This is a genomic window from Pseudoalteromonas spongiae UST010723-006 (assembly GCF_000238255.3).
Lineage (GTDB): Bacteria > Pseudomonadota > Gammaproteobacteria > Enterobacterales > Alteromonadaceae > Pseudoalteromonas > Pseudoalteromonas spongiae.
This window is the reverse complement of the sequence record NZ_CP011039.1, coordinates 2,886,783-2,944,453: the sequence shown is the minus strand read 5'-3', so window position 1 is coordinate 2,944,453 and position 57,671 is coordinate 2,886,783. Positions and strand designations below refer to the sequence as shown.

General features: G+C 41.6%; 50 protein-coding genes (2 of these 50 cut by a window edge). 36 read left to right on the top strand and 14 right to left on the bottom strand.

Translation table 11 applies throughout. The features are described from left to right. The 11 genes from PSPO_RS13540 to PSPO_RS13490 form a co-directional block, all read left to right on the top strand. Window positions 1-107 carry the end of a COX15/CtaA family protein gene (locus PSPO_RS13540; RefSeq protein WP_010561501.1) on the top strand. It extends 886 nt beyond the left edge of the window, so 107 of the gene's 993 nt are visible here — the last part of the coding sequence; the start codon falls outside the window, past its left edge; it ends in the stop codon at window positions 105-107. A gap of 10 nt (window positions 108-117) precedes the next feature. After that, entirely contained in the window at window positions 118-1,014 is an 897-nt protein-coding gene (gene cyoE / locus PSPO_RS13535) for a heme o synthase (RefSeq protein ID WP_010561502.1), read from the top strand. Continuing rightward, on the top strand, window positions 1,015-1,632 hold the full coding sequence (locus tag PSPO_RS13530; protein ID WP_010561503.1) for an SCO family protein: 618 nt from the start codon (window positions 1,015-1,017) through the stop codon (window positions 1,630-1,632). A 113-nt stretch (window positions 1,633-1,745) separates the two neighbouring features. Then, complete coding sequence (locus PSPO_RS13525) at window positions 1,746-2,015, top strand: STAS domain-containing protein (RefSeq protein ID WP_010561504.1); 270 nt, start codon at window positions 1,746-1,748, stop codon at window positions 2,013-2,015. 12 nt (window positions 2,016-2,027) lie between these two features. Further along, window positions 2,028-2,390, top strand: coding sequence for a response regulator (locus PSPO_RS13520; protein ID WP_010561505.1), 363 nt, complete (start codon window positions 2,028-2,030; stop codon window positions 2,388-2,390). A 13-nt stretch (window positions 2,391-2,403) separates the two neighbouring features. Further along, window positions 2,404-4,500, top strand: a complete 2,097-nt coding sequence (locus PSPO_RS13515) for a chemotaxis protein CheA (RefSeq protein WP_010561506.1) — start codon at window positions 2,404-2,406, stop codon at window positions 4,498-4,500. Then, window positions 4,500-5,000, top strand: coding sequence for a chemotaxis protein CheW (locus tag PSPO_RS13510; RefSeq protein WP_010561507.1), 501 nt, complete (start codon window positions 4,500-4,502; stop codon window positions 4,998-5,000). Before PSPO_RS13515 ends, PSPO_RS13510 begins: the two co-directional genes overlap by 1 nt. Window positions 5,001-5,091: 91 nt before the next feature. Then, window positions 5,092-7,818, top strand: a complete 2,727-nt coding sequence (locus PSPO_RS13505; RefSeq protein WP_010561508.1) for a methyl-accepting chemotaxis protein — start codon at window positions 5,092-5,094, stop codon at window positions 7,816-7,818. Between the two features lie 53 nt (window positions 7,819-7,871). Further along, complete coding sequence (locus tag PSPO_RS13500) at window positions 7,872-8,690, top strand: CheR family methyltransferase (RefSeq protein ID WP_010561509.1); 819 nt, start codon at window positions 7,872-7,874, stop codon at window positions 8,688-8,690. Further along, the gene (gene cheD, locus PSPO_RS13495; protein WP_010561510.1) at window positions 8,687-9,295 is read left to right on the top strand and encodes a chemoreceptor glutamine deamidase CheD; all 609 of its coding nucleotides are present in this window, start codon (window positions 8,687-8,689) and stop codon (window positions 9,293-9,295) included. The genes PSPO_RS13500 and cheD overlap by 4 nt, the downstream gene beginning before the upstream one ends. An 8-nt stretch (window positions 9,296-9,303) precedes the next feature. Continuing rightward, a complete protein-coding gene (locus PSPO_RS13490; protein WP_010561511.1) occupies window positions 9,304-10,332 on the top strand; it encodes a protein-glutamate methylesterase/protein-glutamine glutaminase in 1,029 nt (342 codons plus the stop codon). Window positions 10,333-10,337: 5 nt separating this feature from the next. Here PSPO_RS13490 and PSPO_RS13485 read toward each other — a convergent pair whose 3' ends face one another. Further along, entirely contained in the window at window positions 10,338-11,363 is a 1,026-nt protein-coding gene (locus PSPO_RS13485) for a polysaccharide deacetylase family protein (RefSeq protein ID WP_010561512.1), read from the bottom strand. On the opposite strand from PSPO_RS13485, the gene PSPO_RS13480 reads away from it, so the two are divergent. Next, entirely contained in the window at window positions 11,340-12,674 is a 1,335-nt protein-coding gene (locus PSPO_RS13480; protein WP_010561513.1) for an MATE family efflux transporter, read from the top strand. The two genes, PSPO_RS13485 and PSPO_RS13480, sit on opposite strands and share 24 nt — an antisense overlap. Here the strand turns inward: PSPO_RS13480 and PSPO_RS21875 are convergent. Together PSPO_RS21875 and nfuA are read right to left on the bottom strand one after the other, a co-directional pair. Beyond that, complete coding sequence (locus PSPO_RS21875; RefSeq protein WP_040641475.1) at window positions 12,628-12,900, bottom strand: hypothetical protein; 273 nt, start codon at window positions 12,898-12,900, stop codon at window positions 12,628-12,630. The two genes, PSPO_RS13480 and PSPO_RS21875, sit on opposite strands and share 47 nt — an antisense overlap. Continuing rightward, window positions 12,893-13,468, bottom strand: coding sequence for a Fe-S biogenesis protein NfuA (gene nfuA / locus PSPO_RS13470; protein WP_010561515.1), 576 nt, complete (start codon window positions 13,466-13,468; stop codon window positions 12,893-12,895). The genes PSPO_RS21875 and nfuA overlap by 8 nt, the downstream gene beginning before the upstream one ends. Before the next feature lie 209 nt (window positions 13,469-13,677). Here nfuA and PSPO_RS13465 point away from each other — a divergent pair, with 209 nt between their 5' ends. Next, window positions 13,678-16,233, top strand: coding sequence for a M14 metallopeptidase family protein (locus PSPO_RS13465; protein WP_021032993.1), 2,556 nt, complete (start codon window positions 13,678-13,680; stop codon window positions 16,231-16,233). Window positions 16,234-16,299: 66 nt separating this feature from the next. Here the strand turns inward: PSPO_RS13465 and PSPO_RS13460 are convergent, their stop codons facing one another. After that, window positions 16,300-16,992, bottom strand: a complete 693-nt coding sequence (locus PSPO_RS13460; RefSeq protein WP_010561517.1) for a ComF family protein — start codon at window positions 16,990-16,992, stop codon at window positions 16,300-16,302. Between the two features lie 58 nt (window positions 16,993-17,050). On the opposite strand from PSPO_RS13460, the gene bioH reads away from it, so the two are divergent. From bioH to PSPO_RS13445, 3 genes are all read left to right on the top strand, one after another. Further along, window positions 17,051-17,794, top strand: coding sequence for a pimeloyl-ACP methyl ester esterase BioH (gene bioH / locus PSPO_RS13455; protein ID WP_096035295.1), 744 nt, complete (start codon window positions 17,051-17,053; stop codon window positions 17,792-17,794). 102 nt (window positions 17,795-17,896) lie between these two features. Further along, the gene (locus tag PSPO_RS13450) at window positions 17,897-18,187 is read left to right on the top strand and encodes a flagellar basal body rod C-terminal domain-containing protein (RefSeq protein ID WP_010561519.1); all 291 of its coding nucleotides are present in this window, start codon (window positions 17,897-17,899) and stop codon (window positions 18,185-18,187) included. A gap of 13 nt (window positions 18,188-18,200) precedes the next feature. Beyond that, window positions 18,201-19,034, top strand: coding sequence for a putative metalloprotease CJM1_0395 family protein (locus PSPO_RS13445; RefSeq protein ID WP_010561520.1), 834 nt, complete (start codon window positions 18,201-18,203; stop codon window positions 19,032-19,034). A gap of 200 nt (window positions 19,035-19,234) precedes the next feature. On the opposite strand, the gene PSPO_RS13440 is transcribed toward PSPO_RS13445, so the two are convergent. Then, window positions 19,235-21,532, bottom strand: coding sequence for a Tex family protein (locus PSPO_RS13440; RefSeq protein ID WP_010561521.1), 2,298 nt, complete (start codon window positions 21,530-21,532; stop codon window positions 19,235-19,237). A 156-nt stretch (window positions 21,533-21,688) separates the two neighbouring features. Here PSPO_RS13440 and greB point away from each other — a divergent pair, with 156 nt between their 5' ends. The 3 genes from greB to envZ all read left to right on the top strand — a co-directional run bounded on the left by greB (window position 21,689) and on the right by envZ (window position 24,346). Continuing rightward, on the top strand, window positions 21,689-22,195 hold the full coding sequence (greB, locus tag PSPO_RS13435; protein WP_010561522.1) for a transcription elongation factor GreB: 507 nt from the start codon (window positions 21,689-21,691) through the stop codon (window positions 22,193-22,195). Between the two features lie 104 nt (window positions 22,196-22,299). Then, window positions 22,300-23,019: an osmolarity response regulator transcription factor OmpR gene (gene ompR / locus PSPO_RS13430; RefSeq protein ID WP_010561523.1), complete on the top strand. Its 720-nt coding sequence runs from the start codon at window positions 22,300-22,302 to the stop codon at window positions 23,017-23,019. Window positions 23,020-23,038: 19 nt separating this feature from the next. Beyond that, the gene (envZ, locus tag PSPO_RS13425) at window positions 23,039-24,346 is read left to right on the top strand and encodes a two-component system sensor histidine kinase EnvZ (RefSeq protein ID WP_010561524.1); all 1,308 of its coding nucleotides are present in this window, start codon (window positions 23,039-23,041) and stop codon (window positions 24,344-24,346) included. 20 nt (window positions 24,347-24,366) lie between these two features. Here envZ and PSPO_RS13420 read toward each other — a convergent pair whose 3' ends face one another. Further along, on the bottom strand, window positions 24,367-25,062 hold the full coding sequence (locus PSPO_RS13420) for a 2OG-Fe(II) oxygenase (RefSeq protein ID WP_010561525.1): 696 nt from the start codon (window positions 25,060-25,062) through the stop codon (window positions 24,367-24,369). A gap of 76 nt (window positions 25,063-25,138) precedes the next feature. Between PSPO_RS13420 and PSPO_RS13415 the strand changes: the two genes are divergently transcribed. Next, complete coding sequence (locus tag PSPO_RS13415; RefSeq protein WP_010561526.1) at window positions 25,139-25,534, top strand: acyl-CoA thioesterase; 396 nt, start codon at window positions 25,139-25,141, stop codon at window positions 25,532-25,534. Here the strand turns inward: PSPO_RS13415 and PSPO_RS13410 are convergent. Both PSPO_RS13410 and uvrA read right to left on the bottom strand, forming a co-directional pair. Beyond that, on the bottom strand, window positions 25,531-26,526 hold the full coding sequence (locus tag PSPO_RS13410) for a hypothetical protein (protein ID WP_010561527.1): 996 nt from the start codon (window positions 26,524-26,526) through the stop codon (window positions 25,531-25,533). The two genes, PSPO_RS13415 and PSPO_RS13410, sit on opposite strands and share 4 nt — an antisense overlap. 36 nt (window positions 26,527-26,562) lie before the next feature. Then, complete coding sequence (gene uvrA, locus PSPO_RS13405; RefSeq protein WP_010561528.1) at window positions 26,563-29,382, bottom strand: excinuclease ABC subunit UvrA; 2,820 nt, start codon at window positions 29,380-29,382, stop codon at window positions 26,563-26,565. A 330-nt stretch (window positions 29,383-29,712) separates the two neighbouring features. Here uvrA and PSPO_RS13400 point away from each other — a divergent pair, with 330 nt between their 5' ends. Together PSPO_RS13400 and ssb are read left to right on the top strand one after the other, a co-directional pair. Continuing rightward, window positions 29,713-31,101 (top strand): MFS transporter, encoded by a 1,389-nt coding sequence (locus PSPO_RS13400; protein WP_040641436.1) that lies wholly within the window; start codon window positions 29,713-29,715, stop codon window positions 31,099-31,101. Between the two features lie 16 nt (window positions 31,102-31,117). Next, window positions 31,118-31,792 carry a single-stranded DNA-binding protein gene (gene ssb, locus PSPO_RS13395; RefSeq protein ID WP_010561530.1) on the top strand — a complete coding sequence of 225 codons (675 nt, stop codon included), beginning with the start codon at window positions 31,118-31,120 and terminating at the stop codon, window positions 31,790-31,792. Between the two features lie 52 nt (window positions 31,793-31,844). On the opposite strand, the gene PSPO_RS13390 is transcribed toward ssb, so the two are convergent. After that, a complete protein-coding gene (locus tag PSPO_RS13390) occupies window positions 31,845-32,189 on the bottom strand; it encodes a HopJ type III effector protein (RefSeq protein ID WP_010561531.1) in 345 nt (114 codons plus the stop codon). A gap of 142 nt (window positions 32,190-32,331) precedes the next feature. On the opposite strand from PSPO_RS13390, the gene PSPO_RS13385 reads away from it, so the two are divergent. Next, a complete protein-coding gene (locus PSPO_RS13385; protein ID WP_010561532.1) occupies window positions 32,332-32,820 on the top strand; it encodes a DUF4442 domain-containing protein in 489 nt (162 codons plus the stop codon). Here the strand turns inward: PSPO_RS13385 and PSPO_RS13380 are convergent. Together PSPO_RS13380 and PSPO_RS13375 are read right to left on the bottom strand one after the other, a co-directional pair. After that, a complete protein-coding gene (locus PSPO_RS13380) occupies window positions 32,817-34,976 on the bottom strand; it encodes a putative bifunctional diguanylate cyclase/phosphodiesterase (RefSeq protein ID WP_158523449.1) in 2,160 nt (719 codons plus the stop codon). The two genes, PSPO_RS13385 and PSPO_RS13380, sit on opposite strands and share 4 nt — an antisense overlap. A gap of 319 nt (window positions 34,977-35,295) precedes the next feature. Further along, window positions 35,296-36,183, bottom strand: coding sequence for a DMT family transporter (locus PSPO_RS13375; RefSeq protein WP_010561534.1), 888 nt, complete (start codon window positions 36,181-36,183; stop codon window positions 35,296-35,298). A 340-nt stretch (window positions 36,184-36,523) separates the two neighbouring features. On the opposite strand from PSPO_RS13375, the gene PSPO_RS13370 reads away from it, so the two are divergent. The 3 genes from PSPO_RS13370 to PSPO_RS13360 all read left to right on the top strand — a co-directional run bounded on the left by PSPO_RS13370 (window position 36,524) and on the right by PSPO_RS13360 (window position 41,199). Continuing rightward, window positions 36,524-36,790: a hypothetical protein gene (locus tag PSPO_RS13370; protein ID WP_010561535.1), complete on the top strand. Its 267-nt coding sequence runs from the start codon at window positions 36,524-36,526 to the stop codon at window positions 36,788-36,790. A gap of 68 nt (window positions 36,791-36,858) precedes the next feature. After that, window positions 36,859-38,088 (top strand): efflux RND transporter periplasmic adaptor subunit, encoded by a 1,230-nt coding sequence (locus PSPO_RS13365; RefSeq protein ID WP_010561536.1) that lies wholly within the window; start codon window positions 36,859-36,861, stop codon window positions 38,086-38,088. A 9-nt stretch (window positions 38,089-38,097) separates the two neighbouring features. After that, complete coding sequence (locus PSPO_RS13360; protein WP_010561537.1) at window positions 38,098-41,199, top strand: efflux RND transporter permease subunit; 3,102 nt, start codon at window positions 38,098-38,100, stop codon at window positions 41,197-41,199. Window positions 41,200-41,266: 67 nt separating this feature from the next. On the opposite strand, the gene PSPO_RS13355 is transcribed toward PSPO_RS13360, so the two are convergent. Next, window positions 41,267-43,981: a choice-of-anchor B family protein gene (locus tag PSPO_RS13355; RefSeq protein WP_040641439.1), complete on the bottom strand. Its 2,715-nt coding sequence runs from the start codon at window positions 43,979-43,981 to the stop codon at window positions 41,267-41,269. A 97-nt stretch (window positions 43,982-44,078) separates the two neighbouring features. On the opposite strand from PSPO_RS13355, the gene PSPO_RS13350 reads away from it, so the two are divergent. The 10 genes from PSPO_RS13350 (at window position 44,079) to PSPO_RS13305 (ending at window position 56,708) form a co-directional block, all read left to right on the top strand. After that, on the top strand, window positions 44,079-44,720 hold the full coding sequence (locus PSPO_RS13350) for an MbnP family protein (RefSeq protein WP_010561539.1): 642 nt from the start codon (window positions 44,079-44,081) through the stop codon (window positions 44,718-44,720). 1 nt (window position 44,721) lies between these two features. Next, window positions 44,722-45,831 carry a methanobactin export MATE transporter MbnM gene (locus tag PSPO_RS13345; protein WP_010561540.1) on the top strand — a complete coding sequence of 370 codons (1,110 nt, stop codon included), beginning with the start codon at window positions 44,722-44,724 and terminating at the stop codon, window positions 45,829-45,831. Between the two features lie 89 nt (window positions 45,832-45,920). Beyond that, window positions 45,921-46,967 (top strand): proline racemase family protein, encoded by a 1,047-nt coding sequence (locus tag PSPO_RS13340; RefSeq protein WP_010561541.1) that lies wholly within the window; start codon window positions 45,921-45,923, stop codon window positions 46,965-46,967. Continuing rightward, window positions 46,964-48,055 carry a M24 family metallopeptidase gene (locus PSPO_RS13335; protein WP_010561542.1) on the top strand — a complete coding sequence of 364 codons (1,092 nt, stop codon included), beginning with the start codon at window positions 46,964-46,966 and terminating at the stop codon, window positions 48,053-48,055. The genes PSPO_RS13340 and PSPO_RS13335 overlap by 4 nt, the downstream gene beginning before the upstream one ends. A gap of 11 nt (window positions 48,056-48,066) precedes the next feature. Further along, complete coding sequence (gene lhpI / locus PSPO_RS13330; protein ID WP_010561543.1) at window positions 48,067-49,008, top strand: bifunctional Delta(1)-pyrroline-2-carboxylate/Delta(1)-piperideine-2-carboxylate reductase; 942 nt, start codon at window positions 48,067-48,069, stop codon at window positions 49,006-49,008. A gap of 13 nt (window positions 49,009-49,021) precedes the next feature. After that, window positions 49,022-49,414, top strand: a complete 393-nt coding sequence (locus PSPO_RS13325; protein ID WP_010561544.1) for a hypothetical protein — start codon at window positions 49,022-49,024, stop codon at window positions 49,412-49,414. Window positions 49,415-49,449: 35 nt separating this feature from the next. Then, on the top strand, window positions 49,450-50,244 hold the full coding sequence (locus PSPO_RS13320; protein WP_010561545.1) for a substrate-binding periplasmic protein: 795 nt from the start codon (window positions 49,450-49,452) through the stop codon (window positions 50,242-50,244). Window positions 50,245-50,442: 198 nt separating this feature from the next. Next, complete coding sequence (acnB, locus tag PSPO_RS13315) at window positions 50,443-53,040, top strand: bifunctional aconitate hydratase 2/2-methylisocitrate dehydratase (RefSeq protein WP_010561546.1); 2,598 nt, start codon at window positions 50,443-50,445, stop codon at window positions 53,038-53,040. 196 nt (window positions 53,041-53,236) lie between these two features. Beyond that, entirely contained in the window at window positions 53,237-55,984 is a 2,748-nt protein-coding gene (locus tag PSPO_RS13310) for a metallophosphoesterase (protein WP_148665247.1), read from the top strand. Between the two features lie 109 nt (window positions 55,985-56,093). Beyond that, window positions 56,094-56,708, top strand: a complete 615-nt coding sequence (locus PSPO_RS13305) for a paraquat-inducible protein A (protein WP_010561548.1) — start codon at window positions 56,094-56,096, stop codon at window positions 56,706-56,708. Here PSPO_RS13305 and PSPO_RS13300 read toward each other — a convergent pair. Together PSPO_RS13300 and PSPO_RS13295 are read right to left on the bottom strand one after the other, a co-directional pair. Beyond that, on the bottom strand, window positions 56,705-57,301 hold the full coding sequence (locus tag PSPO_RS13300; RefSeq protein ID WP_010561549.1) for an FMN-binding negative transcriptional regulator: 597 nt from the start codon (window positions 57,299-57,301) through the stop codon (window positions 56,705-56,707). The two genes, PSPO_RS13305 and PSPO_RS13300, sit on opposite strands and share 4 nt — an antisense overlap. Window position 57,302: 1 nt before the next feature. Further along, window positions 57,303-57,671, bottom strand: partial view of a GNAT family N-acetyltransferase gene (locus PSPO_RS13295; RefSeq protein ID WP_010561550.1) — the 3' portion only. It continues 213 nt past the right edge of the window; 369 of the gene's 582 nt are visible here — the last part of the coding sequence; its start codon lies off the right edge, out of view; its stop codon occupies window positions 57,303-57,305.

The window sequence follows — 57,671 nt, the reverse complement described above, 5'->3', positions numbered from 1 at the left end:
TTTTGATGCATATTCCGCTCAATATTGCGCTTATTCATAATATGACAGCATTATTGCTACTTTTAAGTTGCGTTCGGCTTGCATATCTCATTAAAAGCAAGTGCTAGGGAGTAAACTATGACCAGTTATGTTTTACAATTTCAGCGCTCACTAAGCGCTAAAGTTCATGAATACTTAGTGCTTTGTAAACACAAAGTTGTGATGTTGCTAGCGCTTACCGCTGTGGTTGGACAAGGTTTGGCACCCCACGTTGGGCGAAGCTTGCTAGAGCAGATGTTAACCATAGTAGGTATCGCATTATTAGCCAGTAGTGCTGCGGTGATTAACCATATTGTTGATAGCGATATAGATAAAAAAATGAAGCGCACCGACTCGCGCCCAGTCGCAACTGGCAGTGTGACAAATCGTCAGGCGTTTGTCTTTTCAATGACGCTGTTGGTTATTGGGTTTTGCATGTTAGTTGCTTACGCAAATTGGCTGACCGCTTGGCTTACCTTAGTTGCTTTAGTCGGTTATGCGTTTGTTTATACGCTGGTATTAAAAAGACGCACGCCACAAAATATTGTGATCGGGGGCTTTGCTGGCGCGATGCCGCCATTGTTGGGCTGGGTGTCTGAAACTGGCTCAATGTCAGCAGAACCTTGGTTATTAGTGATGATAATTTTCACTTGGACACCACCGCACTTTTGGGCGTTAGCCATTGATCGTAAAAAAGATTATGAAAACGCAAAAGTCCCCATGTTGCCTGTAACGCATGGTATTGAATTCACCAAAACAATGGTGTTGTTATATAGCGTTTTATTGACATTGGTTTGTGTTTTACCGTTTTTAATTGGTATGTCAGGAAACTTTTATTTAGCGGTAAGTGTGTTACTTAATGGCGTGTTTATGTATCGTGCTTGGGAGCTAAAATTTGCTGCCAAAGAAAAGTCTGCGATAAAGCTATTTATCTATTCCATTTGGCAACTTATGATACTATTTATCGCACTATTTATTGATAAGTGGTTGATTTAAATGAGCCAATTTAAGCTATTAATTGTTACATCTTTAATCTTTATGGTTTTGGGTTGCGGCCCAAAATCACCTCCGCAAACAAACGCATTACTCTATCAAGAGGCTAAGATTGTTAAGCCATTTGTGTTGCAAGACCAAAATGGCCAACAGGTTACTAATCAAAACTTAAAGGGTAACTGGACGCTATTATTTTTAGGTTATACAAGTTGCCCAGATATTTGCCCAATGACGTTGGCAAAATTAACTCAGATAACAAAAGAGTTATCGCCTAACTTTGCCATAAATGTATGGTTTGTATCGGTTGATCCTAAGCGTGATAACGCAGAAAAACGCAAGCTGTACATTGATTACTTTAACCCCGATTTTACTGCTGTTTCTGCAGAGCATAAGCATTTATTTCCATTTGTTCGAAACCTAGGTTTAGTGTACGCGATTCATGATGATGGTGAGTCGGAAAATTACACAGTTGACCACAGTGCATCAGTCACGTTAGTCGACCCAAATGGCGCGGTTAGAGCCATTTTTAAACCTGAATTTGCCAAAGGCAAAGTACCGTTAATTAATCAGAGTGAAATGACACAAGAACTGACCTCAATTATTGGTTACTACAGCAATTAGTATCGATTTATGATCTGCTAACGCATTAATTAGCTTTAATTAAATCGATATTATTTTGGCAAATTTTCATTCTGGGTCTACGCTTAATTTTAAGCGAACAAGGAAAGAAAATTATGTATCAGTTACCTGCTGAGCTTGTCATAAACTCAGTCTCTGAGCTTAAAGAATCTCTCTTAGATTTATTATCGAAACAATCGAGCATTGATCTGGATATTTCCTCGGTTACTCGTGCTGATACCGCTTCAATTCAATTACTCTGTTCGTTGCAAAAAAATCTAGCGGAAACTCAGCATCAAATTACGTGGCATGGCAAAAGTGATGCGTTATTTGCTGCAGCAAAAACATTGGGAGTGCAAGATTTTCTTGCCTTATCAGAACAATAATTTGGGGTCTGTATGAAAAAGATTTTGGCGGTTGATGATTCTGCATCAATGAGACAAATGGTTGGTTTTACGCTTAAAAAAGCTGGTTTCGATGTAACAGAAGCGAAAGACGGAAGCGAAGCGTTAGAAATCGCTAAAGGCAACAGCTTTGATGCGGTCATTTCTGATGTGAATATGCCGATTATGGACGGCATTACACTTATTCGAGAATTAAGAGCGCTACCTGCCTACAAGTTTACGCCTATGCTAATGCTTACTACCGAATCGGGACTGGATAAAAAAACCGAAGGTAAAGCCGCTGGCGCCACTGGATGGATCGTAAAACCATTTAATCCAGATCAGTTATTAGCAGTAATTAAGAAAGTCATCCGATAAATCAGGAGGTGGCATGAGCATAGACTTAAGCCAATTCTTTGAGGTTTTCTTTGAAGAGAGCCTTGAAGGTTTGGATGTCATGGAATCGGAGTTACTCAACCTCACACCTGGTGATGTAGATAACGAGACGATTAATACTATTTTCCGTGCCGCGCATTCTATTAAAGGTGGAAGTGGGACCTTTGGTTTCACACATGTTTCCGATTTTACCCACGTTTTAGAGACCCTTTTAGACCAAATCCGAGAAGGCAGCAGAGAGTTAGCCGCCGAACATGTGAATCTGCTTTTGCAGTCGGTTGATTGTTTGCGCGAAATGTTAGGTGATTTACAAAATAATCAAGAAACAGACCTAACGACTGCAACTCAGTTAAAAGAAAAGTTTGAGGCAATTTTAGCGGGTGAGTCACAGCCAGCTAGTACACCGGTAGCTACAAATAGTAGCAGCGATAATCCACCTGTGGAGCACGGTGCACTTGATACCTACGAGGTGATTTTTAAGCCGCAACATCATTTATTTAAAACGGGTAATGAGCCCATCTATTTGATTGAAGAGTTGGCAGAACTAGGTCAGCTCGACGTGACTGCAAATTTAGATGATGTACCTGATATTCATAACCTTGCGGCTGACGAATGTTTTTTAACTTGGTGCTTTTATCTTGAGACCGATAAAGGCGAAGAGGCAATAAAGGAAGTATTTGAGTGGGTTGAAGATGATGCCGAAATCACTATCACTTTGTGTGGCGGATTGTTTGGTGACGACCCCATAGAATCTGAACCAGAAGGTGTTAGTGAGCAAGCTACTGAAGAGGCATCAACGCCAACAGCTGAAAGTAAAAGTGACAAACCTGCGCCAGCAGCAAAAGCTGCTGCGAAAAGTGGTTCCACCGAAAGTACGTCAATTCGGGTCAGCATTGATAAAGTCGATTCACTAATTAACATGGTTGGCGAGCTGGTAATCACTCAAGCGATGCTTACACAGCTTGGCGAAGGAGAAATTACTGAAAACAAATTAATGGCCTTGCAAGAAGGACTTGCACAACTTGCTCATAACACACGCGATTTGCAAGAAAGTGTGATGCGAATTCGCATGCTGCCAATCAGTTTTGTATTTAGTCGCTTTCCGCGTTTAGTGCGAGACACATCGCAAAAGCTAGGAAAAGAAGTTGAACTAAAACTCCTTGGTGAGCAAACTGAGCTTGATAAAACAGTAATGGAAAAAATTTCAGATCCTATGGTGCACTTGGTGCGAAATTCACTGGATCATGGCCTAGAAACGCCAGAACAGCGGGAAGAGGCAGGTAAGCCAAGAGTTGGTACCGTAACACTTAATGCATTTCATCAAGGCGGCAACATAGTTATTGAAATTATGGATGATGGTGCTGGCTTAAATACACAAAAGATCAAACAAAAAGCGATTCAAAACGGCCTAATTAGCGACTCAGACGACTTATCGGATGATGAAATTAATGAGCTAATTTTTATGCCCGGTTTTTCAACTGCAGATGAAGTGAGTGATATCTCTGGCCGTGGCGTAGGTATGGACGTAGTAAGACGCAATATCCAATCGCTTAATGGCTCAATTGAGGTTACTTCAGAACAAGGTATCGGTTCCACTTTTACAATTCGCCTACCGCTTACTTTGGCTATTTTAGATGGTCAGTTAGTGACAGTGGCACAGCATACTTACATCATTCCGCTTATTTCTATTGTGGAATCATTACAAATTGATTTGAAAATGGTGAATTGCGTGGGTGGCGGTTTAAACGTTTTACGCTTACGCGATGAATACATTCCTATTTTACGATTACATAAAATCTTCAATCACAGTGGTGCAATTGAAGATCTCGATAAAGGCTTACTGGTTATTGTTGAAAGTGACAACCAAAAAGTCGGGTTATTAGTTGATGATTTATTGGCACAGCAACAAGTCGTCATTAAAAGCCTAGAGGCCAATTATCAGAAAGTAGAAGGCGTTTCTGGGGCGACTATTTTAGGTGACGGAAGAGTATCGCTAATTATTGATATTACGGGGCTAATCAAATTAGCGGGCCTGAAAAAAGCAGGTACTTCTGAGCTTGCAATTGAGCCGATAGAAAGTGAGGAAGCTTGATGGAAGCGATAGCAAATGATCTTCTCGAGTCGAGCGAAGAGAATCAAGAAGAGAATATCTGCCAGTTTCTGACTTTTATGATGGCAGATGAAGAATATGGTGTGGATATTCTCACAGTGCAAGAAATCCGTGGTTGGGAGGAAATAACTCAAATTCCCAATTCGCCAAGTTATGTAAAAGGTGCCATTAATCTGCGCGGCACAATAGTACCAATTATTGATTTGCGTGCGCGATTTGGCTTGCCGCAGGCGCCGTATAGCTCAGTCACTGTAGTAATTGTGGTCAAAGTTGACCTAGAAAGTGGCGATAAAATTATGGGATTAGTGGTTGATGCAGTATCAGATGTTTACAGCATTTCAGAGTCTGATGCGCGCGATGTACCTGATGTAACTAATACTGAAAATACAGAGTTTGTTCATGGTCTGGTCAATGTCGGTGAAAAAATGGTTGTGTTGTTAGATTTAAAACGGGTGTTGAGTCTTGCCAAAGAGCCGGATTAATAAAAACAAAAACTCATCTACAGGGTGAGTGGTAAGTGAGTGTAAAAGCCGATGATGAAATGCAATCAAATAAAAAAGGGTGGAGATTGATATGTGGTGGTTTAGCAAAGCACCGGACGCAGCATCTGGGAAATCCGAGAGTGATTTAATTTTAGAAGCCTTAAGTCGATCTCAAGCTGTCATTGAGTTTAAACCTGATGGTACTGTAATTACGGCTAACACCAACTTTTTAAATGCGTTGGGATATCGCTTAGAGCAAATCCAAGGACAACATCATCGCATGTTTGTACCACCTGCACATGCCAATAATGCTGAGTATAGCCAGTTTTGGGCTCGACTAGCACGTGGCGAGTTTATCTCTGGTGAATTTAATCGTATTAACGCCGAAGGCAAAGAAATTTGGATTCAAGCGTCATACAACCCTGTTGTCAACGAACATGGTGTTGTTAGTAAGGTTGTTAAATATGCTACTGATATCACCGAGCAGAAAATAGCATCAGCTGATGCCGCTGGGCAGCTAGCTGCGATTAGTAAATCGCAAGCGGTTATTGAATTTAACCTTGATGGCACAATCATCACAGCAAACGATAACTTTTGTAGTGTTATGGGTTATCGATTAGATGAGATTGTTGGCAAACATCATAGTATGTTTGCAGAGCCAGAATACGCTTCGAGTCAGGACTATAAAGATTTTTGGCAAAAATTGAATCGTGGAGAATTTTGTACTGGCGAATATAAACGAATAGGCAACGGTGGAAAAAATGTATGGATTAGGGCGTCTTACAATCCTATTTTTGATCCAAATGGTAAGCCTTTTAAAGTTGTGAAATATGCGAGTGACATCACTGAGCAAAAAGAAGCCGAATTTGAAGCGCGTTTGGCCGCCAACCGTGCAAATGCACTTAAAGTGTGTCAAGCCAATGTAATGATTGCAGACAATGACTTAAAGATAGTTTTCATTAACGATGAAAATTTAAAAATGCTTAAAAGGCGCGAAGCTGCTATTCGCCAAGTGTTGCCAAATTTTGATGCTAACAACTTAATTGGGCAGTGTGTAGATGTTTTCCATAAAGACCCAAGCCATCAACAAAAAATGCTAGCTGCGCTTAAAGATGTGTATCGCACCAGAATCACGGTTGCTGAATTAACCTTTTCGCTAATTGCTACACCTTGGCTGAATACCGAAGGTGAGCGCATTGGTACCATTGTCGAGTGGCAAGATTTGACCGATGAATTAGCTGCGCAAAGAGAAGCGGAGGCAATTGCTGCTGAAAATTCACGAGTTCGCCAAGCTCTCGATACGGTTAATACCAACACCATGATTGCAGATGCAAGCAATGAAATTGTGTATATGAATAGTGCCGTGTTAAATATGATGCGTAATGCCGAATCTGATATTAAGCGCGATTTACCTAACTTCAATGCGTCGTCATTAATGGGGTCAAATATGGATGTATTTCATAAAAACCCGGCGCATCAGCAACAAATGATAGAGCGATTGACATCAACGTATAGTACTGAAATTTTGGTCGGCGGTCGCACGTTTGCGCTTACTGCAAATCCTATCTTCTCTGATAATCAGGAGCGTTTGGGCACGGTTGTAGAGTGGCTAGATAGAACTGCTGAGGTGGCAATTGAGAAAGAAATTGACGAGCTTGTAACAGCTGCATCGCAAGGTGAACTAGATACACGCATCGATCAATCTGGTAAACAAGGCTTCTTCTTAAATCTCGCGCAAGGACTCAATAGGTTAGTTGAAATATCCGATGAGGTAATCACTGAAGCGGCAGAAATGCTTGATGCAATGGCGCATGGTGACTTAACCAAGCGTATTCAGAGCGATTACTTAGGCTCATTTGATAAGTTAAAACGCGATGCAAACACTACGGCAGAAAAGCTAACCGAAGTGATAGAGAAAGTTAGTGTGTCTTCTAATCTTGTTGCCAGTGGCGCGGAAGAAATTTCTCAAGGTAATACTGATTTAAGTCAACGTACCGAAGAGCAAGCGTCGTCATTAGAAGAAACTGCTTCAAGCATGGAAGAGATGACCAGCACAGTTCGCCAAAATGCAGATAATGCAAAAGTTGCGAATGAACTTGCCAACGACACCCAAGTAAAGGCTAAACAAGGCGGTGAAGTGGTTGAGCGTGCGGTAGAAAGCATGGCCGAAATCAATCAAGCCAGCAAGAAAATTGCAGACATCATAGGTGTTATTGACGAGATTGCATTCCAAACTAATTTACTTGCACTGAATGCAGCGGTAGAAGCTGCAAGAGCAGGTGAGCAAGGACGAGGCTTTGCGGTTGTTGCCGGTGAAGTGCGAAATTTAGCACAACGTTCTGCTGCCGCAGCTAAAGAAATAAAAGAGTTAATCCGAGACAGTGTGAGCAAAGTTGAAGACGGAACGCTACTGGTGAATGAATCAGGTAGTACGCTGCAAGAGATAGTTGCTTCTGTGCAACGAGTAACAGAAATGATTGCTGACATAACGGTAGCATCTGAAGAGCAAAGCTCGGGTATTGAACAGGTTAATAAAGCCATTACGCAAATGGATGAAATGACTCAGCAAAATGCCGCGCTTGTAGAGCAAGCCTCTGCGGCGAGTGAATCCATGGCGGAACAAGCAAATGGTATGCGTCAGTTATTAAGTTTCTTTAATACTAGCGGCAATCATAGCATTGAGTCTCCGATGATTACACAGCGACCAGCAGCAAAAAGCGCTCCAAAAGTTGCTCCGCGTAGTGAGCGCCTGCAAATAACCTCGGTTCCATCGGGCGATGATTTCGCCGATAGCAGCGAAGAGTGGGAAGAGTTTTAACTGTTCGTTAAAGCTAGGCAGAGGTTTCTGCCTAGCTTACTCTAGGAGTCATTGTGGCGAAGGAATTTCTGCTAACAGATCAAGAGTTTGAGTTGATCGCGAAAATGGTTTATGAAGCCTGTGGTATTGTGCTTGGTAGCCATAAACGCGAAATGGTTTATTCTCGTTTGGCGCGCCGTATTCGTGCATTAAATTTGGCAAGTTTTGCACAGTATATTACTTACCTTGATCAGCATAAACGTGACGAGTTTAGTCATTTTATTAATGCAATCACCACCAATTTAACTTCATTTTTTCGTGAACCGTATCATTTCGATTTTTTGCGTGAAACGCTTATTCCTCAAATTCTTGAACGCAATAAAAGCTCAAGGCGAGTAAGAATATGGTCTGCTGGCTGCTCGACAGGTGAAGAGCCTTATACAATAGCGATGACTTTGGCTGATAAGTTTCCGTCTAATTGGGATGTAAAGATATTAGCAACGGACTTAGATTCAAATGTACTGGCGAAAGCAAGCGCAGGTGAATACGCAGAAAACTCAATTACGGGTTTAGATAATGGCTTAAAAAAACGCTTTTTTCTGCGCAATAAGCAAAGTGGCCTGTTTAAAGTGAGGCCTGAATTGAGGGATAAAATTTACTTTAAGCGACTTAACTTATTACAAGAGTGGCCTATGAAAGGTGAATTTGATGTGATTTTTTGTCGTAATGTGGTCATCTACTTTGATCAGCCAACAAAAGAACTGTTATTTCAACGCTATGCTGCTCAGCTATGTTCACAAGGTCATTTATTTTTAGGCCATTCAGAAAGTATGAATAAGACACAAACGGAATTTGTAGCGCTTGGTAAAACCATGTACAGGAAGGTACTTTGAACGAGAATTTTAAGCAGTGCCTAAATGGCTTTGAAAACATAAAACGTTATTGGGATAGGGGCCGTGACGCCGTTGTCGCGAAAATTTTACCCGGCGAAGTGTATGTTACTAAACAAAATGAATTAATTTCTACGGTGCTGGGTTCGTGTATATCAGCATGTGTTTATGACTACAAAATGGGGATAGGTGGCATGAACCACTTTATGCTTCCAGCAAATAATAATGCGAGCATTGATAGTTTAAGCTGTCGCTATGGTAACTGGGCGATGGAGTTTTTGATTAATGAAATTATTAAAAATGGTGGCAATCGCGATAACTTTAAAATTAAAATTTTTGGTGGTGGTAAGATAATTCGCGGAATGGGCGACATTGGCGAAGGTAATATTATATTTGTGTCGCAATTTTTAAAAAATGAAGGACTGCAAGTTGAGTCCCATGATGTTGGTGGGCCTTGGCCGCGAAAAGTGCTGTTTAATCCCACTACAGGCAAAGCACACGTAAAAAAACTTCGAAGTATGCATAACGACACAATTCAACAACGTGAATTTAAATATCTTCACGAAATTGAAGAGCAAGATACGCATACTGATATCGAGCTATTTTAGGAATTAAGATGATCAGGGTTTTAGTAGTTGATGACTCACCATTGATTCGAGCGGTACTGACTGAGGTCTTACAGCAAGCACAGGATATTGAAGTAATTGGTACGGCAAATGATCCATATCAAGCAAGGGATCTAATTAAAAAACTTAATCCAGATGTGCTAACGCTCGATGTAGAAATGCCAAAAATGGACGGCGTGAGTTTTTTAAAAAACTTGATGCGACTAAGGCCAATGCCAGTTGTGATGATTTCGACCTTAACTCAGCAAGGCGCACCGATTACGCTTGAATGCTTAGAGTTAGGGGCCGTTGACTTTGTTGCTAAACCAACACAGCAAGTTGGTGACAAACTGCATGGTTACGCGCAAACCTTACACGAAAAAATAAGAGCGGCAGCAAAAGCTCGTGTACGAGCGATAAAACCCGTAACTCCCCCTGTGGCGAGTGTGGCTACGGGCACGTTTGATAATACTAAGCTGGTGGCAATTGGTGCATCAACCGGTGGCACTGAGGCAATTAAAGAAGTGTTAACCGGCTTGCCTGACAATTTCCCACCGATTGTTATTACTCAGCATATTCCACCTGTTTTTTCAGCCTCGTTTGCAGAGCGTATGGATCGTTCAGTCGCGTTAACGGTTAAAGAGGCGGAAGATGATGAGGAAATTAAGCCTAATCATGTTTATATCGCACCTGGCGATTACCACTTAGCGGTGGTTAGCAAAGGTACGAAACTGATGTGTAAAGTAGTTCAGTCAGCCCCTGTTAATCGTCATCGCCCAGCTGTCGATGTATTGTTTAAATCAATTGCTAAATTAAATTTGGGTAAAAAAGTGTGTGCGTCGTTACTTACCGGCATGGGGGCTGATGGTGCCGCTGGTTTGCTAAAGCTAAAAGAGAGTGATGCGTATACTTTGGCGCAAGATGAGGCATCGAGCGTGGTTTGGGGTATGCCGCGCGCTGCAGTCGAGTTGGACGCAGCGCAAAAAGTTCTTAGTTTAGATTCGGTTGCAAATGAAATTGCAAATTGGGCAAAAAAATGACCGTGCTATTTATCAATCACGAAAGGGTGAGATAGCCAGTAAAATCGGCCCGCTTTAGATTTACTTGGCGCAGTACAATTGTAACGCGAACGTCCTTTGTTTAGCTCACCTTCACTTTGCACAGTCACTTCATTTTCACTTTGCCAAGTAATTTTGGCTGTGTTACCACTGATAAAACAATTGAATTGCGAGTTGTTAAAGTCTTTCTCGGTAAAGGTTAATCTGAGTACTGGTGTCGAGTTGGTTGTAACCGATTGTGCATCAAGGTTAAATGAAAACGGCAGACTCGCGATTTTTGTTTTTAATGTGTCTAAATTGGCATAGATCCCTGATGCCGGAAAGCGCGGCACGCGCGTTAAGTCGGTACTTAACCCAACAGCGCCTGAATGCTGACCAATACCAACATAGCCTAACTCTTTTACTAACGTTTGTAATTCACGATTAAACTCACCATAGGGATACGCGACATACTTAAAGTTGTGGCCAATCTCCTGCTTAATACGTTGTTCGGAATGCGTAATATCGTTGCGTATTCTCTCTCGCCATTGCGCTAGTGACTCGTTATCTTCGCGAATATGCAAGTAATCGTGCTTTGCGCTGTGGTTTGCAATGTATGCACCTTCTTTTGTCAGTGCTTTTAGCTGCGGCCACGTCATCACATAGCTTTTACCTTCATCTATCAGTTGTGGGTTTACAAAAATGGTATAGGGATAGTTAAAGCGCTTTAAAATGGGCGCTGCTTGCGTGAAGTTATTAATAAATCCATCGTCAAATGTGAGTGCAACTGTTTTGTCAGGTATACTCTTTTGTTCTTTAACTGCTTCAATAATGTGCTGAAGTGGAACAACACTATAATTATTATCTTTTAAATAACTTAAGTGGGCGCTGAATTCATTTTCAGATAGGCTTGTCACACGTGGTAAAGTTTCTGATACATGGTGATATTGTAAAATCACAGCGGCATTAGCAAACGTAAAATAACAGATTAACCATAATCCAATAAATAAATGAAAAACTTTTTTACTCGTCATAAATCGTTCCATGTTGGGCTGTTAGTACTCGCTTGGCCGATGATTGTATCAAACATTAGTGTACCACTTCTCGGTTTGGTAGATACAGGTGTAATCGGCCATCTCAGTGACGCTAGCTTTTTAGCCGGCGTGGCACTTGGCAGCATGGTTATCAATTTACTTTTCTGGCTCGCAGGTTTTTTACGTATGAGCACAACCGGCTTGGTTGCGCAGGCTTACGGCAAAGACAATAAAAATGGTTTACTGCAAGAGCTAAAGCGCGCAGCACTATTTGCGTTCGCTGTTGCGCTATTGTTACTAGCAATAAGCCCTGTGATCAGCCATTTTATGGGGCTATTTTTATCGGGCAGTGATGCCGCGATAAAGCACGCACAAACGTATTTTAATATTCGTATTTTTAGCGCACCTGCCGCATTACTCAATATTGTGTTATTGGCGTGGATGTTAGGCACGCAATACAGTAAAGGCACGTTAATGATCGTGCTGGTGACCAATGTCGCCAATATTGTTCTCGATATTGTATTTGTAGTGGGTTTTGACTGGCAGGTTGAAGGCGCTGCACTTGCTTCGGTATGCGCCGATTACATTGGTTTAATAGCAGCTGTGTTGTTGCTTAAAGCACGTTTTGCTAAGCATGGATTATCGTTCTCCGCGCTTTTAAAAATATCACTCGACGGCCTAACTAGTGCGCTTAAGTTAAATCGAGATATCTTTATTCGTTCACTGTTTTTGCAGCTTTGCTTTGCCTTTATGACTTACTATGGCGGTTTTTTAGGGGATGCAACGCTTGCTGCAAATGCTGTATTACTTAACTTCTTATTGTTAGTAAGTTTCGCATTAGATGGTATTGCCTATGCTGTAGAAGCTAAAGTGGGTCAAGCGAAAGGGCGCAAAAAGGCGCAAGCAATTCATCTTTGGGTTGTTATCGGGCGCTTTTGGGCCTTTATATTTGCCTGCTTATACAGCGTAATGTTTTTGCTGCTAGGTAGCTGGATTATCAGTGTGTTAACTGACCTGCCGAATGTATTGGCGACCGCCGAGAAGTTTTTAATTTGGTCTATTATTTTACCGCCAATCGCTAGCTTTTGCTTTTTGTACGATGGAGTGTTCGTTGGCTTAACCAGAGCAAAAGAAATGCGTAATACCATGATTTTTTCAGCACTTGTTGGCTTTGCAGGAGTATTTGCCGTTAGCTATCCTTTGGGTAATCACGGGTTATGGCTGGCTATGACGTGTTTTATGGCGTTAAGAGGATTAACGCTGGCTAAAAAATATCACGATTTTTGGCGCTCTCGCCAACTTTTGCAATAACTTGTGAAAAGCGATTAGCAAAAATACCTAGATAACCATAAATAGCAAAGTACAGCGCGATAGGTAGTAGAACAAGCCCTGCTATTTGAAAATAATGACTGTTAAAGTAGCCATAAACAATTAAGCTGGCAGCAATAACAAACAAGCCTAAACCGCTGAAAAAGCGTTTTAGGCTTGTTTTAGGTTCTTGACCTAGTCGGTAGACTAGATGTTTGAATTTAGTAATATGAATGCTCGCCAGACTGGTGTTCAGTAATATCACGTACACCTGTGATTTCATCAAACTTAGCAACCATTTGCGTTTCAATGCCATCTTTAAGTGTTACATCAATCATTGAACAGCCATTACAACCACCACCAAACTGGACTACGGCAATACCGTCTTTGGTGATTTCAACTAAGTTAACCTGACCACCGTGATTCGCTAGTTGTGGGTTAATTTCTGTTTCAATCATATGTTGCACACGCTCTTGCAGTGACGCGTCATCACTTAGCTTTTTCGCTTTTGCGTTTGGTGCTTTTAGCGTTAGTTGTGAGCCCATTTTGTCAGTAACAAAATCAATATCGGCTTCTTCTAAAAACGGTGCGCTTTCTTCGTCAACAACGGCATCGAATCCATTAAATGGTAACTTAATGTCCGTTTCTTCAACGGCATCTGCCGGACAATATGACACGCCACACTCGGCTTGTGTTGTACCTGGGTTAACCACAAAAACGCGAATGTTAGTGCCTTCAGCTTGATCTGCTAGCAGTTTGGCAAAGTGGCTTTGTGCTGCCTCAGAAATGGTAATCATAATTCGACCTATACCTGACTAATTTACTCGGTTTTTAGTATATCACTTTTTTGCTTTGCTAAAATAGTAGGGCAAGTTGAAAAGGTTTTAACTTATCTTATTTTTTTGCTGCTTCAACTTAAAGCTGTAGGTTTGCGTAGTAAACATTGTTACTGTGAATATGCATAAAAATGCAATAAATATAACTAACCTATCATTATGGCATCACTATGAAAAAGCTGTCCTTTTTTTTAATAACAGCCTGTTTGGCACTGTTTAGCTGTATCAGTTCAGCAAAGAACTTAAACTTTTATTTTGACGATAATATTCGTTTCGATCCTTCTATTCCTACGCCAGAGTCTGTTCTGGGTTATCAGGTAGGCGATTGGCATGTTCGCCATGATCAGCTTGTTAGCTACATGAAATTGTTAGCTGAAAAAAGTGAGCGCATAAACATTGAGGTGATTGGTTACAGTCATGAACAACGTCCGTTATTATTATTAACGATCGCTAATCCAGCACGCCTAAATAACATTGAAACTGTGCGTAAACAGCACTTAGCACAATCAATCGAAGGTACTGAAATCAATGCTGATGCACCTGTAATCACGTGGATGGGCTATAGTGTGCATGGCAACGAAGCCAGTGGCAGTAATGCTGCGTTATTAGTTGCCTATTACCTTGCTGCAGCGCAAGGTGAAAAAATTAATCGCTTATTAGACGAAACAGTTATTTTGTTAGATCCTGCATTAAACCCAGATGGTTTAGCGCGATTTGCACAGTGGGTGAACAGTCACAAAGGCAAAAACTTAGTCGCAGATGAAAACCACAGAGAGCACAATGAGGCTTGGCCGAGCGGCAGAACAAATCACTATTTTACAGACTTAAACCGAGACTGGTTGTTGCTTCAGCACCCAGAGTCGCAGGCGCGTATTGCTAAGTATCATCAATGGATGCCTCATGTATTAACTGACTTTCATGAAATGGGTCCACACAGCACTTATTTTTTCCAACCGGGTATTCCATCGCGTAAGTTTCCACTTACTCCTGAGCAAAATGTAGAACTAACAAAAGAAATAGCGACCTTTCACGCAGCCGCATTAGATCAACAAGGTGAGCTGTATTTTACCGAGGAAAGCTTTGATGACTTTTATATTGGTAAGGGTTCTACTTATCCTGATATTCACGGCACCATTGGTATTTTGTTTGAGCAAGGCAGTGCACGAGGCCACAAGCATGAAACTATCAATGGTGTACGCGAGTTTTATGATGCTGTAAAAAACCAATTAACGACTTCTTTATCTACTTTTGATGCGGTTGTATCGGGCAAGCAAGGTTTGCTGTCTTACCAGCAGAAGTTTTATCAAGATACCGCAAAGCTTGCGAAAAAAGATAAAGTAAAAGGCTATGTAGTTGCAGCTGGTAACGACAAGTCACGTTATGAGTTATTTTTGTCGCTATTGCAGCAGCATCAGATTAAGGCATACCCGCTTAGTAAAGACATTAGCGTTAACAAGCAAGATTTCTCTGCTAATAGCAGTGTTTATATTCCGCTAAATCAGCCTCAATATCGCTTAATTAAAGGCGCGTTTTTAGAGCAAACAAGCTTTAACGATAATACCTTTTATGATGTTTCAGGTTGGAACTTAGCGCATTCATTTAACCTTGAATTTTCTGCTGTAACCTCAACCCGCGGTATTAAATACCAAGACTCATGGCAGCCAGCTAATCAAACTGAAAACCAGAGCCTAGCTTCAAGCTATGCATTTGCCTTTGAATGGAACGATTATCTAGCACCTAAACTGCTATCACAGTTACAGCAAAATGGTGTTATTGCTCGAGCGGCAATGAAACCATTTACCGCATCTACTGCTAATGGTGAACAACGCTTTGCTGCTGGCGCAATTATTATCGCTAAGGGTCTGCAACAAGATGCTGATTGGTTTGACAAAGTTCAGCAATTAGCTAGCAATTCACCGGTAAAAGTACATCAAATATCATCGGGATTAACAGCGCAAGGTGTTGATATTGGCTCGCGCAATATCGTGCCGTTAAAAACACCAAAAGTATTACTATTAGGCGGTAAAGGTACCAGCCAATATGAAGTAGGTGAAGTTTGGTATTACCTTGACCGTTATTTAGATATTGCAGCTACTTTGGTTGATTTAGATCGTTTGGAACGCATTGATTTAGCATCTTACACCCATGTTATTTTAACTAATGGCAGTTTTTCCACTGTAAATGCAAAAATGGTTGAAAAGCTAAAGTATTGGGTGCAACACGGTGGTGTAATTTGGGGTCATAAATCGGGCGCTAAATTCTTAGCGGACAAAGGTATTTTGAAAGCCGAATATCTTTCAAGCAATGACATGGCAAAAGCTTTTCCAACCGATAATTTGAGTTACGCTGATAAAGATAGTTACCATGGTGATAAACGAATTGCAGGTGCTATTTTTAATGCGAATATCGATTTAAGCCATCCATTAAGCTTCTCATTTGAGCGTAACACATTGCCAGTATTTAAAAATAGCACCTTTGTTTTAAAGCCAAGTGAAAAACCGTTTGTAAATGTTGCAACCTACACTAAAACACCGCTATTAGCGGGTTTTAGTCATGAGCTAAACAATCAGCAAATAGCCGGTGCCGGCGTTTTAATGGCGCATAACTATGGTAAGGGCAAAGTGATTGCAATGTCAGATAATCCAGTGTTTCGTAGTTATTGGTATGGCACAAGCCGCTTACTAAGTAATGCTATTTTCTTTGGTCATGCGATTGATGCTAAATAACGTACGTTACTAAAAGTTTATTGTTTAAAAGGCGTCTTGGACGCCTTTTTTGTTAACTGGATGAACTTAACTAGGTTTAGTTGGATCGCTAATCGCAAACACCCAAACTGACACCTGTTTCACCCCAGCGCTTTTTAACAATTTTGCAATTTCATTAACCGTATAACCTGTCGTTATGATGTCATCAGCAATTGCCACATGTTGATATTGGTGTATGAGGTTACAGCTAAATGCCTCTTTTATATTGGTTTTGCGAGCGCGTTTATTTAGTTCGCTTTGCGGCTTAGTGCGTTTGACGCGGGTAATGGATTGGGTATCAACTGCAATACTGGTACGTTGCCAAATTTCCTCACTTTGATTGAAACCACGAACAACGCGCCGCTGCCAATGCAATGGAACTGGCATTAATACATCAGGTATTTGCCAATTTTGTTCTGCTTGCGCATCTTTTACTTGCGCTTTAATTAACTGATGTAATGCCGCTTTGTACGTCAGTTGTTTATTAAATTTAAGGCCTTTTAGCCAAGCTGAAACCGGATGTTGATACCAACAGACTGCAAAGAGTGAGTCAAATGTAGGGTTGGGTATTAGTTTGTTGATATCTGGGCGGTGAAGTAGGTTTGCTGAGCTTTTAAAATTTAACCGTGCAATATCAGACAGACATATGCGGCAAATTTTTGCCGGAGCTCGAACCGGTTGATGGCAACACACACATAAATTTGGTAGTGCCCAATCGAAAAGTCGGTAACAGTAATTCATATAGGATTTCCATATCGCTAACTGTTAGTATAGCGGCAAAAATTTAAAGTGAGGGCAAATCATGGCTGATGTAGTTCTACTGCATGGTTGGGGCATGAATAAAGGTATTTGGCAGTTACAAAAAGATGCACTTGAGGCGCAAAGTGACCATATGATACATACTTTGAATTTACCTGGTTTTGGCGGTAATCAATTTAGCGATGCTGTTTATGATTTAGAGTGTGTTGCAAGGCAACTTGCAACAGATATTGCAGATCAGTCGGTGTTAGTTGCTTGGTCTTTATCGGGTCTTATTGCGTTAAAAATTGCTGCGCTTTTTCCACATAAAGTTAAGAAAATTGTGTTGGTTGCTTCAACCCCATTTTTTGCAAGTAGTGAACAGTGGCGTGGTATTGACGACAAAGTGTTAGACACGTTTATGGCGCAATTGAGCACCAATCACCAAAAAACTGTAGAGCGATTTTTGGCAATTCAAGCAATGGGAAGTGAGCATGCAAAGCAAGACATTAAGCAAATAAAAGCCCTGCTTGCTGAATACCCAGCGGCGCAAGAGATCGCGTTATCAGGAGGTTTAGCTATTTTAAAAAATGAAGATTTGAGAGATCTTTTTGCGCAACTTCCTTTGCCTATCTCTGGTATTTTTGGCCGTCTTGACTCCCTTGTGCCAGTCAAAGCTGTCGCAAAAATGCAGCAACTTAATCCTCAATTTAAGGCAGATATTCTAGCTAAAGCATCTCATGCACCTTTTATTTCTCACCCGCAAGAATTTACTAACTTATTGTTATCTCATATAGAAAGTTAAAACATTTTCAGGGCGGCAATTTATTGCCGCTTTAACTTTATTTTGATGGAATTTTGAGCGATAATAAAGCTGTCACTATTCTTTATGAATAAAGGAGTGTTTATGGACGTTTCAAACAACTTGGGGTCTGCATTTAATGCTGGCTTGCAAGGCCTGCAAAGTGCTTCTGATGGTATTACTGAGTCTTCAGCAAATATTGCACGTGCGCAAACGGAACGAGAAGTTGAACGCGCCGAACCAGCACCAGAAACGCGTGAAGCGCAAAGCCCGCCAGTTAATGTAACTAACGAGCTAGTTAACCTTAGGGTTGAACAATTTAATGCGCAGGCAAATACCCGTTCAATTCAAACGGCTGACGAGGTGTTGGGCACGTTAATTGATGTAAGAGTTTAGCTCAGCAAAATAAATGAACATCGTAACTACTTATCCAAACATTAGCTTAAACACGGCTAATGTACATACTGAAACAGCGCGACGTGATAATCAGTTGCGCGAATTAGTTACGCCTGTAAAGCAAGCAGAAGCTGCCGCTGCAAATTCCCGTCTCGCAGCTGATCAAGATAAAACACGTCAACCTGGCAGCAGCCAAGTTGAAAACCAAGACGCGCTCGAAAATAAATCCGAAGACATCACTAAAGTAAGTGAAAAAAAGCAAGATCAGGATCAGCAAGAGCAGCAAAGTAAGCAACAAGAGCAAGAGAAGCAAAAACAGCTTGAACAAGTAGAGGCACAAGCACTTTCTCAGCTTAAGCAAAGAGATCGCGAAGTTAAAGCACACGAGCAAGCACATGCGGCAGTGGGTGGTCAGTATGCTGGTAGCCCAAGTTACGAATATGAGCGTGGTAGCGATGGCAACAATTATGCAGTTGCGGGTGAAGTGCCGATTGATGTAAGCGAAGTACCTAACGACCCGCAGGCAACCATAGACAAAATGCAGCAAGTACGCGCTGCAGCATTAGCCCCACAAGAACCGTCAGGAGCGGATCGCTCGATTGCTGCTGAAGCAAATCAGAAAATGAGCGAAGCTCGAGCTGATTTGAATGCTGAGCTGAGTACGTTTTTTGATAAAAACGAAGAAAGCTCAGATACAGAGGCTGGCGATGGCGAGGCTAAGCAAACTAACTACGATTTTAGTGAGCGTCGTGATTCTGAAGTTAATCAGCGAGCAGAGCGCATTGCTAAATTCTATCAGGCTGCAACGTCGCCGTTTGAACGGCCTAACTTAGCAAGCTATGCATAAATAAAAAAACCGCACACTGTGCGGTTTTTTTTTATGATTGTGTTTATAACAATTCGGCAGCGCTTGATTGGGTTTTCTACTGTGTTATCGGCTGACTAACATAGAATAACTATGCCACGCAGCCTCTGCCTTGTATAAACCCCAATCAAACTGCTGCAAAAACGAACTTGAAAGATCAACAGCCCGTAGTTTAAATCACGTTATTTCTTTAGCTTTGCGAATGCTTCAGCAAATGCGTTCCCCATAGCGGCATTATTATTTTGCTTAGGCTTTGCTTTTTTTGCAGTAGCTTGCGCTGGTTTATTCGTTTTCGGCTTAGCAGCTGGTGCTTTCTCACGTATTTCTTCGTCTAGGCGCATCGTAAAGCTGATACGTTTGCGTTCGACATCTACTTCAAGCACTTTTACTTTTACAATATCACCTGCTTTTACCACTTCACGTGGGTCTGAAACAAACTTGTTTGTTAATGATGAAATATGCACTAAGCCGTCTTGGTGTACGCCCACATCTACGAAGGCGCCAAAGTTTGCAACGTTTGATACAACACCTTCTAAAACCATACCTGGCTTGAGATCTGCAATTGTTTCAACACCTTCTTTAAAGCTTGCTGTTTTGAATTCAGGGCGAGGATCGCGACCTGGTTTATCAAGCTCAGCTAAAATATCGCTGATGGTTGGTAGGCCAAACTTATCCGTAACAAAGTCTTGTGGTGAAAGTGATTTTAGTAAACCTGAATTACCAATGAGTTCTGCCACTGAAACATCCGCTTTTGCAGCGATACTCTTCACAATCTCATACGCTTCAGGGTGAACAGCAGAGCTATCTAATGGATCTTTACCTTGGTTAATGCGTAAGAAACCAGCAGATTGCTCAAATGCTTTAGGACCAAGGCGTTCAACTTTTTTAAGCTCTTTACGTGAATTAAACGTACCGTTTTGGTCGCGGTAGCTAACAATATTTTGCGCAAGGGTTTTGTTTAGGCCTGCAACACGTGTTAATAGTTGTGCTGATGCCATATTTACATCTACACCAACGGCGTTTACACAGTCCTCAACAACAGCTGTTAGGCTTTGACCTAATTGGCTTTGTGATACATCGTGCTGGTACTGACCTACACCAATTGCTTTCGGCTCAATTTTCACAAGCTCAGCAAGAGGGTCTTGTAAACGACGTGCAATAGAAACTGCACCACGAATAGATACGTCTAGGTTTGGAAACTCTTCTGCTGCGACTTCAGATGCTGAGTAAACCGATGCGCCAGCTTCGCTGACCATAACTTTGCTCATTTTTAGATCGGCTTCTTGTTTTAACAGTTCGGCAATTAATTTGTCACTTTCACGTGATGCTGTGCCATTACCGATGGCGATAAGTTCAACTTTATGTTGGCGGCATAATTGGCTTAGTGTGCGCAGTGACTTATCCCAATGATTTTGCGGGGCATGTGGGTAGATTGTTACGTTATCGAGCAGCTTGCCGGTTTTATCTACCACCGCAACTTTACAACCTGTACGTAAACCAGGATCAAGACCTAACGTGGTTTTTGCACCCGCTGGGGCAGCCATTAATAAATCATTTAGGTTCTTAGCAAAGACATCAATTGCACCTTGCTCTGCAACTTCCCTGATCTTACCTAAAAACTCGTTTTCTAAGTGAAGTGCTAATTTAATTTTCCAGGTCCATTGCGCCACTTGCTTAAGCCATGGGCTCGCTAGTACGTCTAACTTATAATGATCGGCGATAATACGAACACACTCAGCGTTGCCATCTTCTAGACTCGGATCAGGATTAATTGTTAGGCTGATAATGCCTTCATTACGCGCACGCAGCATTGCTAATGCTCGGTGTGACGGTACACGGCTTAAGGCTTCACTGTGTTCAAAGTAATCTTGATATTTGGCGCCGTCTTTTTCTTTGCCAGCAATCACTTTGCTTTCAATAAACGCATGTTTTTGTAGCATGCTTCTTAACTTAGCAAGCAATTTTGCATCTTCCGCAAAACGCTCCATTAAGATAAATTTAGCACCATCAAGAGCGGCTTTACTGTCTTCAATGCCTTTTTCAGGGTTAATAAAGTCAGTTGCTGTTACTTCTGGGTCAAGTACTGGATTATCTAATAATTGATTTGCCAGCGGCTCAAGACCTGCCTCAATGGCAATTTGCCCTTTAGTACGGCGTTTTGGTTTATAAGGTAAGTAGAGATCTTCCAGCTCAGTTTTACTGGTTGCCTTATCGATGTCGGCCTTTAACTCAGCACTTAGCTTATCTTGTCCTTCAATGGTCTTAAGAATAAATGAGCGACGTTCTTCTAACTCACGAAGATAACCAAGGCGCTGTTCAAGTAAACGCAGTTGGCCATCATCTAAACCACCGGTAACTTCCTTTCTATATCGAGCAATAAATGGAACGGTTGCTCCATCGTCTAATAATTGTGTTGCAGCAGTCACTTGCTGTACTGAGGCGTTTAGCTCGTGAGCTAATTGATTAGCAATAGCGTTCATTAAAAACCTTTAAATCGGTAAAAAGTGGGTGGTTTGTAATTTTGAGAGACCACACCAGAAAATTTGTTTTATATATATTGCCTATAGATCTTGTATCTAAACTTAAATTTTTCAATCATAAGCAATAAATAAATTACCACACCTAGTTATTTAACTATGAGAAAAGCACCTAAGCAGGTATTTCCTAAGCGTTCCAATTATATTACACGTAGCGGCTATGATGAACTAGAAAGGGAATTACGTTCCTTATGGAAAGAAGAGCGCCCAAGAGTAACGCAAGCCGTATCGGAAGCAGCAGCATTAGGCGACCGTTCGGAAAACGCTGAATACATTTATGGTAAAAAGCGATTGCGTGAAATTGATCGCCGCGTACGCTTTTTGACCAAACGCCTAGAACAAGTGAATATTGTTTATCCTAAGCCTGAACAAGCAGGAAAAGTGTTTTTTGGTGCCCGTGTCGAAGTGGAGGATGAAGAAGGTAATACCTTTAACTATCAGGTCGTTGGGCCAGACGAGTTTGATGTGAAAAATGGCAAAATTAGCATCGATTCACCCTTTGCTCGTGCTATGTTAGGTAAACAAGTTGATGATGAGTTTGAATTTAAAAATGCAGAGGGCGTAGCATTATTTTTTATTAATGCCATTAATTATGATGCGTCATAGTAAGAGTTTGTAATACCTAGTAACACTCTTCCTTTACCTAATTGTCAAAAAAGTATTTATAGTAGGCTATATTGCCAAAGAAAAAATAATAGAAGAATGAAATCATGGGACAAGAAACAACAAAAATACTAGTAGTCGATGATGACATGCGTTTACGCAGCTTACTTGAGCGCTATTTAGTAGAACAGGGCTTTATTGTGCGCTCTGCGGCAAACTCGGAGCAAATGGACCGCTTAATTGAACGAGAAAACTTTCATTTAATGGTATTGGACCTGATGCTACCGGGCGAAGATGGTTTATCGATTTGCCGTCGTTTACGCCAAAAAGAAAATGACATCCCAATTGTTATGCTTACGGCAAAAGGCGATGAAGTTGATCGTATTATTGGTTTAGAGCTTGGCGCTGATGACTATATTCCTAAGCCGTTTAACCCGCGTGAACTACTTGCACGTATTAAAGCTATTTTACGTCGTCGTGCCAGTGATGTACCAGGCGCGCCTTCGGCTGAAGAAAACGAAATACGCTTTGGCCAGTTTTCATTAAACTTAGCAACCCGCGAAATGAGCAAAGGCGATGAAACAGTGTCGCTTACCAGTGGTGAGTTTGCAGTATTGAAAGCCTTAGTTTCACATCCTCGCGAACCGCTAAGCCGTGATAAATTAATGAACTTAGCACGTGGTCGTGATTACAGTGCGTTAGAGCGTAGTATCGATGTGCAAGTATCTCGATTACGCCGCATGATTGAAGAAGACGCTGCTAATCCGCGCTACATTCAAACCGTATGGGGCTTAGGCTACGTATTTGTGCCAGATGGCAAAGAATAACCACAGCTAAGCTAACATTATGCGTATTTTTCCGCGCAGTGCATTTGGTCAAACCGTTTTTTTGGTTGGTGCACTGCTGCTTATCAATCAAATCGTATCTTATATTTCGGTTACGCTTTACGTTGTAAAGCCTTCTATCGAGCAAGTTAACTTAATGCTGGCGAAACAAGTTCGCACGGTATTTATTGGTCATCAAGATGGTGTGGAAATGTCGGATGAAGTTGCGGAGCAATTTTATTTGGCGACTGGCGTTGAGATGATGAGTGAACGTGAAGCGATGCGACACGGCTTAGAACAAGCCAGCGAATACCCTTATTTGTCTCGGGTGATGTCTGAATATTTGCAGGGTGAGGCGCGTGTACGCATTAGTCAGACCGATATTCTTGTGTACTGGGTTGAGCCACCACAAGCGCCAGGCTACTGGGTTAAAATTCCGTTAGTCGGTTTTCAAGAGGCGAATGTAAAAGTACTGACTTTCTATCTTGCCTTTATCGGTGTGTTAAGCGTGTTAGGCGGCTGGCTATTTGCAAGTCACTTAAACCGTCCTCTAAAGGCAATGCAAAAAGCGGCTAATAAGGTAGAGGTTGGTGATTATTCGAGCCAACTTCCCGAGCTAGGTTCAATTGAAATGATTGAAGTAACGCGTGCTTTTAACCAAATGTCACGTGGCCTTGCTGCAGTAGAAGAAGATCGTAGACTGTTAATGGCTGGTGTTTCCCATGATTTACGCACGCCATTAACACGTATTCGTCTTGCAACAGAAATGATGTCGGAGCATGAAGATTACTTACGAGAAGGCATCATTACCGATATCGAAGATATGAATGCGATTATTGATCAGTTTATTGAGTATCTACGCAATCATAAGCTAAGTGATTTAGCGCCAGATGATATAAATGCGCTTGTTTCGGAAGTGGTTGCATCGGAACAAAAGCAAGGCCGAGAAATTAGCTTTAGTGCTAATGAAGCGTTGCCAAATATTCCAATCAGCCATGTTGCCATGAAGCGCGTAATTACCAATATGATTGAAAACGCGCTGCGCTATAGCGAAGAGGATGTCACTGTTGTGACTCAGTACTCTGCGAATAAAGAGTATGTTGAGATCCTTGTGCAAGACAAAGGCCCAGGTATTCCTGAACACGAGTTAGAGCGAGTGTTTCAGCCGTTTACCCAAGGCGATCAGGCGCGCGGTAGCGAGGGCAGTGGCTTAGGGCTTGCAATTATTAAGCGCATTGTCGATATGCATCAAGGAAAAGTAACATTGCGCAATCGTGCTGAGGGCGGTTTAGAAGCAAAGGTTAGCTTGCGAGTTCATTTAACAAACTAACCTTATGGTGCCTAGCTTATTTAGGCACCATAAATTTGTTCTGCGGTATTGAACAGCACCCATGATGTGACAATGTACTTATCATTGGAAACTGGAATACACCCTCTGTGAGTGTGAGTGAAATACGCCGGTGCAATTACCATAGAGCCTTGCTTTGGTTTAATCTTTTTATTCTGATAATAGAATTCAGTTTCACCACCTTCTTCCACATCATTTAAATAAAACATAAATAGTAAAATACGGTGCAAGCTATCGTTATGGCCTTTTTGCGGATAAACCTCACTGTGCCAGTAGGGGTAACCACCTTGGCCTGCAGTGTATTTTTGCGCTTGAATTTGACCTAAGCGAAAAATTTGCTGCACTAAAACGGGTAACTGAGGGCGACCCACTTCATCGAAATTTTCTACCGTTAAGTCAACCGGCTGTTTGGTTTTTGGGTGATAAACTTTTAAACCAAATGCGCCAATAAGTGCAAAGAAGTGTTCTTCAAAATACTCAAATACTTTTTCGGTGGTGTTTTGCAGAATATGCTGTAGCTCAGTTTGATATTCGATGTGTTGGTTTAAATATAAGTCTTGGCTATTTTTTTTACTAAGGTCAACGCCGCCACTGGTTTTGCCTTGTGTTAAAAACGGGCTGTTATCAAACTTAGTGAGGAAGTTGTCACAAAACTCCTTACTAAGTACATTGTCGTATACTCGAATAAAATCCTGCATTATTGGCCTTATTATTTTAATTATTAATAAACATAACTATAGTGAGCACATATTTAGTTTATAAAGCTCATTTACTATGTTTAGTGAAACACTTATGCCGCGTTTTAGCGAAACAGATGCGTTAGGACATATCAATAATACAGCGCTACCGGTTTGGTTTGAAGCAGCGCGTACCCCTTTTTTTCGTTTCTTTACACCAGACTTAGATTGCAATAAGTGGAAGCTAATTGTCGCTAAAATCGAAGTGGAATTTAAAGGTGAGCTGTTTTATGGTCAGGAAATTACCATAAACTCCAGCATTAGCCGTATTGGCAATTCGTCATTTGTAATTTGCCAAGAAGTGTATCAGCACAATGAACTCTGTGCGGTAGGTCACGCCACAATGGTGCGCTATAACTTTGATAAAAAAGCGTCGGTAGCACTTAACGATACTGAGAAAGCACAGTTAATGGAACATTTTAAGGCGAGTTAATTATTTTTGAATAAGTGGCTCGCAGGTGAATCACACGCCGTAACGGTAAATTGGTAGCCATACTGTGCATTGTTATCTTTGCTAATGAGTAACACCTCATGATCGTTTAGTTCAACCGCTTTAGTGTTGTTTGGTTTACTACAGCGTGAATATTTGTCGGCTTCTTGACGATATGCAAACATGGCTACTAGGTGATGAATAACTGACTCGTAGCCTTGGTTTATCGGTATTGTTAATTCGTCAGTGGCGCCCGAATCATCATTAAAGCTAATGCTAAATGTTTCTTTCTCTGGCTTTTCTGGTTCAGGTGTATCAGATGGCGTTAACCTATTCTGCTGTTCGTTAAACTTAGCTTGCTCCTTTTCAGTGGTGCTGACGTTTGGGTCAATACTTTGGAAGATTCTATCAATCTCCTGTTGATCGCCTAACCACAGTGACATCAGCTGGAACAGTACGGTAAAACAAACAGTAAAGCGCATCGCATTGGAAAAGAAAGGATGATTGCTTTTTGAAAAGAAGCGCACAATTTTAATGCCAAACGGTTTTGCCAATAAAATAGTAAATAAGTAAAAAGGAACAAACAGTTGGTAAATAAATAAGGCAAATACACTAATGCCTAACAGCCAGCTTGGTAGCACCATTAAAATGGCAAAGTTATGGGTATAATTAAAGTGCGTAGCAGACACACCGGTTACTTCATTTACTAACGACGCACTTGAGGCTAAAGCAAAGTTAGTTATGACTGCATAAAATAGTAAAATCACCGCTTTGCCAGCTAACGTGTCCCAAGCCTTGGTAAATCTCGGCCAAAACTCCATAATTAGGCCAACTAAAGTCAATAACGCTGCAAGCTGATAATCGCCTTGAAAAACCACAAGCAAGGCAAATGATAAACTATAGAGTTTTTCTGGCAGCGATAGCGACTGCCAAAAGTTAACTAGCTTTAATTTTACTAATGTTAACTTTGGCAGTTTTTGACTAATTAATTCCATTTAGGCGCTTTATTTTTATTATTAAGTAAGAGTAACTTATAGCATTTGTTTTAAGTAGCGACCAGTATGAGACACAGGATGTTGTGCAACTTCTTCAGGCGTACCTGAAATTAAAATCTCACCACCGCCAGAACCACCTTCAGGGCCTAAATCAACAATCCAGTCGGCAGTTTTAATCACATCGAGATTGTGCTCGATAACCACAATGGTATTGCCGTGATCACGTAAGCGATGCAATACAACAAGTAATTGCTGAATATCAGCAAAGTGTAAACCTGTCGTCGGTTCATCCAGAATGTATAACGTTTTACCGGTATCGCGTTTAGATAGTTCGCGGGCCAATTTAACACGTTGCGCCTCACCGCCAGATAGCGTTGTTGCCGCTTGGCCTAGACGAATATAACTTAAGCCAACATCCATTAAAGTTTGTAACTTGCGTGCAATAGCTGGAATTTTGTCAAAAAATTCGCGCGCATCTTCCACAGTCATATCAAGCACTTGGTGAATGTTTTTACCTTTGTATAGTACTTCTAAGGTTTCACGGTTGTAGCGTTTACCAGTACACACATCACATGGCACGTATACATCGGGTAAAAAGTGCATTTCTACTTTAATTACACCGTCACCCTGACATGCTTCACAGCGCCCGCCTTTTACGTTAAAGCTAAAACGTCCTGGTTTATAACCACGCGAACGGGCTTCTTGCGTGCCTGAAAATAACTCACGAATGGCAGTGAAAATACCTGTGTAGGTAGCAGGGTTTGAACGTGGAGTACGTCCAATAGGGCTTTGGTCAATATCGATAACTTTGTCGAATAAATCCATACCAGTAATGGATTTATAGGGTGCAGCTTCGGCAGTTGTTGCGCCATTGAGTTCAGTATGAGCCACTTTGAATAGGGTGTCGTTGATTAAGGTCGATTTACCAGAGCCAGAAACGCCCGTAATACAGGTCATTAAACCAAATGGAATTGATAGGTCGACACTTTTTAAGTTATTACCTGTTGCGCCTTTTAACTCCAGCCATTTATCTTGTGGCTGGTGGCGAGTCGCAGGTATTTCAATTGCTTTGGTGCCCGCTAAATACTGTCCGGTAATTGAGTCCTTACAGTTTACAATGTCGTCTCGGGTACCTTCGGCAATAACTTGCCCACCGTGCACCCCTGCGCCTGGGCCAATATCAATAATATGATCCGCAGCACGTATTGCATCTTCATCGTGTTCAACCACAATTACAGTGTTACCTAAATCACGTAAGTGCGTTAATGTGGCAAGTAATCGGTCATTATCTCTTTGGTGCAAACCAATTGAGGGTTCATCTAAAACGTACATAACGCCAACAAGGCCAGCACCAATTTGGCTGGCAAGGCGAATACGCTGTGCTTCACCACCCGATAACGTATCGGCACTGCGCTCAAGTGATAAGTAATTAAGGCCAACATTTACCAAAAACGATAAGCGATCACTAATCTCTTTTAAGATTTTCTCGGCGATTTTTGCTTTTTGTCCGCTAAAGTTTAGCTCGCTGAAAAAATGCTGTGCTTCACCGATACTCATGCGCGTTACGTGAGGTAAATTAGTAGTGCCAATAAACACATTACGTGCTTCTTCACGTAAACGTGAACCATGACAGCTAGGGCAATCTTGATTCGTTTGGTATTTGGCTAGCTCTTCACGTACTGAATTTGATTCAGTTTCTTTGTAGCGGCGCGCCATATTATTAAGCACACCTTCAAATACGTGATTTCTTACCACGACATCGCCACGGTCGTTACGATATTGAAATTCAATTTTAGTACGGCCCGAACCATTTAGTACCACTTTTTGCGCATCGGCTGGCAGTTGTTCAAACGGTGTTTCAACATCAAAGTCGTAATGATTTGCAACGGCTTGCAGCATTTGAAAATAGTAAAAGCTGCGTTTATCCCAACCGCGAATAGCACCGCCAGCAAGGCTAAGCTCTGGGTTTTGTACCACACGGCTTGGATCAAAATACTGGCGTACCCCTAAACCATCACAGCTTTGACAGGCACCCGCAGGGTTATTAAATGAGAATAAACGCGGTTCAAGTTCAGTCATGGCATAACCACAACTCGGACAAGCAAAATTCGCCGAGAAAACAATTTCGTCTTTTTCTGGCTCATCCATGTAGGCGATTTGTGCCACGCCATTTGAAAGCTCTAATGCTTGTTCGAACGATTCCGCTAAACGAAGTTGTAGGCCATCTTTTACCTTGATACGGTCGACAACCACTTCAATTGTATGTTTTTTATGGAGTTCTAGCGTTGGCGGATCTGAGAGATCGCATACTTCACCATCAATTCGCGCGCGAATAAAACCTTGTGCTGCTAAGTTCTCAAGTAACTTGATATGTTCACCCTTACGCTCTTTCACGACAGGGGCAAGCAACATTACTTTTGTGCCTTCTGGCAGCTCAAGTACTTGATCGACCATTTGACTAATGGTTTGTGCGGTGAGCGGTAAATTATGAGTTGGGCATCGCGGTTCACCAACACGGGCGAAAAGCAGCCTTAAGTAATCATAAATTTCGGTGATAGTGCCTACGGTAGAACGTGGGTTATGAGATGTTGATTTCTGTTCTATCGAAATAGCTGGCGATAAACCTTCAATATGGTCGACATCTGGTTTTTCCATTAAGGATAAAAATTGACGCGCATACGCAGAAAGTGACTCAACATAACGACGCTGACCTTCGGCATATAATGTATCAAATGCCAGCGATGATTTTCCTGAGCCAGATAAACCTGTGATAACAATCAGTTTATCGCGTGGAATGGTTAAGTTGATATTTTTTAAGTTGTGCGTGCGGGCGCCGCGAACCTCGATATGTTCCATTGTTATCCTATAGCATTAGCGAACAGCAATATTGCGCCTAGTATTGCATTATATTGTATAAATATACAGCCCTAACTTATACCTATGCCCCAAATGGCTTATCATGTTATAAGGCTAAATTGCGTATTTAATAGAGCTTGGTAGGCGCAAATTTTAATGGGTAATAGTTTATTTAAGCAGAAATTACCTGCTTGGATCACCTTAAGTAGCGGAATTAGTTGAGTAGGTGTAGCGATAAACACTTTTAACCAAATACGGGTTAGAATAACCAATAAGGTTTATGGTAAACTTGCCGCCTTAATTTTCTAATCATTATTTGCTAATTCGTTAATGTCAGCTTCTTCATTAAATGCTCTTGAAAAACGCACAGCGGTGTCGCTTGCATGCGTATTTGCATTTCGCATGCTTGGCTTATTTATGCTTATGCCTGTGCTTGCAATCTACGGTACTGAATTAGAAGGGTTTTCGCCTTTATGGATTGGTATTGCGATAGGCGCATATGGCTTAACACAAGCGCTTTTACAAATTCCTATGGGCTGGTTATCAGATAAATTTGGCCGTAAATGGGTGATTGTAGCGGGCTTAATTATGTTTGCGATTGGCTCGGTGATAGCGGCTATGGCCGAATCAATTTACACCGTAACCCTAGGGCGTGCATTACAGGGAATGGGCGCAATTGCCGCCGCTGTATTGGCGCTAGCGGCCGATTTAAGCCGTGATGAGCAACGTCCTAAAGTGATGGCTGTTATTGGTATGTGTATTGGCCTTAGCTTTGCTGCGGCCATGTTGCTAGGCCCAATGATTGCGGCATCGTTTGGCGTGAGTGGTATATTTTGGCTGACGGCATGTTTGGCTGTGTTGGGTATTTTTATAGTGTTAACTGTGGTACCAACCGCGGTAAACCGTGCACCAAAAGGCGATACATCAGCCTCTTTGAACGATATAAAAAACCTAGTGAAACACCCGCAATTAGTGCGTTTAAATTTAGGTGTGATGTTACTTCACTTAACTTTAACGGCGGTGTTTGTTGCGCTGCCGGCTGAACTTATTAAAGATGGGTTAGCCGCAGAAATGCACTGGAAGCTTTATATTCCGGTTTTATTATTGGCGTTTGTATTTATGGTGCCAATGATGATTATTGCGATTAAAAAACAAAAAGAAAAAATGGCTTTTTTAGTGTCAATCGCACTGATTGTCGCAAGTTTAATGAGCTTAAGTTTGTTTGGTTCAAGCGCACTTATTATTGGCGTGTGCATGCTTATTTATTTTATAGCGTTTAACTTTTTAGAAGCCACAATGCCGGCATTGGTTGCGCGCATTTCTCCTGCAGGCCAAAAGGGATCTGCAATGGGCGCTTTTAGTTCTACCCAGTTTTTAGGCGCGTTTTTAGGCGGTATTATTGGTGGGTATTTTGCGCAAGTGAGCGATGCTCAGACAGTATTTGCCGCAGCAACCTTGGTTGGGGTAATATGGTTTGCTATAGCGTGGGGAATGGAAGTACCACCAAAAAGTAAGCTGATAAGCTTACTCACTGAATTACAAGGGGAGAAAGAAAATTTTGACCCTGAAAAAGCAGCCGAAAAGTTAGCAAATGACCTTGCTGATTTACCGGGTGTATTAGAAACAACAGTAGTACTTGAAGAAAATCGTACATACTTAAAAGTAAAAGAATCAGAATTCGATTTGCAACAAGCAAAAGCGGTTGCAGGTATAGTTTAATTAAAGGAGACAGACCATGGCTCGTGGTATTAACAAAGTGATCCTAGTTGGTAATTTAGGCCAGGATCCAGAAGTGAGATATATGCCAAACGGTAACGCAGTTGCCAATATCACACTTGCAACGTCTGACAGTTATAAAGATAAAAACACGGGTCAGTTAGTCGATAAAACCGAATGGCACCGTGTGGTGTTTTTTGGCAAGTTAGCTGAAGTTGTTGGTGAATATTGTCGTAAAGGTTCGCAAATTTACGTTGAAGGTAAATTACAAACGCGTAAGTGGCAAGATCAGCAAGGCCAAGAAAAGTATACAACTGAAATTGTGGTTGATGGCTTTACTGGTCAAATGCAAATGCTAGGTGGCCGCGGTGATAACGCGGGTAGCAATTCTGGTGGTGGTTTCCAACAGCAGAATCAACAGCAATCAGGTTTTGCACCACAACAATCACAAGGTTTTAACCAAGGTGCTCAACAGCAACAAGGTGGCTTTAACCAGCAACCTGCTCAGCAGCAATCTGCGCCAGCACAGCAGTCTGGCGGTTTTGCACCGCAGCAAGGTGGTCAGCAACAATCTGGTGGTTTTGCGCCACAGCAGCAATCAGGGGGCTTTGCACCTAAGCAAAATGCACCACAAGGCGGCGCATCAAACCCAATGGAACCACCAATTGATTTTGATGATGATATTCCGTTTTAATCACTAAGATTAGTTAATAAAAAACCAGCAGCTTGCTGGTTTTTTTATGCGGTTATTTTACTTCAAGCGCACTTTTAGCGAAGTTCACACCCGCCCAACCTGTTTTTATAAAGTTGCGAATATTTTGGTGATCGTCACCACTTGGGTGTTGTAACACATCTACTCGGTAGTAATCGCCAAAGCAGTTTAGCGTTTGCTCTTCATTTAAGTTGTTAAGCTTTGCAAAGCTGAAAATTTTGCAGCTACCCGCATTTTCACCAGCGTTATTTATTAGCTCGCCATTGGTAAATGTTTGTGCTGTATAGTTGTACGTGGTCTCAATCACAGCAATTACCTGTTGAAAAGTAACACTTTCAGGAGAAGTCTTAAGTTGTTCAAGTAGCGTTTCTAGGGTCATAATGCTTACGTCAAAAAATTAAAAACACACTATGCAACTTATTGGATTGTCAGTGAAATAGTATTTAGCTATTTGATATTTTGCTGTTTGAGTTTGGTTGCGGTAATCTAGGTGGTCAAACCAGTTGAGTTGAAAAAATAGTATGGCAAATAAATTAAGCAAGCTTGTTAATAAAATCTATAAACTGCCAAAGTCGACCCATGAATTTTTACTGACTAAGTTGTTTACCAGTCAGGTTAAATTTGCGGGCACTGCAAAACTACGGGTTTTATCGATTAGTAATGACAAAGTAGTGGTTAAACTTGCAAATAAAAAGCGAGTACAAAACCATATTGGTGGTATTCATGCGGTTGGTGCAGCATTAGCTGCTGAATCAGCGTCGGGCATAGTGTTTGGTATGAATGTGCCTGATAGCCACTTACCGTTACTGAAATCAATGACGCTAGAATATAATAAGCGCATGCAAGGTGATATAACGGCAACAGCGCAGCTATCATCTCAAGTGATCACAGCAATCAGCAGTGATGAGAAAGGGGACTTAATTGTGCCTGTAGTCCTGTCTGATGAAAGTGGTGATAGCCCAATACATTGCGAAATGCGTTGGGCTTGGGTGCCGAAAAAGCGTCGTTAACAGCAGGCCTGTTGGGTTAGCGTGTTAGCAGCTAAATACGCTTTTAGCGCATCGATTTCTAACGGTTTGGCATACAAATAGCCTTGTTCTATGTCTATGCCTAAGGTGCGCACTATTTCATGTTGGGCTGTAACTTCAATGCCTTCTGCTACGGTGACAATATCGTGGCATTTGGCAATGGAAACAATCTGATGCAATAGTGCCGCATCTTGATCTTTTTCATGGATATGAGTGATAAAGCTGCGATCGATTTTTAACTCGTGAATTGGGTAGTCTCGCATTTGAGAAAGTGATGAATAACCTGTACCAAAATCATCGAGTGAAATTAAAAAGCCATAGCTCATTAGTTTTTCAAACAAGCCCTGCACCGCGCCTTTATCTTCAATAAAAATAGATTCAGTTACTTCTAAAATCACGCGATTTGGTGAGATTTGGTAATGCTCGACATGATGCTTAAGAATATCAAATAGCGGTGTGTACATTAGCTGATACGCCGATACATTTATTGATAAACTGATTTCAGTGTATTTCAAATGTTGCGCATAATCGTAAAGCGCTTGTTGAATAACAAACTCCCCGATATCGGCAATTAGCCCTGTTTCTTCTGCGATTGGAATAAATTTATCTGGTGCAATTAAGCCGAGCTTTCTATTGTGCCAGCGCAACAGAACTTCAGCACCCTTAACTGAGCCGTGAGCAGAGCAAATTTGTGGCTGATAGGTTAAATAAAGCTCTTTATTTTCAATTGCATGCTTTAGTTCAGTTTCAATATCTACGCGTTGATGTAATTGCTCAGCCAAGCCTTTGTCAAAAAAACAGTAACGATTTTTTAGCTTTTTAGCTTCGAACATGGCTATTTCAGCATAAACTTCAGCAGTTTGTGGATCAATATGTTCATCGGCATGGTAAATGCCGATACTTGCGGTTATTGAAAGCTGTAAATTATCGAGCATCATTGATTGCTCAATAGCGTTTAAAATGTTGCGTGCTAACGAGCTACTTATATTGCGATCAACTGTTTGTAAAATAACAAAAAACTCATCGCCGCCGGTACGTACCGGCAAAGCGTTTGATGGGCAAGATTGCGATATGCGTTCGGCAATCAGTTGTAAGGTTTTGTCGCCAGTGTGGCGACCAAATCGGTCATTAATATGTTTAAAGTTGTCTAGATCGATACACAAAAGGGTGTAGCGACCTTGATTATGAATTTGTTCATTAACTAATGTGTTATCAAAGAAATAGCGGTTCGCTAGTTTGGTGAGTTTGTCGAAGTTGGCTTGTTGATAGAGTTTGTTTTTGTAGCCAAGATCAAGTCGGTATAAGTGTCGCGTAATAAAAAAAGTGGCAACAATAGTAAGCAAACCAAACGCGCCAATCCAACTGGCAAAGTTGCTTACTTCGTTGTAGATGGTTATTAACGGTACTCTAACCGCAATAAAAGTATTAAAATGCGTATTGTAGGAAATGCCAACTCTTACATTGGCAATACCTTGAGTGCGGTTGGTGTAAATAGACACGCCATCACTTTGTAAGTACTTATCGACTGGTCGGCCAGTGGCTTTTTGAACGCTTTTATTTACGTAGGCAACAAATGCAGGTGGCATAGGTTGGTTGTAGGCGTTACCAATATCACCATGCAGTGACTTTGGTGCTGTGTGGTAAAGGCTCCAATACTGATCTTTAATGCGTGGTTTTTGTGTAACCAATATCTCCATGCCTTTATCTAAAATATTGTAACGCCATGGGTTATATTGTGAGTGTAAATTTATCTCAGCAACCATTAAAAGCGGAGGTTGAGCATTGCTTAACTGCGATAAATAGCTAATCGCCATGCGCAGTGAGCCATCGTTTGCTTCGTAATACGGAATACTAAACAGCAATTTATTACTTTGAATAACCTGCTTAATGCCAAGCTCAGATAAATTTGTTGCAGGCTTAGCAGAGGTTTTTCGGGTTGTGTGTAACGCCGTTAGCTGCTGATTATTAGTAAGTTGGAAGTAACTTACATTCAAATAGCGGGGAAAGTTGGCGAACGTTTCTTGGTTTATTTGTGCCAACGCTTGCTGAGTGTATGGTTGCTTTAGCTCTGATAGCAATCTTTCAGCCATAGTAAACACGACTAAATGTTGTTCTAGCTGAGTAACTGAAGAATCCATAATGAATTCTGAGTGTGCTCTTATTTTCTCATCGACTTTGGCCAAATGATTTTGATAATGCATAGCGACAAGCGTTGTTGCTAAAACAAAAATTAGCGCAACAATAATGATAAAGAGGCGGCCAAGAAAAGAGCTGTAAAAATGTTTTATTTCATACAAATCGTACATACATTAATGAAAAACGTTCCATTGCCTTGTTAGCAAGTTAAAACTTTTAGGGTTTTATAGTATATCAACAATAGGCATGAAAGCCCTGTTTTAAATCAATCAAGTAATATAGATAACGCTAACTGTAGCGCAATTTTGGTGGTTTAACCTGCTAGCGTTTGGCTTTTACTAACTTTTGTATTGCCAAACCACACACTATAAAACCTAAACCTATAATCGTGGTGGAATGAATTGCTTCTCCCAGTAAGGTGTAGATAAAGATAAGTGATAAAAACGGCGAAATAAAAATTAAGTTACTAACACTCGCTGTGTTTTCAGCTTTTTTCATTGCCATTAACCACAGCACAAATGTAATACCCATTTCAAATAACCCAACATAAGCTGCTGCTAGCCAAGCTTTGCCTGTAGGAATTTGCCAAGCGTTTTGCCAAGTCAGTACTAAGGCAATAAATGGTAAGCCGATAGAAAAACAAATAAATAAACTAATTACTGGTTTATCAGTGTTTTTGGTACTAAAAATCCAATACAGTGCCCAAAGTAGTGTGGATAATAAAGCAAGCCCAACACCCAGCGGGCTTTCAAAATTAAGCTCAGTAAATTGCCCTTTTGTACTAATAATCAGCACACCTAAATAGGCAAAAAGCAATGCGGCAATATCAACTTTTCGTAGGCGTTGACCGAGCATTGGTACTGCAAGCAAACTTAGTGCAATCGCCCACGTGTAATTGAGTGCCTGCGCTTGCTGTGCGGGTAGTAAATCATACGCTTTAAACAGAATGAGGTAATACAAAAATGGATTAAGTATGCCTAATTTTAAATACAGTAAAGGTTTAGTTATAAACGCCGTTTTGACGTGTTTGTAGTCACCGTTCACAAGTAAAAATATAGCCAAAAACAACCAGCTAAATGCAGAGGCATAAAACACCAACTGAAGTGGTGTAAGTTGCATCAATGCGAGTTTAAAAGCAGTAGCTACCGTCGACCATAAAAAGACCGCTGATAAGGCGTACAGAATTGCATGTTTTTGGTTTTTTACCATTAGTCGTTTAATTTAATTGCAAAGATGAAAATGAGTGTATGTATATTTTATAACATCTAGATGGCTATGTTAGTTAAATATGCTGATCTATATGGTTATTAATATGTTAAAAGCGATATTTTAATTTCGAGCGCATTGTTTTGGTATTGATCTTTAGTATCTAGGACCTACGGATTTGCGTTATAAAACGAAGTTGCAGTAACAACAGATGCTCGCCTTGGGGCTAGCTAAGTTTTGTACAATCACGTATACTTTTTGCGTTATGCGAATTTTATATTTAATGCTTATTTTCAGTATTTTTCTAAATCCACTTGCGGCGAACAGTATGCAAGGGGAGGAAATGTCGTGCGCTGAAATGCATCAAGTAGAAAAAAGCACAGAAAACTCAAATCACAGTTGTTGTGATGACAGCCAAATGCAGCAAGAAATGGCCAAGCATGATTGCGAAACCTGTAATGATTGCAGTGCAAAATGCCATGCCTCATGTTGTGTCTTTTCGGCATTCGCCTTCTCAGAGCCAATCGCAAAAGAGCTCGCCTACCTTACCATTGGGCTTTCAAACTATCCAACACCACTGCAAGTTAGCATTATACCGCCAATAGCTTAATTCAATATTTTAAGCCGTATTTGCCAACGTCAAATACACCTTATTTATTTGAATTGAGAACCAAGTTTATGAAAAATTTATTAATTATTTGCTTAGCGCTTTTTACAAGCCTGAGTTTTGCAAACGTGTCATCGCCTGACCTGGTAAATGAATTGACACAATCACCCGCTAAAAGCACAAAGTTTGTCTGTCCAATGCACAGCCATATCGTTAAAGATCACCCAGGCAAATGCCCAATTTGTGGCATGGACTTAGTGGAGCTTTCAGCACCTGAAAGTAGTGAAGAAGTGGCTATTTCAGTGTCAGGGCATACTCAGCAGAGCATGGCATTAACCAAAGCACCCGTTGAGCGTTCTACATTGTGGCGTTTTATAGAGACCTTTGGCAAGGTTGAGTATGACGAAAATGGCCTAACCCATATTCACCCAAGAGCAACGGGCTGGGTTGAAAACCTACAAGTTAAAACTTTGGGCGCACGCGTAAAAAAAGGTGAGCTACTTTATGAAATTTATGCACCTGAGTTAATTGTTGCCCAAGACGATTATTTATCCCTGCTTAAAACAAATCCAACGAATAAAGGCTTGAAAGAACGTGGTCGCACACGTTTACGTTTATTAGGTATGTCTGAAAAACTAATCGACCAAGTTGAGAAAACTAAAGAGTCATTGTTTCGCGTGCCTTACTACGCACCACATGATGCGATTGTGTCTGATCTTGGCATACGTGAAGGTATGTATGTGCAGCCAGCCGTAAAGCTAATGACCTTGGCGGATCTTTCACAGGTGTGGGTGTTAGCCGATGTGTTTGAGCATCAAATTGATTGGGTGGAAAATGGTAAGTGGGTTGAGTTTGACCTACCTGCGATTGGTGTTTATGCCATTGAAGGTAAGATTGAATATATCTATCCAGCGCTTGATCCTAAAACCCGTACATTAAAGGTTAGGTTGTCTTTAAATAATGAAAACGGTTCATTTAAGCCAGATATGCTAGCAAATGTACGTATTTATGGTGGCCCTAAGGAGGATGTGCTTAATATTCCCGTTGAAGCGCTTATTCGAACTGGCAAGCAAAATCGTGTAGTGGTAGAACAACACGATAGCACCTTTGTCTCGCGTGAAGTGATGGTGGGTATGATCACCCAAGGCCGCGCTGAAATTATGCAAGGGCTAGCACAAGGTGAACAAGTGGTAACTTCTGGCCAATTCTTAATAGATAGCGAATCGAATATTCGTTCGGCTATTTTGAAAATGAGTCAAGATGGCAAACCAGCTAAAGCAATGCAGTCGCATCAACACTAGGAGGCGATTATGTTGCAGTGGATTATTCAAACCAGTTTAAAGTACAAAGTATTGGTGCTGTTATTGGCTGCCATGCTAGCAATATTGGGCGTTTACTCGGTAAAGCAAACACCGCTTGATGCCATTCCTGATTTATCGGATGTGCAGGTCATTGTTAAAACCAGTTTTCCGGGGCAGGCCCCTGAAGTAGTTGAAGAGCAAGTAACGTATCCGCTATCGACCAGTTTAATGGCGGTACCAAAAGCAAAAACGGTGCGAGGTTTTAGCTTTTTTGGTGACTCTTACGTCTACATTATTTTTGAAGACGATACCGACTTGTATTGGGCGCGCTCGCGGGTGTTGGAATATCTAAACCAAGTTACCGCTAATTTACCAAGTGATGCTAAGCCAACCTTAGGGCCCGATGCATCAGGGGTTGGTTGGGTTTATCAATATGCCTTAATTGACAAAACAGGTCAGCAAAACTTAGCCCAGCTACGTACTTTGCAAGATTGGTTTTTAAAGTACGAATTGCAGTCAGTGGCAGGGGTAAGTGAAATTGCTACCGTTGGCGGCATGGTACAAAGCTATCAAGTAGTCGTTGAGCCTCTGAGGTTAATGCAGTACGGCGTAACGCTCACACAGGTAAAGTCAGCAATCGAAAATGCTAACAGCGAGGTGGGCGGCTCGGTGCTTGAAATGGCCGAAGCCGAATACATGGTGCGCAGTCGCGGTTTTTTAACCGATTTAGCTGCGTTTAAAGCCATTCCCCTGGGCATTATTAATGACGACGGTAGCCCGTTATTGCTAGAGCATGTTGCGACCATTCGTTTGGGCCCGCAAATGCGACGAGGCATTGCCGAATTAAACGGTGAAGGTGAAGTGGTTGGTGGTATTGTGGTGATGCGCGATGGCGAAAATGCGCTAACAACCATTGCCAATGTGAAAGCGAAAATTGCGCAAATTACCCCGAGCTTGCCTGAAGGCGTTGAGATTGTAACGGTTTACGATCGCTCAAACTTAATTGAACGTTCGGTTGAAAATTTACAGTCAAAACTGATTGAAGAAATGATTGTTGTTGCCTTGGTGTGCTTAATCTTTTTAATGCATGCACGCTCAACGCTAGTGGCTGTGATTTGTTTACCGTTAGCGGTATTAGCGGGCTTTATACTAATGCGCTTAATGGGCATTAATGCCAATATTATGAGTTTGGGTGGTATTGCGATTGCGATTGGCGCTTTAGTTGATGCAGCCATTGTGATGGTGGAAAACTGCCATAAACACCTTGAACAGTATCGCGCTGAAACGGGCGAAAACGCTAAGGGAAAAGCGCATTGGCAATTGGTAAGTAAAGCCGCTGTGGAAGTTGGGCCTGCGCTTTTCTTCTCGCTAATTTTAATTACGGTGAGCTTTATGCCGGTGTTTGCCCTTGAAGCACAAGAAGGCAAATTATTTAGCCCGCTTGCCTATACAAAAACCTTTGTGATGGCGGCTGCAGCACTGTTAAGCGTGACCTTAGTGCCTGTGTTAATGGGGTATTTGGTGCGTGGTAATATTCCAAGTGAGCAAAATAATTACCTCACTCGCGCATTAGTAGCAATCTACCGCCCGATTTTAGACCTCTGCTTAAAAGTACCTAAATTTACGCTATTGGTTGCTATTGTGATTGCGGCATCGAGTTATTACCCGCTTTCTAAATTAGGCAGTGAGTTTATGCCTGAGCTAGAAGAGGGAGACTTACTCTACATGCCAACCACGCTGCCGGGAGTTTCCATTGCGGAAGCGGGTGAAATACTGCAACAAACCGACCGCTTAATTAAAACTCAACCAGAAGTGCTTAGCGTATTTGGTAAAGTAGGCCGTGCGGAAACGGCTACCGACCCTGCGCCGCTCACTATGCTTGAAACCACCATTCAGTTAAAACCAAAGAGTGAGTGGCGCGAAGGAGTCACCCTTGAAAGCATTATTGCTGAGTTACAAGCAAGTGTTAATTTTCCGGGGCTTGCCAATGCCTGGGTGCAACCGATTAAAACCCGAATTGATATGTTATCAACTGGTGTCAAAACACCAGTTGGCATTCAAATCTCAGGCGATGATTTAGCGCAAATTGAGCAAATAGGTCGTGATGTGGAGCGCATTTTAGCGGATGTTCCGGGTACTTTATCTGCTTATGCTGAGCGGGCGCAGTCAGGACGTTATATTGATATTTCGCCAAGACGCAAAGACGCGGCTAAATATGGTTTGAATATTGCGGACATCCAAACGTTAGTAAAATATGCATTAGGTGGTGCGAGTATTGGGCAGTCGGTGCAGGGCAAAGAGCGCTTTCCAATTAATTTGCGCTACCCACGCCGTTATCGTGATCAAATAGAAGAGCTAAAAACATTACCGTTTTTATCACCAACGGGTGCATGGGTCACGCTAGAGCAAGTCGCTGATATTGAAATTAAAGATGGTCCTGCGATGATTAAAAGCGAAAATGGCCGTTTTATTGCGTGGACATTTGTCGATTTAGCGCCAGATGTGGTTATTGGAGATTACATAGCAGCTGCAAAAGCAGCTCTGGGTAATGACTTGTTGCTACCGGCTAAACACAGCATTCGATTTTCAGGCCAATACGAATATATGGAGCGGGTTACCAGTAAATTGGAATTACTAATCCCAATTACACTGGCGATTATTTTTATCATTCTCTACCTTGCCTTTAACTCATCATTACAAGCAACCTTAGTGATGTTAACGTTACCGATGGCATTGGCGGGTTCACTGTGGTTCGTTTATTTGCTGGATTATCAGTTATCCGTGGCCGTTGCGGTGGGTATGATTGCGCTTGCGGGTGTTGCTGCTGAGTTTGGGGTGGTGATGCTGATTTACCTTAATCAGGCGTTAAAACAGCATAAGGATATTTTAACTGCGGTAAAACAAGGCTCGGTTCAACGGGTTCGCCCAAAAGCGATGACGGTACTGACTATCGTGATTGGCTTAACACCAATTATGTTAGGGAGCGGCACAGGCAGTGAAGTGATGCAAAAAATTGCAGCGCCGATGCTCGGCGGTATGGTGATAAGTCCGCTGGTGAGTATGTTGGTATTACCTTGCGCGTATTACTTGTTGTATCGCATTAAAAAATAAACGAACCACAGCATAAAACAAAAAAGCGCCAATTGGCGCTTTTTTTAAGTCAACAGATCTAATAGTTTTACCTTCTACGAATTGCTAACAGCGACATCAGAAGTAATAAGTAAATAGGTAAACTACCGCTCGATGAACTCGATTTTTCTGGCTCTGGAGGAGCAACCGCTGCAACAACGGTAATGGTTAATTCATCACTGCTGCTTGCGCCATGTTCATCGGTAGCAGTAAATGAAATAACTGCAGTTCCAGCGTCGCTTGTGGCAGAAACGCTAGGCGTTAAGCTGTCTTCATTGGTGATATTAATTGCAACACCAGATACTCGTTTCCACTGATAAGTGAGTTGTTCTGTGCGATCATCGCTGGCAGTTGCTGCATTTAAAACCGTTGATGCATTTGTTGCCAGTTCGATATCGTTACCTGCGTATACCTCAGGTGCGCTATTGCTGTCATCATCTGAAATGGTGATTTCAACCTGTTGATTGCTTAACAAGCTGTCATCATTATTAGTAAGTTTGATAATAAAGCGTTCGGCATCTTCAATTTCTTGATCGTCCGTAATGCTAAATGAAATGGTTTTATTAGCTGTGTCGCCTTCAGCCCAAGTTACTGTGCCATTCTCAAAAGAAATATCGTCACTGCTCGCTGTTAGGTATTCAACTTGGTAGTCAAAGGTAATTTGACCACGGCTGCCACCCATGCGGCTTAATTCAATATTTACATCACCTGTTTTTTCAGAGAAGGTGTGGCTTGTTTGAACAAAACCAACCTTGCCTTGGCTGGCAAGGCCATTAATTGTGACTTTCATAATACGATTGTCGCCAATTTCAAGGTTGCCTGATGCGTTGTGTAAGCGAATATAAAAGTCTTTAAGTGATGTTTCACCGTTTTCAGTAAGCGCTATGCCAATCACTTTAGGAGCGGTATCTTTGGCTGCCCAGGTTAACGTTTGTGTGCTGTTACGTTGGCTCATATCGCTATTAAGTTGTGCACTACCATTAATGATTTCAAATTCAACACTGGCTTGTTCGTTAACTGCGGATGGCTTAGTGACAACAAGACGCAATTCATCACCGCGCTCAGCAGTTAATTCGGTGCTTTCAAACGCTACATTAACGTTATTATCACGAGTGTTGTCTTTTAATACGTATAGGCCGCTATTAATGTCGCTGATTAAAATATTGCCAGACGGTAAATAAGGATAAGCGCCCCAAGCACCATTAAATGATGGATTATCTGATGTTGGGAAAGTATCGAAATAACCTACTTCTTGCGGGTTAATAGGGTCGCTAATATCAAGAATGGTTAAACCGCGCTCGTAATTAGACATGTAATAACGGTTGCCTTTAACAAAGCCGTTGTGGTCTATGGTGCGGTTATTACTGGTCCATTTACCAACAATCGTTGGTTGTGTTAAATCGGCTAAATCAAGAATGCGAACTGTGGTATTTAAACCGCCTTTATTCTCATCAAACTCATCATGCACATACACGTAGCGTTTGTTTTCGTGCCACCAACCTGAGTGAACATACTGGCTGCTGCTATCGACATCATCATATCCTACTTGTCCTAAACGTTCGGTATTGGTTGACTGTGTTGCATCCCAAATGCGAATTTCATTTTCGTTAAAATCGATAAATACATCGCATACACCGCTACTGGCATTAACGCAATCTCGCGTAGCACGGGTGTCGTTTATTGACATGCTGGTGGCGTCATGTGTGTAGTTTGCTCGCGATGTTGAACCAATATCAAAGCTTTTGCTGGGATTGTTGGGCGTTGTTAAATCATAGGTAGTAAACGAGCCGCCATATTTGTTTGAACCAACAATTTGCATTTTTGCAGACTGGCCATTGAGCGGCAGATTTAAACTGTAATCAACATTACTGATATACACGTTATGTGCGCTATTTACCGTGAAATTTGTGCCAGAAAGCGATACCGATGTGGGTAAATTATTTAGGTTAATTATCTGCACGCCAGTGTTTGCTTCAGCTGTTACATAGGCGTACGCTTGATAGGCTTTTAAAGTTTCGTCGTAATATTGCAGTACTTTAATATCGCGCCATGTCGTATTCGCGCCTGCGACACGACCAACTAATGTTGGGTTTGTAGGATCGGCCAAACTGTATACGCGAATACCATCAGAGAACCCAATAATGGCATATTCAATGCCGTTATTTAAATCAACATGCCCCCAAATATCATTGCCAGAGGTGTTTGCTGGCAATGGTACATGGGCAACTAAATCTACGTTGTTACAGGAATACGAACCGGCACGGCCATTTTCACATGTTGTGCTACTTTGCTGCTCAAAAAGTGCTTGGTGACGTGCTAGTTTTTGTTTTAATTGTTTTGAAATTGTTAAGCTTTTAGTATCTGCAATCACGTTAAAGCCAGCCTTTTGCAGCATGTCATGCAAGGCTATTGGTGCACCAACGATTTGTGTTTTGTTGCGATTAGGGTTTTGTACTTGAAAGTGATCAAAACGGTTAAAGCCGCCTAACACGGGTACTAACTCGCTTTGTAAATAAAATAGCTCAGATTCATTTTTTAACTCGTATTGACCACTAGCGACCAATACTTTGTCACCTTTACTTGCTTGCGATACTGCGTAGGCGATGGATTTACATGGCCTGACGGGGTTGTTGCAGTCGCCTTTATCAATTCCGTTTTCGGTTACATAACGCGCCTTATCATGTTCTGTATGTGCGATCGCGTTCAGGCTAGTAATGCTACTTGCCAAAGCAAGTGTTAGCAGTGTAAGTTTCTGAGTCATCATAACTTTGTTAGGATCCTGTTCCTGTATTAATTACAGTGTAACTAATCAATCAAGAGAGTAAACCACCTTGCTGCGGTCATTTTGTATACTTTTGTTAATGAGCTTTTTGTTTGCATGCAAAGAGCCATCGACCACTAAAATTGAATTTGTTGTAAAACAACATGGCATTCAACACACATGTGATGAGCGGCAAACACTTATGTGGTTTGTCTCCGAATTTAAATCGGAAAATGCACTCTCAATCAAGCCTAGTCATTTTTCATCAAACAGCGTTGCCTTAATTGGCGCAAACTGTGAGAAAAGCAGTTGGCAAGTTGAACTAAACGCAAATGATTTAGATGGGGAAAAGCTATCATTTGCGATGGCGGTTCCGTTTAATGAAAATCACCTTAATCCACTTACTGCCGCATCACCACTTAACATTAGTGAAATGTTTTGGAGTTGGCAGTTAGGCCATAAGTTTTTCCGCTTTGATGGCGACAATGACTTTGCTTTCCATTTAGGCAGTACCGGCTGTAAAAGCGCATCGCGTTTACGGGCACCTTCTGCACAATGTACTTACCCAAACCGTTATCGGTTCGAACTAGCTCAATTTGATGTGCAAAAACCAGTTATTTTAGATTTAGATCGTTTACTTTCTGAGGTGGATCGTTCTCGCTCTTGTATGAGCGAACAAGCGAACGAGATTTGTCAGCAGTTATTTAGCAACTTAACAACTAAAATATTTTATCAGGAATAACATGCGTCGTTCTTTACTGTTGTTGGCACTATTACTTGTCGGTTGTAGTGAACCAAGCAAGCCTTATCAATGGCAGCTACCTGAGGGCTTTCCGCTGCCTCAAGTTCCTTCAACGAATCCCATGAGTGATGCCAAAGTTGAACTTGGTCGACACTTATTTTACGACAAAAACTTGTCAGCCAATGGGTTGCAAAGCTGTGCGTCATGTCATCAGCAAGATAGGGCATTTGCCGAAATGACCCCAACTTCAATTGGTTCGACAGGTGAGTTACATCACCGCAATGCGCAGGCACTAGTTAATGTTGCTTACAATAAAACTCTGACTTGGGCTCACTCTGAAATGACAGAGTTGGAACAGCAAATTTTGCTCCCGCTATTTGGTGAAACACCGCTAGAAATGGGGGTGACAGGGCACGAAGAAGAGGTATTAGCACGCTTTAATACGCCAGAGTATAACGCATTATTTGAGCGTGCTTTTAGTAATGAGGATGCGAATTTCGATCACATAGTTAAAGCGCTCGCCAGTTTTACCCGCAGTTTGATTTCGTTTCAAAGTCGTTTTGATCAATATGCCTACGCCATGCAGGATGATGCACTGACAGCAAGCGAAATACGCGGTATGGACCTGTTTTTTTCAGAGCGCTTAGAGTGCCACCATTGCCATGGTGGTTTTAACTTTACGCAATCAACGACCCATCAAAAGCAGCAATTAGACCGTCATCCGTTTCATAATACAGGGCTTTATAATATTGATGGCAAAGGGGCTTTTCCGCTAAGCGATCAAGGATTATTTACTATCACAGAAACGCCACAGGATATGGGTAAGTTTAGAGCGCCAACATTGCGTAATATCGCCTTAACAGCCCCTTATATGCACGATGGTAGTTTACAAACGTTAGAGCAAGTAATTGATTTCTATGCCGATGCAGGACGCAATATTACAACTGGCAAGCATCAAGGTGATGGTCGTGAAAACCCATATAAAAGTGCATTTATTAAAGGTTTTCAGTTAACTGAACAAGAAAAGCAAGACTTAGTGGCATTTCTACATACTTTAACTGACGAAAAGTTTATTAAAAACAAAGCGTTTAGTAATCCTTTTAAGCAATAAATACTTACCCAAGCTGGGCTTTATATTGATTTTAATATTTTCAAAGGTATATTGTATGCAAACATTGATTTCGATATAGAAAGCTAAATATGAACACAAATGCGTTTGCTAATTGGCAACCAAGTAAAGTAATGCAACAAATTACCACACTAGAAATGCACACAGGTGGTGAACCGTTACGCATTATTACATCGGGATTTCCTAGTTTAAAAGGCGACACCATTTTAGCAAAACGTCAGGACTGTTTAGCTAATCATGATGATTTACGAAAAGGCTTGATGTTTGAACCGCGTGGTCATGCAGATATGTATGGCGCATTGATTGTTGAACCCGAGCGCGATACCAGTGACTTAGGTGTATTGTTTTTACATAACGAAGGCTACAGCACCATGTGCGGCCATGCCATTATTGCACTATCTAAAGCGGCAATTGAAGCAGGTGTGATAAACAAAAAAGAAGGCGTTAATCAGATTAATTTTGATGTGCCTTGTGGTCAAATTCGCTCATCGGTAACCGTTAACAATGGTGAAATTAGCGATATTCGTTTTTTAAACGTGCCTTCATTCTTAGCGCTAAAAGCACAGCAAATAGAAGTTGAAGGCATAGGAACGGTGACTTTTGACTTAGCCTACGGCGGTGCGTTTTATGCCTATGTTGATGCGGATGCCATTGGTTTGTCCCTCAAGCAAGATAACAGCAATCAAATTATTGATTGGGGCAAGCGTATTAAACAGGCGGTGATTGCCAGCACCGACATTAACCACCCTTTTGAAGCTGATTTAAGCTTTTTGTACGGCACTATTTTTGTTTCGCATAGCCAAATGGAACACCCAGATTCGCATAGCCGCAATGTGTGTATTTTTGCTGAAGGCGAGTTAGATCGCAGCCCAACAGGGTCAGGTGTAGCGGGGCGAGCAGCTATCCATTTTGCTAAAAACGAAATTGAAGCACAGCAAGAAATAGTAATTGAAAGTATTTTAGGCTCACAGTTCAGCGTTAAGGTAGTTGATACACTAGAATATGGTGATTACCTGGCGGTGATCCCCGAAGTGAGCGGGAACGCTAATGTGGTGGGTAAAAACACCTTTTATTTTGACCCGAGCGATGCATTAAACACAGGATTTATTTTCCGATGAGTACCCCATTTTTATCACGCCAAGCAACGTTTCGCAGTTTATTAACAAGTTTGCAGCTCGATAGCGCATTGATTTTTGGCTATGAGAATATTCGCTATTTATCTGGTTTTAGCGGTCATGCAGCCTATTTAGTGATTAATCAAAATAGTGGTTATTTAGTCACTGACTACCGTTACGCAGAGCAAGCCACAAATGAAAGCCAAGGCTTTGAAGTCATTTGTCGCGACCGTGACAACGAAACGTTAGGCCATTGTTTTAATCGTCTTATCGATAAAAGCGTTAAGCTCGGTTTTGAAGCTGATCATATTAATGTTGGGGCTTGGCAAGCAATAAATGCAGAGTTATCAGTTGCACAATTAACACCAATACAAGGTGTTGTTGAACGTATGCGCTCTGTAAAAGATGATTGGGAAGTAAAGCAAATTGAGCTTGCAGCGGCGATTGCCGATCAAGCACTTAGCGAAACCTTGCCTTACTTTAAAACCGGAGCCAGTGAGCGCGATATTGCACTTGAGCTTGAATATCGCATGCAAAAGCTCGGCTCAAATGGCATGAGCTTTGACACGATTTTGTTATTTGGCGAGCGCACTTCTTTACCACATGGTATGCCGGGTGATCGCAAACTCGCTGTTGGTGATTTTATTACCCTAGATTTTGGCGCCGTAATTAATGGTTATCGCTCTGATATGACGCGCAGTTATATTTATGGCGAAGCCAGTGAAAAACAACAATTGGTTTATCAAACTGTCGCAGATGCACAGGCTGCTGCTATGGCTGAAGTGGTTGCAGGTGCTGCTGCAACCAATGCCTTGAAAGCAAGTCATCGAGTTATTGAAAATGCGGGCTTTGCTGAGTATGCAGGCGAAGGATTAGGTCATGGAGTGGGATTATTTTTACATGAATTTCCGATCATAAAACCTAACTGTGAGTACCAACTTGAAGTCGGAAATGTCATTACGATTGAACCGGGAATTTATATTCCAAACTTCGGTGGTGTGCGTTTAGAGGATGATATTTTGGTTTCTGAAAATGGCTACAAGTTACTTACCCATGCTCCTAAGCAAATGATTTTACCTGAAAGACGTTAAGTGGATACACCATGAAAATAATTGAAAAAGAACAGGTAATATCTACCCTGACGTTTGATGCCTTGATTAATGCACTTAACACTAGCTTTGCAGGCAACTTTTTAATGCCACAGCGACAAGTGTTTGAACTGCAACCAGGTGATCCTTCACATAATGCATTTGCCGTTTTACCAGCGTGGGATGAAGAGGTAATTGGGGTGAAATCCTTTACTTATTTCCCGCAAAATGGCGAGGCGGGTTTTGAATCCTTATATTCAAAAATTATGTTGTTTGACCGAGCACATGGTGTACCGCTTGCGCTGGTGGATGGCACAAGTGTGACGCTTTGGCGCACTGCTGCGGTTTCCGCACTGGCGGCACGCTATTTAGCACGTGAAGATGCTGAGCATTTAGTGTTTTTTGGCAGCGGTAACCTTGCCAGTTATATGATTAAAGCACATTTATCTGTTCGAAATTACCGTAAAGTGACCATTATTGGCCGTAATCGCGACAAAGTAGACAGCTTGATTAGCCAGTTACAAAGCGAATTTAGTGAGGTTGCATTTGTTGCTGGGCTATCTGATAAAGAGACGATTGCAAGTGCCTGCACAATTTGTTGTGCAACAGGCTCACCGGAGCCGTTATTTGATGGTAGCTGGGTCAGTGTTGGTACGCATATAGACCTAATCGGTAACCATCACAAACATTGCCGAGAGTGTGATACGCAAACGGTAACACAAAGTGAGGTGTACGTGGATGGCTTAACAAACGTGTTAAACGAAGCGGGCGAGTTGTTAATTCCGATGGCTGAAGGAGCGTTTAGCCAACAGCAAATAAAAGGTGAATTAGCCGACTTATGTGCTAAACGCGTTTTAGGTCGGCAGCAACAAAGTAGCATTACGCTATTTAAATCGGTAGGGACGGCACTTAGCGATCTCGTGGCTGCTAATCTCGTTTATAAGTTATCTAACTAAGTTGGGAATGGGCATGAAATTAGAGCTGTTATTAGTTGGCGGGTTAATATTACTTTGGGGCTTGGAGCCTTGGGTATATTATTTTTTGTGCCGCCAACGAAAACGCTCTTGGCGTGCTTGCGCGATTGAAAAAGCCACCTTAGTTGGCTTACAAGATTTGATGCCATTTCATAGCTTTAAAGACAAACAAATGATGCTGCAATACTGTTTTGAACAAACCAAACATAGCGTGATTGTTGATTACGATAAGTCTTGCTTAACGGCGCTTGAGAATAACCAAGAAGTGTTTATTTTTGTTGATCCAAGCAACCCAAGTAACGCTTTTTTATATCGTATGCCTAATCGCATCATCGCTTATTTATTTCCTTTAATCGGCACACTTTTATTTACGCTAGCACTCACCTAGACTAACAGTATTGTCTTCTTTTTATTGAATATGCGATGTGGCGACGTTGGACAGGGGTTAGCTTTTTATTACTGATTGTTGTATTTGTGGCTACCCGCGTATGTGCTGTTGAACTTGAAATGGTTGTTACAGAGCATTTTCCTCCTTATCAGGTTAAGTCAGGGGAAAAACTCGATGGCGTTGCTGTCGATATTGTTAAGGCGTTATTGCGCCGAGAGCAAATCTCCACCGAGCATTTAGTATTGCCTTGGTCCCGTGCTTATCATATTGCTACCACAGAAAAAAACGTATTAATTTACTCAATGCGCCGAACGCAAAAACGTGAAAGCAGTTTTGAGTGGATTGGGCCGGTTTTTCCAAATAGCTCAATGCTACAAAGCAAAAGCTCATTGTTTTTATGGCAATTGAAAGCACGTGAACAAGCAAACGTCACGACTCAGTCAATGCAAAATCTAACCTTAGTCGTCGCAAGAGATGATTACATTATGGATGAAATTGTTGCACGCTATCAGTGGCCTGAAAAAAACGTAATGAAGGTCAGGCATTGGCCTGAAGCAATTAACGCATTAAAAGAACAGCGTGTAGATGCGATTGTATTGCAGAAAAACAATTTAATTGCGCTTAGTAAGCAAATGGCATTTGATTTAAACGATTTTGTGCCTGTTGTTGATTTAGGGCGTACTCCTCAGTTGTATGTTGCTCTTAGTAAAGGATCTGATAAACAGCTAGTTGAGCGTTTACAGCAAAGCTTAGCGAGCTTACATGCTTCTGAAGAATATAACTTAATTGAACAGCAATGGCGTTCATCATTCATAAAAGTTAATTTTTAACTCCTTTCTATTCATATTACTTATGATAAGCATAAACATGCTGGCCTTGGATCGTAATATAAAACCCTTATACTAAAGGTGAATAACTAACCAATACCTGACGCTTTTAATTAAAGTGCTACAGTTTATTAAAGTGTTTGAAGTCGTTCAAATACTCAAGCCATGTTAGGTATTTCACGTCACCAAGGAGGTATTATTGTGCTTCAAGAATATCGTTTACATGTCGAGCAGCGTGCAGCCCAAGGTATTGTGCCAAAACCGTTAGATGCACAGCAAACTACTGAACTTATCGAATTAATTAAAAACCCACCGGCAGGTGAAGATGAATTTATTTTAGATCTACTCGTTAATCGTGTACCGCCAGGTGTTGACGATGCGGCATACGTAAAAGCGGGTTTCTTAGCTGCGGTCGCGAAAGGTGAAGCATCATCGCCATTGATAACAAAAGAATATGCCGCTGAACTACTGGGTACCATGTTAGGTGGTTACAACATTGCCCCGATGATTGAATTACTAGACGACCAAGCGTTAGCGCCTATTGTGGCAAAAGGGTTATCAAAAACATTACTAATGTTTGATGCGTTTTACGATGTAGAGGAAAAGGCAAAAGCGGGTAACAAATATGCGCAACAAGTGATTGAGTCATGGGCAAATGCTGAGTGGTTCACCGACAAGCCCGCTGTTGCCGAGAAAATCTCTGTTACTGTGTTCAAAGTAACAGGCGAGACAAATACTGATGATTTATCTCCAGCGCCAGATGCATGGTCACGTCCAGATATTCCACTACATGCGCTCGCAATGCTTAAAAACGAGCGTGAAGGTATAAAACCAGAAAAGCCGGGTGAGATTGGTCCTATCTCTCAACTTGAAGAGTTAAAAGCAAAAGGTTTACCACTTGCGTATGTTGGTGATGTGGTAGGCACAGGTTCTTCTCGTAAATCCGCGACTAACTCAGTGCTTTGGTTTATGGGCGATGACATTCCATTCGTGCCTAACAAACGGGTTGGAGGGGTATGTTTAGGGGGTAAAATTGCTCCTATTTTCTTTAATACCATGGAAGATTCAGGCGCATTACCAATTGAACTGCCCGTTGATGAATTAAATATGGGTGACCAAATCGATATTTACCCATATGAAGGCGTTGTTAAGCGCTTTTGTAGCGATGAGGTGATTTCCAACTTTAAGCTTAAATCAGAGGTGATCCTTGATGAAGTACAAGCTGGCGGCCGTATTCCTTTAATAATTGGTCGAGGTTTAACCGATAAAGCGCGTACATCACTTGGTCTTGCTCAAGAAAAAATATTTCGTAAACCGGCAGCTGCAGCCGATACTGGCAAAGGCTACACGCTCGCGCAAAAAATGGTGGGCAATGCGTGTGGCGTTAAAGGTGTACGCCCTGGTCAGTACTGTGAGCCGAAAATGACGACTGTTGGTTCACAAGACACCACAGGCCCAATGACACGTGATGAACTAAAAGACTTAGCATGCTTAGGCTTTTCAGCAGATTTAACCATGCAGTCGTTTTGTCATACTTCTGCCTACCCAAAACCAATTGATGTAAATACGCATCATACATTACCCGATTTCATTATGAATCGAGGAGGGGTATCGCTTCGCCCCGGTGACGGTATTATTCATTCATGGCTAAACAGAATGCTGTTGCCTGATACCGTGGGAACGGGGGGGGATTCACATACACGTTTTCCTCTGGGTATTTCTTTCCCAGCAGGCTCTGGTGCGGTTGCTTTTGCCGCTGCAACGGGAGTGATGCCGCTCGATATGCCGGAGTCAGTATTAGTAAGGTTTAAAGGTGAAATGCAAGCGGGCATTACGTTACGCGACCTAGTACATGCTATTCCTTACTATGCAATTCAGCAAGGCTTATTAACGGTAGAGAAAAAAGGCAAAGTTAACGAGTTCTCAGGGCGAATTTTGGAAATTGAAGGGCTGGAGTATTTAACCGTTGAGCAGGCATTTGAACTGTCTGATGCATCAGCAGAGCGATCTGCGGCGGGTTGTACCGTGAAGCTCTCACAGCAATCAATCGAAGAATACTTAAACTCGAATATTGTTATGCTTAAGTGGATGATCACAGAAGGCTATGGTGATGTACGTACTATTGAGCGCCGAATCACCAAAATGCAAGAATGGTTAGAAAATCCAGAACTTATGTCAGCGGATGCAGACGCAGAGTACGCCCATATCATTGAGATTGATTTAGCAGAAATTAACGAACCCATTTTATGTGCGCCAAACGATCCAGATGATGCGCGTCTGTTATCAGAGGTGCAAGGCGAAGAAATCAATGAAGTGTTTATAGGCTCGTGTATGACAAACATCGGCCATTTCCGTGCTGCGGGTAAGTTACTTGATAATTTTAAAGGCCAATTACCAACGCGAATGTGGATTGCACCACCAACCAAAATGGACCGTGATCAGCTTACCGACGAAGGCTACTATGGCATTTATGGTCGTGTAGGGGCGCGCATTGAAACGCCAGGGTGTTCGTTATGTATGGGTAACCAAGCGCGAGTTGCAGACCAATCTACCGTGGTGTCTACTTCTACACGTAACTTTCCTAACCGCTTAGGTACGGGAGCAAATGTATTTTTAGCATCAGCCGAACTTGCTGCAGTAGCTGCAATTATAGGTAAATTACCTACGCCAGCTGAGTACCAAGAATATGCGACAATGATAAATGCAACAGCTGCTGATACATACCGGTACTTAAATTTTCATAGAATGCCGCACTATACTAAAAAAGCTGAGCAAGTGATTATTCAGCAAGCGGTGTAACGAGTTAGCTGTGTAATTGAGTGTGATGGTTATAAAAGCCGATGTTATTTAGCATCGGCTTTTTGCATTTTAAGATAATTTAATTCTTTAAATCTGGGAATTTATTATTAGCTATGATGTAATATTTTCAATAATTGTTGTTAAATTAACCATTTGTTAATTTTCATAAATGCGAATTTAAACGCGAGGCAAGGAAGTGTATTTCAGAGTATTGCTATATGTGTTCAGCACATTGCTGTTGTTGGGTTGTGTAGGTGAAGGCGAAACCAGCAAATCAGTTAGTGAAGATGCGGCACAAACACCGGTACCCGTAGGCAGTGAAGGGGGAGTTATACGCTTTGATGGCACAGGCACTTTAGACCTAGAAGTTGGCGCTGTTGCCGATGGCTTGACACTGTCAGTTGATGTAGGGCAATCGCAAGCCTTTCCCGATGCGCAAAATTCGCTTTCGAAAGTGTATTCGATAACACCAATTGAAACCGCATTATTTGATAAAGCGGATCTGACGATACCATTACCAAGTGATTATCAAGCGGATCAGCAATATGTACTGGCTAGACTTGTTAACAATACATGGGTACCTAATTTTAATTCGCGCATAGAAGGTAATTTTATTAGCGCTGAAATTTATCACTTAGGTATATACGGCATTCGTAAATTACCGAATGTTTCTACCTTTAAATCCATTGGCCCAGCCTGTGATATGGCTGCGGTACAACAAACGATTCGTTTTGTGCATGTTGCTGACTTGCATTCTCGCTTCGGCTATAAAGAGCGCTTATACAGCCGTTTGAAATCATTGCACTTAACTTCACTTGAAGAAAACCCTTACACTGTTTTTACCAACGGGGGCGATGATTATGAAAAAGGCAATGTGGCCGAGCAAGTATCTATGGGGCGCGCCTCATCACTGGCGACACAAGCTATGGAGTTTGATGTGCGTGTGGTGGGAAACCACGATTATGCTTGGGGTGAAGACGAGTTATTAGCTTACGCACAAGATGAAACTGCATTGGTACTCGCGTCAAATACGCAATATGTTGGTGAAAAAGCACAAGGCTTTCCTACACACAAATTTGGCATTATTGATGTTGGTTGTGTCAAAGTTGGCTTCTTGGGTATGACCTCAGGTCCATGGAATGAGCTTGATAAAGAATACAAAGAACGCCCACTACCAGACTTTATTGATAACTTTGTTATGGATTATGAGTTTACCGAAGTCGCAGAAGGCTTAGTGCGCTTTTATGGTGAGCAAGTTGATTATCTTGTAATGGTGAGCCATTTAGGTTGGGTGGATGATCGCATTGCGCAAAATGTACCTGAGATTAATTTAATTCTTGGTGGTCATAGCCATGATAAGCCGCAAATCCATAGGTATAACGACAATCAATCGATTGTGATTGAACCCGATATTTACGGCATGGGCGCAACCGTGATTGATATCGAATTTAATTTATTTGATAAAACGTCACGTCCGGTGCGCTTTGAAAATGATGAAATTCAAATTGATACTTTAGATATCAATACATTTCATGAACCGCTTGATAACAAAATAGCAGAAATTGTTAAAACTTATTTAGAAGACCCAGACTATAAAGTGGCGATTTCTGAAAATTACCCCGACCGCAATGATATTGAAAAAGTGCTAGCCGATGCGCTGATGTTTACTCACAAAGTAGATGCTGTTTTGTTGGGGGCTTATGACTTGGCAGACCCGTTTAGCTTGTATCCTTGGCAAGCTGGTGGTGTAACCCAGCAAGAATTGCATGATGCGTTTCCGGTAGAGCGTCAGCCATCGAATACGCTAGGTTTTAATGCTGTTTACTCGGTTGAAGTGTCAGGTGCGGATTTAGAGTCTATGGTGGGTCAACAGCCCCAGTGGCAATACTTTGGTGAGCAGCAATTTAATCCAGATAGTAGCTACACAGTAGCACTTTATAAAGGTGCTGCATTAAATCCATCCTTGTTTTTTAATGATGTGAACTTTGAAAATCCCACTGCATTAAATGACAGTTGGCGAGTGATTGAAGAATATGGCCGTTATCGCACTAGCCAGTGCTTGCACTTAGACACAGATACACAATTAAATGCCTGTAAAGAAGATGAATTTATAACTCTTTGGCAGTTTGATAATAGCGAAGACCCATTTTTAGCGGACTATGGTCCATCTACTATGAAGTTGTTTAACCCTGATCGTAAAAGTTATAGCGATGAGGTGATTTTTGAAAAAATTTCGCAGCTTGAAGAATCAATCCCGAGTCTCTCAGGTTTTGATGCAACCGTTATGAAATTCCCACGCTTTAAAATAAATGAAGGCTTAAAAGTACGCCATAACGTCGATGCCAACGGTGATTTTTCTGAGCAAGGGTTGGTGTCTGATTATTCACTGGTAATGGATATATTGTGGCCAAGTGAAAGTGTGGCGAAATACCGTCCGTTATTACAAACATCTCTCAATTATGAAAGCGAAATCGAAGACGAAAAAAAGGCAGAAATCCGCTTTGAATCAATAGAAGGAGAGCGCACAACTGGCGGCGTTGGCTTTGATGGTTTTTGTGGTGAAATGCTCCCTGACACTTGGTACAGAATTGCACTGGTATTTTATAGTGCCCCATTTGATGGCACCTTTAAGGTTTACATTAATGGCGAATTAGCCTGCGAAAAAACAGGGCGTAATATTACCGAACGCTTTGCGTTAGGTGAACAGTTCTTATTACTAACCGATGGCACATGGGCAGCCCAGCCAGGGTATTTAAATGCAGCGTTGTTTGCTGGCCGCAGCTTAAGTGAAAAAGAAATTAAAATGATGGGTGGGCCATCAGCAAAAATGACGTTCTCGCAAGAAAAAGCCACAACCAGTGAAACCATTTTGCGCCATCAACAAAGTGCACCGGGGCGACCGTATAACCCATGGCTTGAACAGCGCAATAAGTTTTTCAAATGAGTTAGTTGCGTTATAAGTTGCTTCGATTTATAACGCTTTTTAACAAATCAAATTAGCCGCACAATGTGTGTTGCGTTAAAGTCGGGAAAATTAATTTTTAAGAAGCATTATGAAAACAAAAATTAGCGCTGTTATTTTATTACTCGTGAGCATTGCCTTGTTGATCCCAGGGGTAACTCAGCCCGTGTTAACACTGCAAGGGAATATTGATAAAGCCAAAATTGTGGATGTGGGTATTACCATGCTTGCCGAAGAAGGTGATGGCAATACGCGCGGCATGCTTCGTATGTTTTCGGGTATGCTTGGCCTTGATAAGTTAGAAGGTGAAGTGGAAGCCTATCGCAAAACCCGCAGTATTGTTGGCACCATTGAAGAACTTGCCAATAACCAAAACCATGTGGTGGCAGTATTAGTTGGGTTATTTGCGGTGATCATTCCATTTTTAAAACTACTGATGCAGCTACTCAGTGTGTTATTGCCCGCTAAAATTAAGCTCACTCGTTTGCTTAATACCGCTGCTTCTAAGCTTAGTAAGTGGAGTATGACCGACGTATTTGTGATTGCACTTATTGTTTCTTATTTGGCTGGCAATGCCGATGGGCAAATGGGCGATATGTTAAAAATGAAAGCCGAGCTAGGCATCGGCTTTTGGTTTTTTACTGCGTATTGTATTGTGGCAATTGCCTCTTCTCAGTTTGTAGAGCACATTCATAAAGCCCGCTAATATATCAATTCGGCTGAGTCTTTATCGCCACGAGCATAAAGGCTCTGTTTTATCTCTTCTCGTGTTTCGCTTGCCTTATCTTGACTTAGTTTGAAGTTACCAAGTATTTCAGTAATCTCTATTTTAAACACCATTATGTACTTTAATGATTGCGATATTTCATGCTCATCTACTTGAGAAAGTTGCCACTGCGTTGCTAGTTTATCTTCAAATTGTGTAACAGAATAAGCCATTATCTCGCGCTTTTGTGAGGGCTTTGTAATAGGTTGTGCCATGCCTTTTACCTCTAACTTTGCGTAATGCCATGTAGGTAAATAGACCTTTTCGGCATCATTGGGTGAAACATAACAGTCTGCACCATTAAATAGGCATTTTATGTTTAAAGGCTGCTTGGCAAGTAGCTTGGCAAGCGGGTTATTTGCTGCCATATGCCCCAATAAATGCTGCTTATTTTCATCAAGCACTAATGGAATATGGCAAAGCTCAATATCGCCTTGCGCGTTTTGATAAATCAAACTTGCTAGCGGAGACTTCTCAATGTGCGTTAACAGTCGAGCGAAGTCATTTTCAATATATTGGCGTTGTGGATACATATTATAACTTTGCCTCTAACTGTTGTTTTACATTTGGCCAGATAGTGTGGGTTACACTAAATACTGCGCTATTACGATAGCTACCGTCAATCAGCTTTCTATCTTGCCATGCAATGCCTTCAAATTGCGCGCCTAGTCGGGCAATGGCATTTCGTGATTTTTGGTTATTTTCATGGGTGCGAAGCTCTACTCGGGCTGCGCCAAGTTGTTCAAATGCGTAACTTAACAGTAAGTATTTTGCATGTGTATTGATATGGCAACGTTGAAATTCAGGGGTAATAAACGTGTGGCCAATTTCAAGTTTATCGTGATTAAAATCAAGGGCAAATAAGCGTGTGCTGCCCACCAGTTGATTACTTTTTTTATCAAT

What these genes read in the sequence shown, in the direction of transcription:
- PSPO_RS13305 (WP_010561548.1), top strand. Translation starts at nt 56,094, where the DNA reads ATGAAAACAAAAATTAGCGCTGTTATTTTATTACTCGTGAGCATTGCC.
- PSPO_RS13460 (WP_010561517.1), bottom strand. Translation starts at nt 16,992, where the DNA reads ATGAATTACTGTTACCGACTTTTCGATTGGGCACTACCAAATTTATGT.
- PSPO_RS13485 (WP_010561512.1), bottom strand. Translation starts at nt 11,363, where the DNA reads ATGACGAGTAAAAAAGTTTTTCATTTATTTATTGGATTATGGTTAATC.
- PSPO_RS13360 (WP_010561537.1), top strand. Translation starts at nt 38,098, where the DNA reads ATGTTGCAGTGGATTATTCAAACCAGTTTAAAGTACAAAGTATTGGTG.
- PSPO_RS13530 (WP_010561503.1), top strand. Translation starts at nt 1,015, where the DNA reads ATGAGCCAATTTAAGCTATTAATTGTTACATCTTTAATCTTTATGGTT.
- lhpI (WP_010561543.1), top strand. Translation starts at nt 48,067, where the DNA reads ATGAAAATAATTGAAAAAGAACAGGTAATATCTACCCTGACGTTTGAT.
- PSPO_RS13350 (WP_010561539.1), top strand. Translation starts at nt 44,079, where the DNA reads ATGAGCTTTTTGTTTGCATGCAAAGAGCCATCGACCACTAAAATTGAA.
- PSPO_RS13480 (WP_010561513.1), top strand. Translation starts at nt 11,340, where the DNA reads ATGAAAAACTTTTTTACTCGTCATAAATCGTTCCATGTTGGGCTGTTA.
- PSPO_RS13510 (WP_010561507.1), top strand. Translation starts at nt 4,500, where the DNA reads ATGGAAGCGATAGCAAATGATCTTCTCGAGTCGAGCGAAGAGAATCAA.
- PSPO_RS13520 (WP_010561505.1), top strand. Translation starts at nt 2,028, where the DNA reads ATGAAAAAGATTTTGGCGGTTGATGATTCTGCATCAATGAGACAAATG.
- PSPO_RS13450 (WP_010561519.1), top strand. Translation starts at nt 17,897, where the DNA reads ATGGACGTTTCAAACAACTTGGGGTCTGCATTTAATGCTGGCTTGCAA.
- PSPO_RS13355 (WP_040641439.1), bottom strand. Translation starts at nt 43,981, where the DNA reads ATGATGACTCAGAAACTTACACTGCTAACACTTGCTTTGGCAAGTAGC.
- PSPO_RS13525 (WP_010561504.1), top strand. Translation starts at nt 1,746, where the DNA reads ATGTATCAGTTACCTGCTGAGCTTGTCATAAACTCAGTCTCTGAGCTT.
- PSPO_RS13400 (WP_040641436.1), top strand. Translation starts at nt 29,713, where the DNA reads ATGTCAGCTTCTTCATTAAATGCTCTTGAAAAACGCACAGCGGTGTCG.
- PSPO_RS13345 (WP_010561540.1), top strand. Translation starts at nt 44,722, where the DNA reads ATGCGTCGTTCTTTACTGTTGTTGGCACTATTACTTGTCGGTTGTAGT.
- PSPO_RS13320 (WP_010561545.1), top strand. Translation starts at nt 49,450, where the DNA reads ATGTGGCGACGTTGGACAGGGGTTAGCTTTTTATTACTGATTGTTGTA.
- PSPO_RS13465 (WP_021032993.1), top strand. Translation starts at nt 13,678, where the DNA reads ATGAAAAAGCTGTCCTTTTTTTTAATAACAGCCTGTTTGGCACTGTTT.
- PSPO_RS13375 (WP_010561534.1), bottom strand. Translation starts at nt 36,183, where the DNA reads ATGGTAAAAAACCAAAAACATGCAATTCTGTACGCCTTATCAGCGGTC.
- PSPO_RS13515 (WP_010561506.1), top strand. Translation starts at nt 2,404, where the DNA reads ATGAGCATAGACTTAAGCCAATTCTTTGAGGTTTTCTTTGAAGAGAGC.
- greB (WP_010561522.1), top strand. Translation starts at nt 21,689, where the DNA reads ATGAGAAAAGCACCTAAGCAGGTATTTCCTAAGCGTTCCAATTATATT.
- PSPO_RS13440 (WP_010561521.1), bottom strand. Translation starts at nt 21,532, where the DNA reads ATGAACGCTATTGCTAATCAATTAGCTCACGAGCTAAACGCCTCAGTA.
- PSPO_RS13325 (WP_010561544.1), top strand. Translation starts at nt 49,022, where the DNA reads ATGAAATTAGAGCTGTTATTAGTTGGCGGGTTAATATTACTTTGGGGC.
- PSPO_RS13420 (WP_010561525.1), bottom strand. Translation starts at nt 25,062, where the DNA reads ATGCAGGATTTTATTCGAGTATACGACAATGTACTTAGTAAGGAGTTT.
- PSPO_RS13490 (WP_010561511.1), top strand. Translation starts at nt 9,304, where the DNA reads ATGATCAGGGTTTTAGTAGTTGATGACTCACCATTGATTCGAGCGGTA.
- envZ (WP_010561524.1), top strand. Translation starts at nt 23,039, where the DNA reads ATGCGTATTTTTCCGCGCAGTGCATTTGGTCAAACCGTTTTTTTGGTT.
- PSPO_RS13410 (WP_010561527.1), bottom strand. Translation starts at nt 26,526, where the DNA reads ATGGAATTAATTAGTCAAAAACTGCCAAAGTTAACATTAGTAAAATTA.
- PSPO_RS13385 (WP_010561532.1), top strand. Translation starts at nt 32,332, where the DNA reads ATGGCAAATAAATTAAGCAAGCTTGTTAATAAAATCTATAAACTGCCA.
- PSPO_RS13370 (WP_010561535.1), top strand. Translation starts at nt 36,524, where the DNA reads ATGTCGTGCGCTGAAATGCATCAAGTAGAAAAAAGCACAGAAAACTCA.
- PSPO_RS13445 (WP_010561520.1), top strand. Translation starts at nt 18,201, where the DNA reads ATGAACATCGTAACTACTTATCCAAACATTAGCTTAAACACGGCTAAT.
- uvrA (WP_010561528.1), bottom strand. Translation starts at nt 29,382, where the DNA reads ATGGAACATATCGAGGTTCGCGGCGCCCGCACGCACAACTTAAAAAAT.
- PSPO_RS13390 (WP_010561531.1), bottom strand. Translation starts at nt 32,189, where the DNA reads ATGACCCTAGAAACGCTACTTGAACAACTTAAGACTTCTCCTGAAAGT.
- PSPO_RS13300 (WP_010561549.1), bottom strand. Translation starts at nt 57,301, where the DNA reads ATGTATCCACAACGCCAATATATTGAAAATGACTTCGCTCGACTGTTA.
- ssb (WP_010561530.1), top strand. Translation starts at nt 31,118, where the DNA reads ATGGCTCGTGGTATTAACAAAGTGATCCTAGTTGGTAATTTAGGCCAG.
- cyoE (WP_010561502.1), top strand. Translation starts at nt 118, where the DNA reads ATGACCAGTTATGTTTTACAATTTCAGCGCTCACTAAGCGCTAAAGTT.
- PSPO_RS13365 (WP_010561536.1), top strand. Translation starts at nt 36,859, where the DNA reads ATGAAAAATTTATTAATTATTTGCTTAGCGCTTTTTACAAGCCTGAGT.
- PSPO_RS13340 (WP_010561541.1), top strand. Translation starts at nt 45,921, where the DNA reads ATGAACACAAATGCGTTTGCTAATTGGCAACCAAGTAAAGTAATGCAA.
- ompR (WP_010561523.1), top strand. Translation starts at nt 22,300, where the DNA reads ATGGGACAAGAAACAACAAAAATACTAGTAGTCGATGATGACATGCGT.
- PSPO_RS13505 (WP_010561508.1), top strand. Translation starts at nt 5,092, where the DNA reads ATGTGGTGGTTTAGCAAAGCACCGGACGCAGCATCTGGGAAATCCGAG.
- nfuA (WP_010561515.1), bottom strand. Translation starts at nt 13,468, where the DNA reads ATGATTACCATTTCTGAGGCAGCACAAAGCCACTTTGCCAAACTGCTA.
- PSPO_RS13415 (WP_010561526.1), top strand. Translation starts at nt 25,139, where the DNA reads ATGTTTAGTGAAACACTTATGCCGCGTTTTAGCGAAACAGATGCGTTA.
- PSPO_RS13335 (WP_010561542.1), top strand. Translation starts at nt 46,964, where the DNA reads ATGAGTACCCCATTTTTATCACGCCAAGCAACGTTTCGCAGTTTATTA.
- PSPO_RS13380 (WP_158523449.1), bottom strand. Translation starts at nt 34,976, where the DNA reads ATGGATTCTTCAGTTACTCAGCTAGAACAACATTTAGTCGTGTTTACT.